Raw genomic sequence first — 43,464 nt, 5'->3', positions numbered from 1 at the left:
CGCGCCCCGGCCCGCCAGTCGCTCGTGCCTCCGGGCAGCGCCGCGCGGGCGACCCGCGCCGCCCGCGCCGCGAAGTCGGCGCCACGTACTCCGGCCCGTGCCGTCCCGGCCACCGCCCCGGCGGCCACGCCGACGGCGGGTGCGGCGCCGCGCGCGAGCAGCCGGGGTCCGGCCAGGGCGACCCCGGTCGCCGCCGTCGCGGTACGCGTCAGAAGTCCGCTCATCGCCCGCTCTCAGCCCGCCTCACCGGTACGCGACGTACGCGAGGCACCCGACGTACGAGAGGTACCGGACGTACGAGACTTACCTGCCGCGGCCGAACCGCCGCCGCGCCCGGAGGCCTTCTTCTTCGGCCCGGTGGACGCCTTGCCCCCCGCCTTTGACGTACGACTCCTGCTCGTACTGGTACTCGTGCCGGACGCCTTACCGCCCGCGCCCGACGTCTTCCGCGCCGTACCCCGCTTGGCGCCCGCCACAGTCTTCGCGCCCTCGGCCACCGTGGACTCCTCGGGCTTCGGCTGCGTCAGCCAGGCCACCGCCGCTCCGGTGAGCGCGACGGGCCACTCCACGACGCCCGCGACGCCCAGCACCCCGGCCCCGGTGTACACGGCCATCCGCCGCCCGCGCGGCGACACCGCCCCGATCCTGTCCAGCGCCCCTTCGGCCGCCCGGCCCACAGCCTTGGCGCCCGGTACCCTCTGCAGCCCGTCGGCCGCGTTGCCGGCCGCTCGGTTCACCAGCCCGGCGCCCGGCACCTTCTGCAGTGTCGAGGCGGCCGTGCGCAGCGGCTCCGGCGTGCGGTCTCGCGCCGCCCTCTGCTCAGCCATGACTGTCCTCGCCTCCGGGAGAATCTGGGCATCACCTTCCGTAACACCCGTGTTCCCGCACTTCGGACAGTCATCCCCGAAGATCCCCGGGGAATGGGATCTCAGCCGCCCCCCGCCCGCTCCAGCGCAAGGGCGTGCAGCCGCTCCATCCGCTCGCGGCTCTCCTCGTCCGCAGGCACGTACGTCACCATCCTCGGACCGTTGTGCGGGCCGATCCACAGGTCGGTGTGGTCGACGGCGAGACGCCCCACGTACCGGTTGCGGAACTCCTTGCGCTTGGTGCGGTGGGCGACGACCTCGTGCCGGTCCCAGGTCTCGCAGAACTCGGGCGACTGGTCGCGCAGCCGCTTCAGGAGCATCTTCCAGGCGGGCTCGGCGAGATGGCCGGCCATGGCGGCGCGGAAGCGGGCGGCCATGAGGCGCTGGGTCTGCTCCAGGTGCACGATCGAGGAACGCCACGCGTCGTTCGTGAAGCTGAGCAGCATGCAGTTGCGGTCCTCGGGCGGCACCGCGTCCAGTTCGCACAGCAGCAGGCCGTACGTGCGGTTGTGGGCGAGGATGTCGTACCGGCTGTTCTGCAGGCACGCCGGGTACGGCTCGATCTGCTCAAGAAGCGCGCGCAGCGCCGGGGTGACCGACGGGCAGCTCGTGGCCGGCGTCGGGTCCACCGCTGCGGCCAGCCGGAACAGGTGGGCGCGCTCGCTGGGGTCGAGCAGCAGGGCCCGGGCGAGGGCGTCGAGGACCTGGACGGAGACCTGGATGTCGCGCGCCTGCTCCAGCCACGTGTACCAGGTGACGCCGACCGCGGAGAGCTGGGCGACCTCCTCGCGGCGCAGTCCGGGCGTGCGGCGCCGGCGGCCGCGGGGCAGGCCGACCTGCTCGGGGGTGATGCGCTCGCGGCGGCTGCGCAGGAAGGCGGCGAGTTCGTGACGCCGGATCTCGTCCTCGCGCGTCCGGGGCTCCTGTACCGCTCGTACCGCCGTGTCCTCGGCCATACTCGTCATGCCCTCCAGCCTGCCGCCGCACGGACCCTGTTATCCAGGTAGGTGTTCTACCAGGACAAGAAGACTCTGGTACCAGTCTGAGCGAGGCCGCAGGCTCGGGACCGTGACCGAAACCATCACCTCACCTACTTCTGTCGTCCGCCCGCCGCAGGCACCACCCGTGCTCGGCGGCCTCGGACTGTTCACGGTGCTGCTGGCCGCGGCACTTCCGCTCATCGACTTCTTGATCGTCAACGTGGCCCTGCCCACCATCGGCACGGACCTCGCCGCGAGCGAGTCGGTCCTCGAACTCGTCGTCGCCGGGTACGGGGTCGCGTACGCCGTCCTCCTCGTCCTCGGCGGCCGGCTCGGCGACCTGTTCGGCCGGCGGCGGCTGTTCGTGGGCGGCATGGCGGCCTTCGGACTGACCTCGCTGGCGTGCGGTCTCGCGCCCGACGCCTGGTCGCTGGTGGCGGCGCGGGTGGCGCAGGGCGCGTCGGCCGCCGCGATGCTGCCGCAGGTGCTCGCCACCATCCAGGCCACGACCGAGGGCCCCCGCCGCGCCAGGGCAATGAGCCTGTACGGTGCGACGGCCGGCCTGTCCATGATCGCCGGGCAGATCCTCGGCGGGGTCCTGGTCGCCGCGGACATCGCGGGGACCGGCTGGCGCGCGGTGTTCCTGGTGAACGTGCCGGTCGTGCTCGTCGGCCTGCTCCTGGCCGCGCGCGCCGTACCGGAGACCCGCTCCCAGCGCCCGGAGCCGGTCGACGGCCCCGGCACGGTCCTGCTCGCGGTCTCCCTGCTGACGCTGCTTGCCCCGCTCACCGAGGGCCGGGCGGCGGGCTGGCCGCTGTGGACGTGGCTGGCGCTGGCGGCGTTCCCGTTCGCGGCGGCGGCGTTCTACGCGGTGGAGCGCCGCGCCGACCGCCAGGGCCGTACGCCCCTCGTCCCGCCGAGCCTGTTCGCCCTCGTGTCCCTGCGCCGCGGACTCCTCCTGATCCTCCCCTTCTCGATCGGCTTCAGCGGCTTCATGTTCGTGTTCGCGGTGGCGTTGCAGGAGGGCGCTGGCCTGGGCCCGGTCGCCGCGGGCCTCGCGCTGGCCCCGCTGGCGGTGGTCTTCTTCGTCTTCTCCCTCCTCGGACCGCGCCTGGTCGCCCGGTACGGCACCCGCGTCGTACCGGCCGGTGCCGTGCTGCAGGGCCTGGGCGTGACCCTGATGATCCTCGCGGCCTGGCGCTCCTGGCCGGACCTCGGCTGGGTGGAACTCCTCCCCGGAGGAGCCGTGGCAGGCGCCGGCCAGGCCCTCCAGCTCCCGGTGATCTTCCGGATCGTCCTCTCCGAGGTGCCGCCGGCCCGCGCGGGCGTCGGCAGTGGCGTGATGATCACCACCCAGCAGTCGGCCCTCGCCCTGGGCGTGGCCACCCTCGGCACCCTGTTCCTGTCCCTCGTCCCCGGCCTGGGCATGCGGGCCGCCCTGATGACAACGCTGCTGGTCCAGTTGGCGGGCGTGGTCCTGACGGGCTTGCTGAGCCTGCGCCTGCCCCGCACCGTCGGCTGACCCGCCGTCGGCCGCCGGGCCACACCTTGGTCAACTCTCTATGGAGAATCCCCTGTTGATGTTGGTCTTGCTGCACACTCCATGCCCATGGCGGACCAGAGGCAGCAGACCGACACGAGCAAGGTGAGCCGCTGGGACCAGCACGGGCGGGAGCACGTCGTCCGTGTCCTGCGCACCGGCGTCCAGCGCACGATCCACTGCGACACGTGCGGCTGGCGCCGGGGAGCGCAGTTCCTGGCCTGGCTGAAGGCGGAGGAGCACCTGGCCGAGGCCCACCAGGCGACGGTGGATCCGACGGAGACACAGCCGGGCCGATGACGTCCGCGCACCCGGAGTCGTCAGGACAGAGCCGGGAGTCGTACGACGGGCGCACGGCCGCCCGATGACTTTCGGCCGCGGCGGCGGTCGTACTCGCACCTACGGACGTACAACCCACCCGACGGAAGGCCACCCGATGACCGGACTGCACGCCACCCTGCGACCGCACGTCGACGACGGAACCGTGCCGGGCGCCGTGGGCCTGGTGGCCCGCGGCGACGATGTCGAGGCGGTGGCCGTCGGCGCGCAGGACGCCGACGGGACCGCCCCCATGGCGCGGGACTCGATCTTCCGCATCGCCTCGCTCACCAAGCCGGTCACCGCGGCGGCGGTGCCAGGGCTGGGGCTACGGCGGCCAGGTCGACGTCACTCCCGTCGACCCGTGGAACGTCCCCGGCCGCTACGGCTGGGTCGGTGGCACCGGCACCACGGCGCACCTCGTCCCGACCACACGGACGGTCGCGGTCCTCCTGACACAGGTGGGATGCGGAGCCCGACGCCGCCCCCGCTGATGCGCGGTTTCCGGCGGTACGCGGCGGGCGCCTGAGCCTCTTGAGGGAGCGCTCCCCGCCGGGCAGGATGCTGCGGGTGACCTCCTCCCCCGCCGTACGCCCGTACCGTCCCGCGGACCGCCCGGCCCTCGACGACATCTGCATCCGCACCGCGCACAACGGCCAGGACAGCCGCCCCGTCTACACGGACCCCACCATCATCCCGACGATCTTCGCGGATCCGTACGTGGAGCTGGAGCCGGAGCTGGCCTTCGTCCTGGACGACGGCCACGGGCAGGCGGTCGGCTACATCCTCGGCACCGCGGACACCCCCCGCTTCACCGAGGCGTTCCGCACGAAGTGGCTGCCGCGGGTCGCCGCGCGCCACCCGGCACCGTCCGGACCGCCGACCACCCCCGACGAGGCGATGGCCAGCCTGCTCCACCACCCGGAACGCATGACCCTCCCCCAACTCACCGCCTACCCCGCTCACTTGCACATCGACCTGCTCCCCGACTGGCAGGGCCGCGGCCACGGCCGCACGCTGATGCGCACGTTCCTGCGGGCACTGCACGACAGAGGCGTACCGCGCGTCCACCTCTCCATGGCGACGGCCAACACCCAGGCCCGCGCGTTCTACGACCGTATGGGCTTCGTGGAACTCGACGTGCCGGGTCCGGGCCCGGTCACGTACCTCGGGCGTACGACGGAGGACGACCGGCCTTGAGGGACGGTCAGGGGGCGCGCAGCCCCCGCACGACCAGGTCCACCACGGCGTCGAACCTCTCCTCGACCCCGGGCTGTTCCCACTCCCGGTAGTACTGCGGATCGTGGAAGCAGGCCGTGGCCTGGAACACGGCGCGAGCCGCGGTAGCCGGATCGGCGACGGCGAAGGCGCCGGATGCGGCACCGGCCCGGAGGATCTCGGTCAGCTGGCCGGTCAGGTCGGCGAGGTGCCGGCGCACCGCGTCGCCGTTCTCACCGGCCAGCACCGTGTAGGTGGCGAACAGCTCGGGGTCGTCGCCCGCCTTGCGCCGCTTGGCCTCGAACAGGGCGGCGAGCCACTCGTGCAGCCGGGCCTCGGGGGCGTGGCCCTCGTCCGCGACGATGCCGGCCAGCGTCTGGGTCGTGCGGTCCAGCCAGCGCATGGTGACCGCTTCCCGCAGCGCCGCCTTCGTACGGAAGTGCCGGTAGACGCTGCCGTGGCTGACGCCGAGCGCGCGGGCCACGTCCACCACGGTGGCCTTGGCGGGGCCGTGGCGGCGCAGCACCTCCTCGGTCGCTTCGAGGATGCGCTCTGCGGTCAGGATCTCGGTGGTCGGTGCCATGGCCTAGACGGTACCCGGCGCGGTGTTCAGCGCTCGCTGTCGAGCATGGCCATCTGCCGCGCGTCGTACCGCGTCCCCGCCGCCGCGTCGGCCGGGACCGCGCTCTCGATGGCGGCGAGGTCGGCCGCGTCCAGGGTCACGTCCAGGGCGCCCAGGGACTCCGTGAGCCGCACGCGGGTGCGCGCGCCGATCAGCGGCACGATGTCCTCGCCACGGGACAGCACCCAGGCAATGGCGATCTGCGCGACCGTCGCGCCCTTCTGCTCGGCGATCTTCCGGAGGGACTCGACCATCGTGAGGTTGTGCCGGTAGTTGTCGCCCTGGAAACGGGGCGAGTAGGCGCGGAAATCGTTGGCGGCGAGCTTCCGGCCGGACGTGAAGTGGCCGGAGATGAGCCCGCGCGAGAGCACGCCGTACGCGGTGACGGCGATGCCCAGTTCGCGGAGGGTGGGCAGGATCTCCCGCTCGGGGCCGCGGGAGATGAGCGCGTACTCGATCTGCAGGTCGGCGATCGGGGCGGTCGCGGCGGCCCGGCGGATGGTCTCGGCGCCGACCTCGCTCAGGCCGATGTGCCGGACGTAGCCCTGCTCGACGAGTTCCGCGACGGCGCCGACGGTCTCCTCGATCGGCACGGCCGGGTCGAGGCGGGAGGGCCGGTAGATGTCGATGTGGTCGAGGCCGAGGCGCTGGCGCGAGTACGCGGCGAAGCTCTTCACGGCGTCGGGTCGGCCGTCGAAGCCGAACCACGCGCCGTCGGGGCCGCGCAGGGCGCCGAACTTCACGCTGACCAGCGCGTTGTCCCGGAGGGCCGCCGGGGCGGTGCGCAGGGCCTCGCTGATCAGCAGCTCGTTGTGGCCCATGCCGTAGAAGTCACCGGTGTCGAGCAGGGTCACCCCCGCTTCGAGGGCGGCATGAATGGTCGCTATGGACTCGGCGCGGTCCGAGTCTCCGTACATCCCGGACATGCCCATGCATCCGAGGCCGAGGGCGGAGACCTGAGGGCCGGTGGTGCCGAGGGTTCGTGTTGACATCGTCATGCATCCACCCTGCACGAACAGATGACAGATTTCAACATCTGTCATCTGTCACTCGTACGATCGCCTCCCGATCCCGCACCACGGCCCACGCCATGTACAGCAGATACGCGACCCCGGCGTACTTCAGCACCTGAAACGCGGTCGCGCTCGCATGCAGCAGCGCGGCGGCCCCGGTCACCGTGGACAGCACATGCAAAACGATCGCCAGCGGGCATCCGGCCGCCGCGACCACGCTCGCGCGGCGCCCACGGGCCAGCCCGGCGGCGAGGGTGTAGACGAGTCCGGTGCCGGGCGTGACGACGACAACCAGGGTCGTCAGAAGAAAGGCGAGGCTCATGCGGCCAGCCCGACAAAGCAGTGGCCCTCGGCCCAGATCCAAGACGGACCCGGCACCGAGGGCCAAAACGCTCGGAACAGCGGACCTCAGCAGCCCAGCAGGCGCCCGGCCAGGTACCCCTCGATCTGGTCCAGCGACACGCGCTCCTGCTTCATGGAGTCCCGCTCCCGCACGGTCACGGCATTGTCATCCAGCGTGTCGAAGTCCACGGTCACGCAGTACGGCGTACCGATCTCGTCCTGCCGCCGGTACCGCCGCCCGATCGCACCGGCGTCATCGAACTCGATGTTCCAGTTCTGCCGCAGCGCCTGCGCGAGCCCCTTCGCCTTCGGCGACAGCTCGGGGTTCCGGGACAGCGGCAGCACGGCGACCTTCACCGGGGCCAGACGGCGGTCGAGCCGCAGCACCGTCCGCTTCTCCATCTTGCCCTTGGCGTTCGGCGCCTCGTCCTCGACATACGCGTCCAGCAGGAACGCGAGCATCGCCCGCCCCACACCCGCCGCCGGCTCGATGACGAACGGCGTCCACCGCTCCCCGGCCTCCTGGTCGAAGTACGAAAGATCCTGCCCGGAAGCCTTGGAGTGCGCGCCGAGGTCGTAGTCGGTCCGGTTGGCGACACCCTCCAGCTCGCCCCACTCGCCGCCGCCGAAGTTGAAGCGGTACTCGATGTCCGCCGTCCGCTTCGAGTAGTGGGAGAGCTTCTCCTTCGGGTGCTCGTACCACCGCATATTCTCCTCACGGAGACCCAGGCCGGTGTACCAGCTCCAGCGCTGCTCCATCCAGTACTCGTGCCACTTCTCGTCCTCGCCCGGCTTGACGAAGAACTCCATCTCCATCTGCTCGAACTCACGGGTGCGGAAGATGAAGTTGCCCGGCGTGATCTCGTTGCGGAACGACTTGCCCACCTGGGCGATGCCGAACGGCGGCTTGCGGCGCGAAGTGGTCTGCACCTGGCCGAAGTTGGTGAAGATGCCCTGCGCTGTCTCGGGCCGCAGGTAGGCGATGGAGCCGCTGTCCTGCGTGGGGCCGAGGTGCGTCGACAGCAGGCCGGAGAACTGCTTGGGCTCGGTGAACTGACCCTTGTTGCCGCAGTTCGGGCAGTTGATGTCGGCCAGGCCGTTCTCGGGGGCGCGGCCCTTCTTCTCCTCGTACGCCTCCTCCAGGTGGTCCGCGCGGAACCGCTTGTGACAGGAGGTGCACTCGGTGAGCGGGTCCGTGAAGGTGGCGACGTGGCCGGAGGCGACCCAGACCTCGGGGGCCAGGATCACGGACGAGTCGATACCGACGACGTCCTCGCGCGACGTCACCATGTAGCGCCACCACTGGCGCTTGAGGTTCTCCTTGAGCTCGACACCCAGCGGTCCGTAGTCCCAAGCGGCCCGCTGACCGCCGTAGATCTCACTACAGGGGAATACGAAGCCACGGCGCTTGCTCAGGCTGACGATGGTGTCGATCTTGTCGGCGGCCACGGTGCTCTCTTCATTTACGACGACGGGCGACGAAGCGGAGATGCTTCCAGCGAATGCTTCAGGTTACCGGCGAGGGCCGCCCCCCGATCAAATCGGTTCGGTGTCCCAGCCCTCTGAAGCCCTCTGACCCCGGTTGTTGACAATGGTTTCCATCTTTTGTGAAAATGAGTGTCATGAACGTACGACGACAGCACATACCCGGGATCGCGGTCGCGGCGGCCACCGCCCTCGCTCTCGGTACCGTCTCCGCCTGCGCCGGCGACAGCGAGGCGGCGAGCGGCAATTCGGACAAGATCGACGTCGTCGCGTCGTTCTACCCGATGGCCTTCCTCGCCGAGCAGATCGGTAAGGACCACGTCAACGTCACCAGTCTGACCGGACCCGGCCAGGAGCCGCACGACCTCGAGATCAGCACCAAGCAGCGGGCCGAGCTCGAGGAGGCCGACGCGGCGCTCTACCTCAGGGGCCTCCAGCCGGCCGTCGACGAGGCGGTCACGCAGTCGGACATCAAGACGAAGATCGACGCGGCCACGCTGACCAAGCTGGAGGACCACGGCAACGTCGAGCACGAGCACGGCAGCGAGGGCGAGGCGGGGCACGCCGAGGAAGGCCACTCCGAGGAGCCGCACGCCGAGGAGCCGGGGCACTCCGAGGAGGAGCACGCCCTCGACCCGCATGTCTGGCTCGACCCGGTGAAGTACTCCGAGGTCGCCGAGGGTGTCGGCAAGGCCCTGGAGAAGGCCGACCCGGACAACGCGTCCGACTACAAGAAGAACACCGAGGCCCTGGTCAAGAAGCTCGGCGACCTCAACACCTCGTTCGAGGACGGCCTGAAGAACAGCAGGACGAAGGTCTTCTTCACCAACCACGCCGCTTTCGGCTACCTCGCCGAGCGCTACGGCCTCACCCAGGAGGCCATCTCCGGCCTCGACCCGGAGAGCGAGCCGAGCCCGGCCCGGATCAAGGAGCTCCAGGCGGAGGCCAAGGCCGACGGCGTGACCACCGTGTTCTACGAGACGCTGGTCTCCGACAAGACCGCGAAGACCCTCGCCGACGACGCGAAGCTGAAGACGGACGTCCTCGACCCGCTCGAGGGCATCACGGACAAGTCCCGCGGCGACGACTACTTCCAGGTCATGGAAGCCAATCTCAAGGCCCTGCAGACGGCCCTGGGAGCCAAGTGATCCAACCATCGGAGGGCGGCATGACCGAGCCCGTGATATCCCTGCGCGGCGTCCGCGCGGACCTGGGCTCGCGCCCCGTTCTGCGCGGCATCGACCTCACCGTGTCCCGCGGTGAGGTCGTCGCGCTGCTCGGCGCGAACGGCTCCGGCAAGTCCACGGCCGTACGCACGGTCATCGGCCAGGTGCCGGTCGCCGCCGGCGAGATCGACCTCTTCGGCATGCCCCGCAGGCGGTTCACGGACTGGGCGCGCATCGGCTACGTCCCGCAGCGCACCACGGCCGCGGGCGGCGTGCCGGCCACGGTGACCGAGGTGGTCTCCTCGGGCCGCCTGTCCCGCACCCGCTTCGGCGTGTTCCGCAAGGCCGACCGCGAGGCCGTACGGCGCTCCCTCGACCTGGTCGGCATGACGGACCGGGCGAAAGACTCGGTGAACGCGCTCTCCGGCGGCCAGCACCAGCGCGTGCTGATCGCCCGCGCGCTGGCCTCCGAGCCGGACCTGCTGATCATGGACGAGCCGATGGCGGGCGTCGACCTGGCCAGCCAGGAGGTCCTGGCGAGCACCCTGCGCGAGCAGGTCTCGGCCGGTACGACGGTCCTGCTCGTCCTGCACGAACTGGGCCCCCTGGAGCCGCTGATCGACCGGGCGGTCGTCCTGCGCGACGGCTGCGTCCTGCACGACGGCCCGCCCCCGAAGGCCGTCGGCCAGCATGCGCTGCCCGGCCACGACCACGTCCACCCGCACGCACCGCAGGGCGCCGAACCGATCCGCACGGGACTGCTGAGCTGATGGAACTCCTCGACTACGCCTTCATGCAGCGGGCGCTGCTCGCCGCCGTCCTGGTCGGCATCACGGCACCGGCCGTCGGCATCTACCTGGTCCAGCGCCGCCAGGCCCTGATGGGCGACGGCATCGGCCATGTCGCGATGACCGGTGTCGGCCTCGGCTTCCTGCTGTCCTGGTCCCCGGTGTGGATGGCGACGCTGGTCTCCGTCCTCGGCGCGGTCCTCATGGAGCTGATCCGCTGGTACGGCAGGACACGCGGCGACGTCGCCCTCGCGATGCTCTTCTACGGCGGTATGGCGGGCGGCGTGATGTTCATCAACCTCGCCCCGACGGGCTCCAACGCGAACCTCACGTCGTACCTGTTCGGCTCTCTGTCGACGGTCTCGGAGTCGGACGTCACGGCGATCTGCATCCTGGCCGCGTTCGTGGTGTTGGTCACCCTCGGCCTGCGCCGTCAGCTCTTCGCGGTCAGCCAGGACGAGGAGTTCGCGCGGGTGACGGGACTGCCCGTCCGTGTGCTCAATCTGCTGACGGCGATCACGGCGGCGGTGACGGTGACGGTCGCGATGCGGGTGGTCGGCCTGTTGCTGGTCAGCGCGCTGATGGTGGTCCCGGTGGCCGCCGCGCAACAGCTCAGCCGCAGTTTCGCCACCACGTTCGCGATCGCCGTCGCGACCGGGGTGAGCGTGACGATCGGCGGCACGGTCACGTCGTACTACCAGGACGTTCCGCCCGGCGCGACGATCGTGCTGCTGACCATCGGCGCGTTCGTGGTGCTGACCGGGCTGGCGACCCCGCTGGCCCGCCGCCGCGCCCGGCAACTGGCGGCGGCACAGCCCTCCGGGGACCCCGCAGAGTGTGCGATTCCGGCCAGCCGGGGGGCCGTGGACAAGGCAGGCGTCTGACCGCGCACAGGCCGGGCTGGCACAATGGCCGGGGCAAGGCAGACGTGAGCCGCTCGAGAGCCGAAGGGGCGGGCGTGCCGGTCACGAGGGCGCGAGCGCGCGGAGGCCCGGAGGGCTGAGCACCGTCGCGGTCTCGGCACCGGCTCAAAGCGCCCCGTAGGCGAACGAGCCATCGAAGGAGGAACCGGTGACGACCGCTGGACCGCCCGTGAAGGGCCGCGCCACCCGGCAGCGGGCCGCTGTGTCGGCGGCGCTCGAAGAGGTCGACGAGTTCCGCAGCGCGCAGGAACTCCACGACATGCTCAAGCACAAGGGCGACTCGGTCGGGCTCACGACGGTCTACCGCACCCTCCAGTCCCTCGCCGACGCCGGCGAGGTCGACGTCCTGCGCACGGCCGACGGCGAGTCGGTCTACCGCCGCTGCTCCACCGGCGAACACCACCACCACCTCGTCTGCCGCAACTGCGGCAAGGCGGTGGAGGTGGAAGGGCCGGCCGTCGAAACCTGGGCCGACACCATCGCCGCGGAACACGGCTACGTCAACGTCGCCCACACGGTGGAAATCTTCGGCACATGTGCGGAGTGCGCCGCGGGTTGAGCCGGGCGCCGGTTCGCCGTAGGGGGTGCGGTACGTCGGCGGCTGCGGGCACGTCGTGGCTGATCGCGCCCACGCGGCGGAGCCGCATATCGATACGGCCCCGCGCCCCTTAGGTCGGCACACTCACGTGTACCCCCGGGCGGCACGGGTGGGCGCGGCGGCACCCCGCCAGCGCCGGGCCGCGCACCCACCCCCCGGCCAGCACCAGCCGACGGTCGCCCGGTCAGCCGGGCTCGGACGGACGTCCCTCCATGGCCAGCAGCTCCTCGTTCGGGATCGCTCCGCCGAAGCGCCGGTCGCGGGAGGCGAACTCCAGGCACGCCCGCCACAGGTCACGCCGGTCGAAGTCCGGCCACAGCACGTCCTGGAAGACCATCTCGGCGTAGGCGCTCTGCCAGAGCAGGTAGTTGGAGGTGCGCTGTTCGCCGCTGGGCCGGAGGAAGAGGTCCACGTCCGGCATGTCGGGGTAGTAGAGGTACTTCGCGAAGGTCTTCTCCGTGACCTTGGACGGATCCAGCCGCCCGGCCTTCACATCCTCCGCCAGCGCCTGCGCCGCGTCGGCGATCTCCGCGCGCCCGCCGTAGTTCATGCAGAAGTACAACGTCAGCCGGTCGTTGCCCTTCGTTTGCTCCTGGGCCACCTGGAGCTCCTTGGCCACCGATCGCCACAGCTTCGGCATCCGCCCCACCCAGCGCACCCGCACCCCCAGCTCATCGAGCTGATCCCGGGTCTTGCGGATGAAGTCACGGTTGAAGTTCATCAGGAAGCGCACCTCGTCCGGCGACCGCTTCCAGTTCTCGGTGGAGAAGGCGTACAGCGAGATCGCCCCGACGCCCATCTCGATCGCGCCCTGCAACACGTCGAGCACCCGCTCGGCCCCGACCTTGTGCCCCTCCGTCCGCGGCAGCCCCCGCTCCTTCGCCCACCTCCCGTTCCCGTCCATGACGATCGCCACATGGCTGGGAACAAGCTCACCCGGCAGCTTCGGTGGCCGCGCGCCGGACGGGTGCGGCTCCGGCGTCCTGTACTCCCGGCGCTGACGCCCCAGGATCCCGCGTACGGCCATGTGTTTCTCGTCTCCTCGGTTCTTGCTACTTCTCTACTTCTACGTACCGCAGCGAGCGCAGCCCCCGCTCCAGATGCCAGTGCAGATACGCGGACACCAGCCCGCTCCCCTCCCGGACATACCGCGCCTCGCACGCGTCCGCGGTGTCCCAGTCTCCCGTGAGCAGCGCACCGAGGAGTTCCAGGGCCTGCGGCGAGGGTACGATGCTCCCCGGCACCCGGCAGTCCGCGCACACGGACCCCCCGGACCCGACCGAGAAGAACCGGTTCGGCCCCGGCATCCCGCACTTGGCACAGTGGCCGAAGCTCGGGGCGTACCCGTTGACGGCGAGCGACCGCAGCAGAAACGCGTCCAGAACGAGATGCGGCGCGTGCTCCCCCCGCGCGAGCGTCCGCAGCGCCCCCACCAGCAGCAGATACTGCTGTACGGCCGGCTCGCCCTCGTGGTCGGTGAACCGCTCGGCCGTCTCCAGCATGGCCGTACCGGCGGTGTACCGGGCGTAGTCGCTCACGATCCCGCCCCCGTACGGCGCGATGGTCTCGCTCTGCGTGCACAGCGGCAGCCCGCGCCCGACCAGCTCGCTCCCCTTGGCGAAGAACTGCACGTCGACGTGCGAGAACGGCTCCAGCCGCGCCCCGAACTTCGACTTCGTCCGCCGAACGCCCCGCGCCACGGCCCGCACCCGCCCGTGCCCGCGCGTGAGCAGCGTGATGATCCGGTCCGCCTCGCCCAGCTTCTGGGTGCGCAGCACGATGCCGTCGTCGCGGAACAGACTCATGGCTTCATTCTCCCGTACGCCCGCGGTCAGCGTGTCCGGTCGGGATGATGGATGGCGTCCCAGGGGGCGAGGTTCCACGGGCTGGAACGATTCGCCGGTTCGAGCAGGGCCCGCAGATGCGCGTCGGCGACGTCCTGCGGCGCCGGCAGCTCCGCCTCCGGCCCGCCGCCCTGCCGCAGCCCGTCCCGCCAGACCTTGCGCCCCAGCAGGTAGTGGTCGGCGTACTCACGCCACGAGCCGTACGACCCCGCCACCGCCGGCACGATGTTCTTCAGCGCGGTCCACGCGTCCGCCTCGCTGATCAGCCCGCACGCGAACCCGCGCCGCGTGATGTCGACGTACAGCGCCGCGTCCCAGGCCAGCGGCGAGACCCCGAGGAGCTGCTGCGCCCGCGCCCGGTATCCGCTGCGCGACAGCCCGTCGAGCCGGCCGACCAGCTCGGTACGCGAAGTGATCCCCCACTGGTCGGCCAGCCAGCGCCGCGCGGCGTCGTCGTCGATCCGCCGGAACGGATACAGGGTGGTCCGCGAGGCGTCCCGGTCCCGGCTCACCGGCGCACTGAGCGACACCATCCACAGCTGGTGCAGGGTGAGCGGGACGCGGTGCCGGCGCACGGCACTGCGTTTTCGCCATGTCCATGGTTTCCACAGCCGCATGCGCCCGCACCTTACGTCACGTCGCCCGCCTCAAGGGACCTCCCCCTGCTGCGTGCGTTGGCGTACGCCGTCGCCGCGCGCAGCCGCTCGGCCTGGGTCGCGCTGCGCACGGATCCCGGATCGGCGTCCCACTCCTTCCCGCCCCCGTACGGCCGCAGCTGCACATAGGGCCCCTCATGCCCCATGACGATGCCGACGCGTTCGGTCCGGGTGTCCACGACGTACGACCCCACCGGCGGCTTCATCGCACCACCGCCGCCAGCCGTCGCGCGGTCTCGACGGAACACCGGCCCAATTCCACCAGCGGGCAGGGCCTCTCTCGCGCAAGACTTACCGGGTCGAGCCCGAGTGACGGCAGGGTAATTCCGGCCTGCGCGAGCGCCGTCCGCAATTCTTTCACCGCATCCTCCGCTTCTTCGACGCAGAGCGCCGAGTGACGTACCTCCACCGTGCTCCCCTTCCCTTTTGATTTTCACGCTTCGCATCTCCACGGTGACGCTCCGCGCCTACACTTCGGAAGGCTCTGTGCCCTACAAGTGCAGGGCAGCGCAAGGGGGTTCGGCGATGGCCAACGGTTCACAGCGGCAGGCGGCGTGGGAGTTCTTCGGAATGGAGCTGAAGCGGCGCCGGGAGGACACGGGGCTGACTCAGGTGGAGTTGGGGGCGCGCGTCTTCGTTTCGGGCGGGTATATCGGCCAGTTCGAACAGGCGATCCGGAAACCGCAACTGGATGTGGCGAAGCGGATTGACGTGGAGCTACAAAGCGATGGTTTTTTCGAGCGGATGTGGCGGAAACTAATCAAAGAACAGCGCTACGCGGACTACTTTGAGCACGCCGCGGAGCTGGAGCGGCTGGCAACGAAGATCTGCGAGTGGGCGCCTGCTGTGGTCCCAGGGCTCCTGCAGACACCCGAGTACGCCCGCGCGATCTACCTGGCGAGCAATCCGCTTGCCACCGACGAGTACTTCGACGAGATGGTCGGCCTCCGCTTGGAGCGTGCGCAGATCCTCAAGGGCGCTACACGGCCCGTGCATTGGGTGCTCCTCCACGAGACGGTGCTGCGCGTCCCGGTTGGTTCTCCCGCGGTGATGGCCCAGCAGTTGGACCACATCGTGGCGATGACCCGCACCCGCAAGGTTCTGCTGCAAGTACTGCCGTTCGCTGCGGGGGCACATCCACACATGGGCAAGCTGATGGCGCTCATGGAGTTCGAAGACGCCCCGCCAACCGTCTATACAGAGGGCGTGCTTTCAGGGAACCTGCTGGATGATCCGGCCGTAGTGAAGCGGGTCCAGGCAAATTACGATCTCCTCAGGGCCGCAGCTCTGTCACGTGAGGCGTCCCTGGCACTGATCGAAGAGGCGGCGGAGGACTACAGACGATGCGCAGGTACGACCTGACCAACGCCCGCTGGCGCAAGAGCACCTACAGCGGCGGCGACGACGGCGAGACCTGCGTCGAGGTCGCATACGACTTCCCGGGCGGCGCCCGCTGGCGCAAGAGCACCCACAGCAGCGGCGACGCCGGGGAGGAGTGCGTCGAGATAGCCGACGGAGTCCCCGGCGTCGTCCCGGTCCGGGACAGCAAGGTGCCGGACGGGCCCGTTCTCGTCATCGGGGCGTTGGCCTGGACGAAGTTCGTCTCCATGTGCTCATGAGCATCGGGGCGCCCCCTGCGCCGCCGTTGGCACGGGGCCGCCCGTATGAGCGTGTTCGGCGTCCTGGTCGCGGGCGTACCGGAGTTGCTGGAGACAGGCATCGGCGGCGAATTGGTTCCAGAGCGGGTCAGTCAGCCATGATGGAAGCACGGGCACAGGCCCCCCAGTGATCACAGAGCGTCGCAACTCCATGATCACCGGGACCTGGGCCCGACTTGTCGCCGGGGACTTCCCACGCCGCCTATCTGCGCGAGTGTGGCGGATTACTGATGGGCCGCCAGGTGATGGAAGTCCCATAAGCCGACCATGAAGCGGAATTTGCTACCGCCATCCACTGCTGCAGCTTCGGGAGGTCGCACACGAGGATGTGGAGGCTGTCGCTGGGACGATCAGCGTCGCCGCAGTGACGAGTCGAGCAGCGCGGGCGGAGTGTCGTTCTTCTCGTGTGCGGCGAGATCGGTGCCGGGGGCGACGATGCCGTCGATCGCGTCGAGTACGTCGGCGGAGAGCGTGGTGTCTGCGGCGGCGAGCTGCGAGTACAGGTGGTCCAGCGTGCGAGGGCCGACGAGGGCGCTGGTCACGCCGGGGTGCGCGGTCACGAAGCCGAGTGCGAGCTGGATCATCGTCAGGCCGGCCTCGTCGGCGACCTTGGCCAGTTGCTCGACGGCGTCGAGCCTGGCCCGGTTGGAGGGGATGGTGGTGTCGAAGCGCTGCGGCATGAAGGTTGAGCGGCTGGTGGTGATCTCACTGCCCTCGCGGATCGCGCCCGACAGCCAGCCCGAGGCCAGCGGGCTCCACACCATCACTCCGAGCCCGTACTGCTCGGTCACGGGCAGGACGTGGGTCTCGATGCCGCGCTGCAGGATCGAGTAGCTGGGCTGTTCGGTGACGTAACGGCTCAAGCGATGTTCGCGGGCGGCCCACTGGGCTTGCACGATGCGGTAGGCCGGAAAGGTCGAGGAGCCGAAGTAGCGGATCTTTCCCGCGCGCTGCAGGTCGGTCAACGCCGACAGGGTCTCCTCGTCGCTGGTGTTCGAGTCCCACCGGTGGATCTGGTAGAGGTCGACGTGGTCGACGCCGAGCCGACGCAGGCTGTTCTCCAGCGCGGTGACCAGCCAGCGGCGCGAACTGCCCTGGCGATTGCGCTCGTCGCCCATCGGCATGGTCGCCTTCGTGGCCAGCACGATGTCGTCGCGGCGCCCGGCGATGGCCTTGCCGACCATCTCCTCCGACTCGCCGCCGCTGTATACGTCGGCAGTGTCGATCAGGTTGATCCCCGCCTCCAGCGCGGCGTCGACGATGGCTGTGACCTCGTCCTGGGTGGTGCGCCCGATCTTTCCGAAGTTCATCGCGCCGAGCGCGAGGGTACTGACCTGCACACCGGTGCGGCCCAAGATGCGGTACTGCATGACCGTGTCTCCTCATGAGGGGTGAAGCGCGGTGCATTACATGGCTTGGTTACCGGGCCCTGCTCTGACATCATGAGCAAAACGGAACCTTGTTCCGGAACAATACGGAACATCGTTCCGCTTTTGCAAGCGGCGAGTGGAAGGAGCGTGCGGTGAGCGACAGCGACGAGGGCGCAAGACAGGTGCCCCCGTCCGGGCGGAAGGACGCCCGACGTAACAAGGAAACCCTGCTCGATGCGGCCGCCACGGTCTTCGTCACGTCAGGCGTGGACGCGCCGGTACGCGACATCGCGGCCAAGGCCGGCGTCGGGCTGGGCACGATCTACCGCCACTTCCCGACGCGAGCAGACCTCATCATCGGCGTCTACCGGCACCAGGTCGACGCCTGCGCCGATGCCGGTCCGGCCCTGCTGGCGACTAGCTCTCCGCACACAGCCCTAGGGCAGTGGATCAACCTCTTCGTCGATTTCCTGGTGACCAAACACGGACTCGCCGCCGTGCTGCAGGCCGACAACGCCGGCTTCGAGGCGCTGCATGCCTACTTCCTCGACCGCCTCCTACCCGTCTGCACCGAACTGCTCGAAGCCGCAGCCGTCGCCGGCGAGATCCGCCCCGACATCGACGCGTACCAGCTCATGCGCGGCGTCGGTAACCTCTGCATCGGCGCGGAGAGCGATCCCCGCTACGACGCACGCCGCATGGCCGAACTCCTCGTCGCAGGGCTACGCCGATCACACCACTGACCTCGGCGACCTCGCGCGTGCGGCTCTGCTAAGAGGTCGCGCGATCGCCGCCCCGGATCGACCGCTCCCCTCGGCCGCTTCGGCACCGCCGAGGAAGCCGCCGCCTCGGCCCTCTTCCTGATGGCCAACAGCTACGTCACCGGCCAGATCATCACCATCGATGGCGGCGAAACACTCAGCTGACACCGACCCCCACCACCCGGCTCAGACCTGAGCATGACTGCAACGCATGCGCAGGTCTGCCCAGTGATCACAGAGCGTTGCAACTCCGTGATCACCAGGATCTGTGCCCGCCTTGTCGCCAGGGACTCCCCACGCCGCCTATCTGCGCGGCCTCTTAGCTAAACGCCATTGTCTGCTCCCTCACCGATCTTCGTAGCGGGTACGGGTCGTTCGGGAACATCGCAGCTCGCGAACATTCTCGGCGAACACCCGCAGATCCACAGGATTCCGAACGAGACCCGGTTCATTGTCGATCCGGGTGGCTTGCGAGACCTGGCGGACGCACTCACGATTCGATACGACCCTTACGTCGGGGACGACGCCCTCCGCAGGCTGAGCGACATCCTGACGGTGCGACTGGCCGGCAGGCGCGACAGAGATCGTGGCTATACCGTTCCCGCGGCCATCGGCGAGCGGCACCACTGGGACGCTGTGGTCCGAGCTCGTCGCGAGCACGTTCGACGAGTCCGTGCCTGCGGCAGGATTCGGGCATGGCGACTGGCCTGCCGGGCCGTTCGAGCCTCAGAGTTACGGGCGGGCGGTCCCGAGGTACTTCAGCGATCGGCGCGAACTGCTCGTCGCGCAGTCGACACGATGTTCGGCGGAGCAGCTGCCGACGCGGGAAAGCCGACCTGGTGCGAGAAGACACCGTTCAACCTTCTGTGCATGGACTTCCTCTGGGAGCTCGTCCCTGAGGCGACCATCGTCCACATCAAGCGCCACCCGGTCACGGTGGTCGCGTCACATGTCGACCAGCCATGGGCACCGCCCACGGTCGACGGCGCGCTCGCATGGCTCAAACCGGTCTATGACCGATGGCTCGCCTGGGAGGCCACGGTCGATCTGACGGGCAAGCGATATGTGGAGGTGAAGGCCGAGGATCTCGCAGCCGACTGGCCCGAGCAGCGCCGCGCCCTCTTCGAACTGCTCGGTGTCGACGACGTCGCGACCAGGTCGACGTTCCAGTCACACAGGCTGGAACATCGCAAGGGCCAATTCGACCGCGGAACCCGCGAGTTCGTCGAACAAACACTTGATCGTGAACGACAGCACATCGACGACCACGACGCACGCGACACCCGAAGCAAGCCGCTCCGCACCCGCGGGCCCCCACTCGAACCGCACGCCGTGCCCCGTCTGCAGATACCAGTCACCGCGGCCCACGGTTCCCCAGGGTCGTCGTCCATCGGTAGCAGTGGTCGAAGCCGGAATGGGTGCCTCCTGCGGTTGCTACGGCTCACAAGCCGGGTTACGACGTGATTACGCGTTCGGACGTGACTGCAGCAAACCCTGGGAGGCTTGCATGGCCGTGGAGATCAAACCTCTGATGAAACCCTCTAGGTTCAGGCGCCGCGCGGGCCTGTGGGGTGAATGCATGTCGGAGTTCCTGGGGACCTTCGTCCTCGTCTCCTTCGGTTGCGGCGTGGTGGCGATGGCGGTGGCAGCGTTGCCCGGCTCGGGCCGTACCGAGGGGCCCACGACGTTCTTCCTCGGTGCCGGGGACTGGCTGCTGATCACCTGGGGCTGGGGGATGGCCGTGGTCTTCGGGGTGTACGTGGCCGGCGGGGTCAGCGGAGCGCACATCAACCCGGCGGTGACGCTGGCGTTCGCGGTGCGCCGCAGGTTCTCCTGGGCCAAGGTCGTCCCCTACTGGGCGTCACAGGTGCTCGGTGGCTTGGCGGGGGCGGCGCTGGTCTACGCCGTGTACCACGACGCCATCAACACCTTCGACGACGCCATGGAGGGGCCCAAGACGGGGGGGCACACGCTCGCCTCGTTCTCGATCTTCGCCACCTTCCCGGCACCATACTTCCAGGGCGGCATCTGGGGCCCGCTGATCGACCAGATCGTCGGTACCGCCTTCCTGGTCATGCTGGTCGTGGCGCTCATCGACCTGCGCAACACGGCGGTGAAGGCGAACCTCGGTCCGCTGCTGATCGGGTTCACCGTCGCGGCCATCGGCATGTCCTTCGGGGCCAACGCCGGCTATGCCATCAACCCGGCCCGCGACTTCGGCCCGCGCCTGTTCACCTGGATGGCGGGCTGGAAGGATCTGGCTTTTCCGGGCAGCTTGTCCGGGGCGTTCAGTAGCTACTGGTGGATTCCAATCGTCGGGCCCCTCGTCGGTGGGGTGATCGGGGTACTGGTGTACGACCTCTTCATCGGCGACGTGCTCCACCTCCGTGCCCAGATGGGCGAGCTTCCAGAACCCGGCCGAACACGCCCCACCACCTCTGCCGATGAGTAGCCGGTAGGTCAGAACTCAGCCGACGGCTACAAGCCCGCTGCATCTGCAGCACCGTGGTGGCCGCGCTAGGCGTTAAGCCGCCTGCATCCCCGTCAGCACACCAGCGGTGGCTGCCCCGGCGCCCACCGGTCGAGCGATGGGCTCCAAGCAGGCAGTGGTGGGGGCGAATGAGCCGGATCTTCACCCGAAGGTTGAACGCACTCCTCCGTCCGGCCGATGGTGCGGTCGGGCGGCATCGGAGGGGTATGCACCCGCCCGTGATCTGCGCAGCGCGCGCTCGGTACAGCAAGGGGCCCATAGCGCATGGCAGGGCCCAGCCGACCGCACCGACGAAGCGGTCCGGGCCCAGGAATCGGGCGACGGAGAGGATGCACAGGTCCTCTTCGCCGGTGTAGCGCCCACTCGTTGGTCAGTCGTGAACTCTCGCCCGGCACCGGATAGTGCCGGTGCCGGGCGCGCTGCGGCGGGGCCTGACGGAGTTTCCCTGGGTGCTGCCGGTGCTGTGGACGGGGCTGATCGGCGTCGCCGTCCTCACTCGCTGGTGGGACTTCTGGACAGCCTGAGGCCGGTCATCCACAGGACGTTCCTGCTTTCTCCCCTCGCCGGGTGCTCCGGACACCGAGGCCGCCCGTGCTTCCATGCTCCCGCCGAGCATTGCAGGATGCATGGAACGGGGTTGTCGGCGACGCCACGGTCAGATGGCTCTGCCCGTCGGCCGACGGCGTCCTCCCTGGAGGGCGTCCGGTGGAGCCGGGTTGAGCGGGTCGTCGATGAGGCCTCCGACGCGGCGCACTTCGTCGAAGGGATCCACGGCCATCTCGTCGGCCACCTCGGTGAGCGCCGTCAGTGCGGGAAGGAGCCCGGCACGCGCCTCGACGGGCAGTCGCTGCACGAGGGTGCGGATCTCGCCCCGCCGGTGCGCGAGAACGCGCTCCACCAGATCCCTGCCGGCAGGGGTGAGCTGCAGGATGACCTCGCGGCGGTTGTCGGGGTTCGCCCTGCGGTCGATGAGGCCGACGGACTCCAGGCGTTCGACCATCCGCAGGGCGGTCGAGGGGTTGACGCCCAGGGTCGCGGCCATGGCGGCCAGCTTGACGGGCCCGCACGTGGCCAGCACCACCAAGGCGCGCAACTGGGGCAGGGTCAGAGTGTCGTCGGTGGACGCGAGGGCGCGGGCGGAGACGGCGACGAGGAGCCTGGACGCCGCCATGACGGCGAGGACGACATCCTCGGCCTCCTGGTCGAGATCCGCTTGGGAGGGCGGCTCACCGGGGGGTTGTGGCCGATGGGAATCCTGCCGCGTCATGGTGTCCGTTCCACCTCTCCGTCCAGTGATCCTGCGATCCGGCGCGACGTCTTCACCCTGCAATTATTGCAGGATGCAATGTTAGAGTGGGCCTGACGAGGTTGGCGCCGCGCGGGCGCGACGGTTCCGGCGACAAGGGCGTGATGACATTGAGGACCGAACCGATACATGAAGCCTATTCGTTCGTGTGCCTGCGCTGCGGACACGCCTGGGAGGGCTCCTACGAGATCCGGCACTCCCTCGACGGTCAGGGCCGCCCGCACGCGGATTACCACGAGAAGACCTTCAACGTCCCTTCGCCGCTGACCGAAAACAGGTGCCGGGTGTGCCTCGGGCGCCGGATCCGGATCCTGCGGCCCGGCCGAGTGCGGTCCGCCCGTCCCTCGTTCGACTCACACCACGACCGAGCGTGCGGTTGCGTGACGGTGCGCATCCGCACGCGTGTGAGGCGACGCCCGCCCTCACCGCTCCGCCGTACCACGTCCACTCCGTCACCCCCTCACGGGCAGCGCCGCCCGTTCACTCCCCCCCCCGCTGCCGCACGCGGCGCCCGCCTGTGACTCCCCCGTGAACACGCGGTGCCCGCGCCCGGCCACGCCCTGATGCCCGGAGGCAGCGGTTCCCCTCTTATGTCCGCACCGCACCAGGAGAGCCCAATGCCCTCGCCCCGCTCTGCCAGACCTCAGTCCCCGCCCCGGCCGCCGGCTTCCGGGCCACGGCCCCACGGGCCGGTGAAGATCCCTCACCTGGGCGATTTCCACGTCCCGCCCCGCGTACTGGCGATCACCGCGTTGGCCGTGCCGATCGGCGCCGCCGCGGCGCTGGTGGCCGTCGGGCTGCTCAAGCTCATCGCTCTGATCACCAACATGAGCTTCCACGGCCGCGCCAGCTTCGGCGAGGCGGTGCCGGGCGACACGACGCACCGGTGGCTGCTGCTGGTCATGCCGGTGGTCGGCGGTCTGGTCATCGGGGTGATGGCCCGGTACGGCTCGGACAAGATCCGCGGGCACGGCATGCCGGAGGCCATCGAGTCGATCCTGGTCCGGGGCAGCAGAGTGCAGCCGCGGGTCGCCGTGCTCAAACCCACGTCGGCCGCGATCTCCATCGGCACGGGCGGTCCGTTCGGCGCCGAGGGACCCATCATCATGACGGGCGGCGCGGTCGGCTCCCTCCTGGCCCAGCTGCTGCGCGTCACCGCCGACGAGCGCAAGGCGCTGCTGGTCGCCGGTTCCGCAGCGGGCATGGCGGCCACCTTCAACGCGCCCCTGGCCTCCATCCTGCTGGCCGTCGAACTCCTGCTGTTCGAGTGGCGCCCGCGTTCCTATCTGCCCGTAGCCGTCGCCGCCGTCACCGCCACGCTGGTCCGCGGCCCCCTGCTGGGCAGCGGGCCGCTCTTCGGCGGCGCCCACGTCCCCACCCACATCGCCTGGTCCGCCTACGGACTCTGCGTCGTCGCCGGCATCACCGCCGGCCTGCTGGCACTGGGCGCCACGGCTCTCGTCTACCTCTCCGAAGACCTCTTCGCCAAGCTGACCGTCCACTGGATGTGGTGGCCCGCCATCGGCGGAGCGATCATCGGCGTCGGCGGTCTGATCGAACCGCGCGCCCTCGGCGTCGGCTACGACGTCATCGATCAGCTCCTCACCGGCCGGGCCACGGCCGGACTCATCCTCGGCATCCTCGTCGTCAAGACCCTCATCTGGGGCCTGTCCCTCGGCTCGGGCACCTCCGGCGGCGTCCTCGCCCCCATGTTCATGGTCGGCGGTGCCCTCGGAGCCGCCGAGGGACTGGTCTTCCCCACGTCAGCCCCGGCTTCTGGGCGCTGGTCTCACTCGCCGGAGTCCTGGGCGGCGTCATGCGCTCCCCCCTCACCGGCATCGTGTTCTGCCTGGAGCTGACCCACGAGTTGAACGCTCTGGTGCCCATGGTGATCACCGCTTCGGCGGCCTACCTGCTGTCCGTCGTCCTCCTCAAGCGGTCGGTGCTGACCGAGAAGCTCGCCCGGCGCGGCCTGCACCTGACCCGCGAATACTCCGTCGACCCGCTTGAGGTCCACCTCGTACGCCAGCTGGAGATCCCGATCGCGGTCAGCTTCCACGCCGCCCAGACCGCGGGCTCGGCCACCACCGTGCTGCGCGCCGCCCACGACGCCGCGGACCCCGACGGGCTGCTGGCCCAGCGCCTGTATCCCGTCCTGGACGAACACGACCGCCTCACCGGCGTGGTCACCCGCGCCCAACTGCTCCACGCCGACCCCGCGGATCCCGCGCCACTGGCAGAGCTGGCCGCCCCGGCGGTCACCGCGCACCCCGACGAGACGCTGCGGACACTTGCCAACCGCATGGCACAGCACGGCGTCACCCGCCTGCTCGTCGTCGACCGCGACCCCCAGCCCGCGGTCGAGGGCGTCATCACGCTGCGCCACCTGCTGCAGGCGCGCCGCATCGACCTGCACGAGGAGCACCACGCCGAGCGTCTCCTGACGTTGCGGCCACGACCGACCGTCGCCGCGCCGACAAGGTGACGGGGCGGCGGCAGCGCCCCCGACCGGCCGCCGCCCGGCGCCACTCCTCGGCGGCGGTTGTCACGGTGCGCGTCCGGCCGGGCACAGGCAACGTCCGCCCCGTCGCGACGCCCCGCACGCCCTCTCGCCGCACCGGACGCCGCTCCTTGACGGGCAAACGTTGCCTGCCGGGGCACTGGAAGGGTGAGATCAACGCCCTGTTCAGGCGGCCGACACAAGGTGGACATGGGGCCCAACGCGCCGGGCACGAAGACGAACTTCCACCAGTGCATCTCCGAGTCCTTCTACGTCCTGTCCGGGGAGATGCGGTTCTACATCGGCGAGCGCTGGTTCACCGGACGCCAGGGCGACGTCCTGAACGCGTCGCCGAGTTCGCACAAGAACAACGCCCGCGACATCGACCGCATCCGGGCCGCGCTCGGCGAACGCGAACTGTCCGCGTGGGGCGTGTCGTACGGCACGTACGTCGGTGCCGCCTACGCCGAGATGTTCCCGCACCGTACCGACCGCTTCGTGCTGGACAGCAGCGACAACCCCGACCCGTCCGGGCGGAGCGCGCCTGGCTCCAGGCCTTCGAGGCCGGCGTCGAGGACAACTTCCCCGAGTTCGCCAAGTGGGCTTCCGCGCCCGGCAATCCCGACCGGGTGTCCGACACGGCCGCCGAGGTGCGCCCGCTCTTCCTGCGTCTCGCCGCCCGGCTGGACCGCGAGCCGATCCCCTGGCCCGGCGCCAACCCGAGGAGCTGAACGGCAACGTACTGCGCCAGACGATGCTGGACAGCTTCTACGACACCGACAAGTACCCGACCCTGGCCAAGCTGATACTGGCCGGCCAGAAGGGCACGGTGCCGCCCGCGCCCCCGGCCCCGCCGGAGGCGGCGCTGCAGAACGGAGCCGCGGTCGGCGCCGCCACCCTCTGCAACGACGCCGCGTGGCCTCGCGACGCAGCCGTGTACCGGAAGGGTGTGGCCGAGAGCCGGGCCAAGTACCCGCTGACCGCCGGCATGCCGAGGAACGCGATGGTGTGCGCCGCCTGGCCGTGGCAGCCGAAGGAGCCGCCGCTGCGGGTCACCGGCCGCGGCCCGTCCAACCTCCTGCTCATACAGAACGAGCGTGACGTGGCCACCCCGCTCAGCGGCGCCCTGAAGTTGCGCGAGGCCTTCGGCCGACGTGCCGTGATGGTCACCGTGAGCGCCACCGGCCACGGCGCCTACCTCGCCAACGGCAACGCCTGCGGCGACCGCGCGGTCTCCGGCTTCCTGGCCACCGGCGAGCGGCCCCGGCACGACACGTACTGCGACTGAGAGCGAAACCGACCCGGCCGCCCTGTGCGTGTAGAGGGAGACAAGCGATCACTTCAGAAACCCGTCCTACTCCGAAAGGGCACACCTTGCACAGCACAGGACAGCGTCCGTCCCGTCGTAGCGCACTGGCACTGGGCGCCGGCGCCGCCCTCGCCCTGGGCGGCGGTGGCACGGCGTACGCCTTACCCCGCACGGCCGGTATCACCGCACGGCTGACGGAGCTTGAGCAGGAGCACACCGCACGACTGGGCGTGTACGCCCGCAACATGCGCACGGGCCGGACGGTGGCGTACCGGGCCGACGAGCGCTTCCCGATGGCGTCGGTGTTCAAGACACTCGCCGCCGCAGCCGTACTGCGTGATCTCGACCGCGACGGCGAGTTCCTGGCCAAGCGGGTCAGGTACACCGCCGAGTACGTCGAGAAGTCGGGCTACTCCCCGATCACCGAGAAGGCCGAGAACGTCACGGGCGGCATGACCGTCGGCGAGCTGTGTGACGCCACGATTCGCTTCAGCGACAACACCGCGGGCAATCTGCTGCTGCGGGAGTTGGGCGGGCCGACCTCGATCACGCGTTTCGCCCGTTCGGTCGGGGACGGGGTTACCCGGCTCGACCGGTGGGAGCCGGAGTTGAACTCGGCGGAGCCCTGGCGGGTGACCGACACGACCTCGCCGCGGGCGATCGGGCTGACGTATGCGCGGCTTGTTCTCGGCAATGCGCTGGAGCCGGGGGATGGCGCGCGGCTCACCGAGTGGTTGCTCGGCAACACGACCAGCACGGAGAAGTTCCGGAAGGCTCTGCCCGCGGACTGGCGGCTCGCCGACAAGACCGGCGGTGGGCGGTACGGCGGTAACAACGACGTCGGTATCACCTGGCCGCCGGACGGTACGCCGATCCTGATGTCGGTGCTGACCACTCAGCCGGAGGAGGATGCCGCCGCCGACAATCCGTTGGTCGCGAAGACAGCGGCGTTGCTGGCGGCGGAGCTTCGTTGAAGGCTTGGCCGTCGGCCGTGTGCGGCGCCGTTCCGGGGGCGCGACCTGTGGACGATGCCGGCCGGCGAGCGGCGCCGGGCCATCGGACTCGGCGCCGGCATGATCTTCCAGGGCCCGTCGACCGCGCTGAACCGGCGCCTGACGGTACGACAGATCCTGCGGAACCCGCTGGACGTGCACGACCGGGGCAACAAGTCGCAACGCGATGACCGGGTACGGGAGTTGATGTCCCTGGTGGGCCCGCCGCGCGCGCTGACCGACGCCCTGCCCGGCCAGCTGTCGGGCGGGCAGCGGCAGCGCGTCGCGATCGCCCGCGCGCTGGCCCTGGTCTTCGTCTCGCAAAACATCCAGACGGTACGGCGGATGAGCGACCGCGTGATCACCATGTACCTCGGCCGGATCGTCGAGGAGTCCCCGGCCGGACTGGTCACCGACCGGGCCCGGCGCCCGTACACCCGCGCCCTGTTCTCCGCCACGCCCGGCCTGCTGGACCCGATGGACCCGATCCCGCTGGCCGGCCCGGTGCCGTCGGCGACGCGTCCGCCCAGCGGCTGCCCCTTTTGCACCCGCTGCTGGAAGGCGGATGAGGTGTGCGCGCAGGTGATGCCGGACTTCTCGGCCGCGTCGACCCCGGAGCACCGCTACCGGTGCCACCATCCTGTCGAGGAGGACGAGTCGACCCGCGACCTCGTACGACAGACGCACAGCACGCCGAGGAGCCTTCATGACGGCCCATCCGTCGCCCGCCACCGCCCTTACAAGGCCGCGCTTCGGGCCTTTTTCATTCCCGCTGACCGGTGTCATCCCGCCCGTCTGCACGCCCCTGACACCGGAGCGCGAGGTGGACGTCCCCTCGCTGCGGCGCCTGCTGGACCATCTGGTCGGGGGCGGGGTGCACGGCCTGTTCGTGCTCGGCACGACGTCGGAGGCGGTGTACCTGACGGACCTGCAGCGCAGGCTGGTGGTGGAGACGGCGGTGTCCCATGTCGCCGGTCAGGTGCCGGTGCTGGCCGGCGCGATCGACATGACGACACCGAGGGTCCTGGACCACGTCGCGTCGGCCACGGCGGCGGGCGCGGACGCGGTGGTGGTCACGGCGCCCTTCTACACGTCCACTCACCCCGCCGAGATCGCCCGCCACTACCGCCTGATCGCCGCCGCGTCCCCGGTCCCGGTCCTGGCCTACGACCTCCCGTCCTCCGTCCACACCAAGCTCCCCACCGATGTGGTCCTGGACCTGGCCGCGGAGGGTGTGATCGCCGGGCTGAAGGACTCCAGCGGCGATCTGGGCGGCTTCCGCCAGGTGGTGACCGGCGCCCGCGCCCACCCCGACGTCACGGGTTTCACCGTGCTGACGGGCTCCGAACTGATCGTCGACGCGGCACTGGCCGCCGGCGGCGACGGCGCGGTACCGGGCCTCGCGAACGTCGACCCCCACGGCTACGTCCGCCTCGACGCCCTGTGCCGCGCCGGCGACTGGGAGCGGGCCCGCGCCGAACAGGAGCGCCTGTGCACCCTGTTCGGCATGGTGAGCGTCGGCGACCCGGCCCGCATGGGCGGCAGCTCATCAGCGCTGGGCGCCTTCAAGGCCGCGCTGCATCTCCGGGGGGTGATCGCCTGCCCGGCGACCGCGGAGCCCCTGGTGCCGTTGTCGCCGGACGAGGTGGAGCGGGTGGCCGAGTTCCTGGCCGGAGCCGGGCTGCTCTAGTGCTGTGACCGGGAAGGTTCGCCGGGAGGGTGGTGCGGTCTGACGGCTGGTCGTAGAAGATCTGCCGTATGAGCGACAGCGGATTTTCGTTGCGGACAGCCACGGGCGACGATGCGGAGTTCCTCGCGGACATGCTGGTAGCTGCTGTGAACTGGGACCCCGCACGGCAGCAGGTCAGCCGTGAGCAGGTCCTGGGAGACCGCCAGACGGCCCACTATGTCGAGGGTTGGCCCCGGGCAGGTGATCTCGGGGCGGTCGCCGTCGACACTGGCGAGCAACCGATCGGCGCCGTGTGGCTCCGCCTGTTCAGCGCCGACGATCCCGGCTACGGTTTTGTGGCTGCGGACGTGCCAGAGCTCTCCCTGGGCGTCGTCCCCCAGTGGCGGGGACGAGGAGTGGGACGCGCATTGTTGACCGAGATGGCCCGGCAAGCTGGGGCAAGCGGCTTCACCCGGATGTGCCTGAGCGTCGAGCGGGCAAATCGCGCACGCGGCCTGTACGCCGACGAAGGTTTCACGACCGTGGAATCGGGGCCGGATTCCGACACCATGATCAAGATCATTTCTCGGCAGTGATGCGTGGGGTCCTGGCCCCTCAAGCAGGGGTCTGCCGCCCCAGCGGATGCCTTTCTCGCTGCGGACGCGCGCACGTTCGCGGCGTTCGGCGGCCAGGACGTCGCGGTGGCGGGTGTTGGCGTTGCGCCAGCGCAGATAGGCGTGCAGGGCCCGGATCTGCACGGTGTGGTTGGGGTGGTGGGAGTTGGCGATGGTGAACTGCCGCAGGGCGCCGACATCCGCCGCTGGGCAAAGAAGCACAAGGTCGAACTGTGCTTCACCCCGAACCTACGCGTCCTGGGCCAACCCGATCGAAGCCCACTTCGGACCGAACACTCATGACCTACCTGAAGAACGAACCAGGCCGGGCTGCCCAGGCGTTGTGAACAGGTCATTACGACTTGGTACGTGAAAGCTCAAGGAGCTTGACCTGATGTCACACATGATGGTCGAATCCGGCGCACAGAACCCGGGCTCCCCACACGACCTGCCCAGCACCGTCTCCCCGCGGAGAGCCCGTGAGCAACGACGTCCCCACCGAGGTAAAAGTGTCGCTCCGCGATGGCCACCACACCGCCGATCACGCAATATCCGCAGCGCACCATGATCCGCTCGCCGTCACCAACCCTGATCCCACGCTGTACAACGACGACCTCGCCCCACTGCCGCACGGGAAGCGGAAGTGGGGCGCATTCGCGATCTTCAACGTCTGGTCGAACGACATCCAGAGCCTCGTCGGCTACACCCTGGCCGCCACGCTGTTCACGACCTCCGGCCTGAACGGCTGGTGGGTGTTCGCCGGCATCGTCCTCGCCGGGTTCATCGTGATGCTGCTGGTGAACCTGACGGGGAAGCCGAGCGTCAAGTACGGCATTCCCTATCCGGTCATGGCCCGGGCCGGCATGGGAGTACGCGGTGCACAGTTCCCCGCACTGGTGCGGGCCACCGTCGCCATCTTCTGGTACGGCGCGCAGACCTACTTCGCCTCCACCGCGGTCGCCCTGCTGATCACCGCGACCACCGGATACCGGGGCGGCGGGAGCTTCCTCGGCCTGAGCTCCGTCGGCTGGATTTCCTACCTCATCGTGGCGGCTTTCCAGCTGGGACTGTTCCTGCGGGGCATCGACTGGATCACCCGCTTCCTCAACTGGGCCGGCCCGTTGGTCTACCTGGTCATGGTCGCGCTGATGGTGGTCATATGGAACGAGGCGGGAAGCGGGCTGCTGACCGAGCTCGGCAACATCTTCGCAGGGTCCGGCGGTGACGGAGGCTCGTCGCTCTCGGCGTTCGTGAGCGTGGTCGGCACGATGGTGGCCTACTTCGCCGCGGTGGTCATCAATTACGGCGACTTCTCCCGGTTCGTCAGGACCGAGCGGCGGATGACGTGGGGGAACTTCTTCGGACTGCCGGTCAGCCTCACGGTCTTCTCGTTCCTGGCCCTGGTCATCACCGCCGGCACGGGAGTGCTGTTCGGGAAACCGCTGACCAACCCCTCCGAGATCATTGACCGGGTCGACAACACCTGGCTGACGGTCGTCGCAGCGCTGACCTTCTTCGCCGCCACGGTCGGGATCAACCTGGTCGCGAACTTCATCCCGCCCGCCTACGACCTGGCCAACACCAGCCCCGACATCATCAGCGCCCGTGGCGGCGGCATCATCACGGCGGCGGTCGCGTTCGTCGTCGGCGCGCTGTGGGTACCCGTGATCAGCCACCTGGGACTCGCGAAGTTCGTGGACACGCTGGGCGCGCTGCTGGCCCCGCTCTACGGGATCATGGTGATCGACTACTACCTGGTCCGAAAGCAACGGCTCAACGTGCAGGACCTCTTCTCGGCCGAGCCGGGCGGCACCTACTACTACTTCAGGGGCTGGAACCCCCGGGCACTCGCCGCGTTCGGGCTCGCCGCCGTCTTCTCCGTCTCCACGGTATGGGCGCCCTCGATGAAGGACCTGACCGGGTTCGCATGGATCTTCGGAGCGGCCATCGGTGGGGCGCTGCACTACCTGCTCATGCGCTGGACCACCCCGGGGGGCGCACGGACGTACTGACGGTCGCTCAGGCCGGTTTGTCGTAGGAGTCGTGCCAGTTCCACCACTCGTACGGCGGGGTCTGGGGGTAGCCCTCCGGTGAGTCCTCCCATTGCTCCTGCCGCCCGAGCGCAGTGATGTCGAGGTAACTCCAGGTGCTGCCCATCGCCTCGTCGCCGCGGGCGTTGACGAAGTAGGTGCGGAACACGCGGCCGTCCTCGCGGATGAACGCGTTCGTGCCGTGCCATTCGTCCACGCCGAAGTCGGCGTCGAACTCGTCGGTCATGGTGTACCAGGGCATCGTCCAGCCCATCCGCGTCTTCAGGCGCGCGATGTCCGGCTGCGGTGCGCGCGAGGCGAAGGCGAGTGTGGTGTCGCGGGCGTTCAGATGGGCCAGGTGGGCGACCTGGTCGGCCACCATGGAACAGCCGACGCACCCGTGGTCGGGCCAGCCGGACACACCGGGCTCGAAGAAGGCGCGGTAGACGATCAGCTGCCGGCGGCCCTCGAACAGGTCGAGCAGGCTCGCTCTGCCCTCGGGGCCGTCGAACGCGTAGTCCTTCTCCACCGCCATCCACGGCATCCGACGGCGCTGCGCGGCCAGCGCGTCCCGGGCGCGGGTCAGCTCCTTCTCCTTCACGAGCAGCTGCTCGCGCGCCGCCTCCCACTCCTGCGGCGTGACGATCGGGGGCGTCTTCATGACGATGTCCACCTTCCGGATCCGGGCCGAGATCGTGCACAGATATCCATCTTGACCGTGAACGCCCCATCTGCGCAGCCCGAAGACCGCAGCTTCTTCGGAGGCGCGTCAGGCGCCGTCCGGCTGGATCAGCTTCCGGCCGGCGGTGCTTGCGCCGTCCACGGCGACCGACGCGCCCGTCATGTACGGGAAGTCGTCGGACGCGAGCCCGAGCACCGCGCGTGCGATCTCCTCGACGCTGGCCTGCCCCCGCGCCTGCTTGTACGTCGCCCAGTCCGCGTCCGGGATGACGGAGCGTCGGATGCTGTCCTTCAGATACTCCCCGGGGTCACCATCCCCGACTCGTACGCCACGATGACCAGCTGCGCCCGGTCCCGCGCCCCCAGCTTCCCCATGATCCGGCTGACGTGGGTCTTCGCCGTCAGCGGGCTCAGGCCCAACGTGTCGGCGATCTCCGTGTTGTTGAGGCCGCGTGCGACGAGGGTGAGCACCTCGCGCTCGCGTTCCGACAGGCAGTCCGGTCCCCCGGCCACCGGTGCCGACGGGCTGGGCAGGAACCGCTCGATCAGCCGGGCCGTGGGGCCGGGCGACAGCAGTGACTCGCCGGCGGCGACCGTGCGGATGGCGTCCAGCAGTTCCGCCGGCCTGGTGTCCTTGACGAGGAATCCGGATGCCCCGGCGCGCAGGGCGTCGACGATGTTCTCGTCCGTGTCGTAGGTGGTCAGGACGAGGACGCGGACGTCCGCCAGGTCCTCGTCGGCCGCGATGCGCCGGGTCGCCTCGATGCCGTCCAGGTCGGGCATGCGGATGCCATCACGACGAGGTCGGCGCGCTCGGTGCGGGCCAGCTCCACGGCCTGCCGGCCGGTGCCCGCCTGGCCGACGACCTCCATGTCCGGGGCCGACTCCACCAGCATGGCGAACGCGGCCCGGACCAGTGTCTGGTCGTCGGCGAGCAGCACGCGGATCATCGGCCTCCCTCCCGATCCGCTCCGGCCGGCAGCACCGCAGTCACCTCGAAGCCCCCTCCGGCCGTGGTCCGGCGTCGAGTGTGCCACCCACGCTGCGCGCCCGCTCCCGCATCCCGACGAGCCCGAAGCCGGAGGCCCCGGTGCCGGGTGCGGGTCCCGTGCCGTCGTCGGTCACCGACACGTGCAGGGCGCCGTCCTGCTCGTGCAGGCTGACGCGTACGGCCGGTTCGGGACCGGCGTACCGTACCGCGTTGGTCAGCGCCTCCTGCACGATGCGGTACGCGGCGGCGCCCACGGCGGGCGGCGCGTGCCGCACCTCTCTGGACGGTGAGCAGCGCCAGGCATACGGCGATCACGGCGAGCGCGAGCGCCAGCAGGGCGTCGTTGCGGGTGCCGTGCGGGGCGGTGCGCGGGTCGCGGTTGATCGCCGCCATGATCCGCTCGCCGAGGCGGGGCCCGTAGCGCGGGCGGGGCTGTCGTGGGTGCCTGCACGGGCTCATCCTCCGCTGGAAGGCGCCCCTCCGGGAGAGGAGGGGCGCCGGTCGGGTCAGGGGGCGGAGGCGGCCACAGGTTCCGGTTCCCTCGGCGGAACGGGCGGCTTCGGCCCGCCGTCGGGTTCGCGGGACAACCGTCCCGGCCACCACACCTTGCGCCGCAGCGCGACACTGGCGCTGGTGACCAGGTAGGTGCGCACGAGGAAGGTGTCGAGCAGCACGCCGACCGCGATGGCGAAGCCGAGTTCGACGAGCTGGACCATCGGCATGCTGGTGAGCACCGCGAAAGTGGCCGCCAGCACCAGCCCGGCGGAGGCGATCACGCCGCCCGTCGTGCGCAGCGCGGTGAGCGCCGCCGCGGCCGGTTCGGCGCCGCAGCGGGACTCCTCCCGCATGCGGTGCATGAGGAAGATGCCGTAGTCGACGCCGAGGGCGACCAGGAACACGAAGGACAGCAGGCCGAGGCCGGGGGCCGTGCCGCCGAAACCGAAGAGCGGCCCACAGCCCGAGCACCAGCCAGGGCACGGCTCGTCGTCGCCGTGCGCTTGTCCTTGCGGCCTCCATGACGGGCCCCCTTCCGTCGGGATGTCTGGGTCGGTCTCCAGACTCCCGGCGCGAAGGGTCCGCCTCGTCGGGCGCGAGGGCGAGTTGCGGCGTACTGCCGGGGCGGCAGTGGGGGCCGGATTACTCCCTGGGGAGTAACGCGCGGGAGGTGTCCTACGACGGCGTCCGTGCCTCCGCCAGCAGCCGCGTCACGTCGTCCGCGCAGATGGTGAGGGCCGCGCCGACCGTGGCGAGGGTGTCGCGCTCGGCGGGCGTGTAGGGGCCGTCGGCCAGGGCGATGCGGGCGCCCTGGAGGAGGATCGACTCGCGGCCGGCGAGGGCGAGGTGCGGGGCGAGCGGGTCCAGCGCCTCGTGCAGCTCTATGGCCAGCCCGGCGCCGCAGGGCTCCCCGGTGACCCGCCCGGTGTCCGCGGCCAGTGCCTCGACGAGGGCGGCCAGCTGCTCCTGCGTGCAGTCGTCGAAGCCGGCCGCGCGCACCGCGCCGACAGCCGCGTCCAGCGCCGTACGCGAACACGAGCCGCCCGCGGCGAGCACCGCCAGGGCGACGGTGTGCACGGCGTCGCGCAGCATCGCCGAGAAGCGGACGGTGGTCGGATGGTCGAGGACGTCCATGCCGAAGTGGCGGCGACAGGCCGCGCACTCCACGACCGGGCCGGTCTCACCACGCGGCAGCACCGGCACACCCAGACAGGTGAACCGGCGCCGGCCGGTCAGCCGCTGGTAGTTGCGGTCGCCCCCGCAGCCGGGACAGAAGAACTCCCCGTCCCCGACGGTCGTCCACGCGGTACGGGTGCCCAGGATGCGGGCAGGCCTGGCGGCACGGCCGTCTCGTCCCCGTCCTGGCAGCACGTCGCACCTCCGTAACCCCACGGCACCATCGCCGCGCTTGCGTGATGTTAGCCACATCCGCAAGGCAGAGTCATCACCCCGGACGAGACCTCTCCGTGACCTCCACAGGGAATGGCCGATATGCGACGGGCCCCGCTCACCGGGAAACGGCGAGCGGGGCAACCTGAGGGGCGTCAGCGAGCCGCCCGATTGACCGCCGACACGACCGCCTTCAGCGAGGCCCGAGTCGTGTTCGCATCGATCCCGATACCCCACAGCACCTTGCCGTCGATCGCGCATTCGATATAGGACGCGGCCTGCGCGGACGCACCCTCGCTCATCGTGTGCTCCTGGTAGTCCAGCAGCCGTACGTCGATGCCGACGGACTGCAGCGCGTCGAAGAAGGCCGAGATCGGACCGTTGCCGGAGCCGGACAGCACGGTGTCCTGGCCGTCGACCGTGGCCTCCACCGTGAGCGTGTCCACGCCGTCGGTGTCGGTGGTCGACTGGTTGTTCTTCACCTGGATGCGACCCCAGGGGTTCTCCGGGTTGGGCAGGTACTCGTCCTCGAAGGTCGCCCAGATGTCCTTCGGCGTGACCTCGCCGCCCTCGGCGTCCGTCTTCGCCTGGATGATCTTGGAGAACTCGATCTGCATCCGGCGCGGCAGCTCCAGCTTGTGGTCGTTCTTCAGGACGTACGCGATACCGCCCTTGCCGGACTGGGAGTTGACCCGGATGACCGCCTCGTACGAACGCCCCACGTCCTTGGGGTCGATCGGCAGGTACGGCACGGCCCACTCGATGTCGTCGACGGTGACGCCCTTGGCCGCCGCGTCGGCCTCCATCGCGTCGAAGCCCTTCTTGATGGCGTCCTGGTGGGAGCCGGAGAAGGACGTGTAGACCAGGTCGCCCACGTACGGGTGGCGCGGGTGGACCTCCATCTGGTTGCAGTACTCCCACGCACGACGGATCTCGTCGATGTCGGAGAAGTCGATCTGCGGGTCGACGCCCTGGGAGAACAGGTTCATGCCCAGGGTGACCAGGTCGACGTTGCCGGTGCGCTCGCCCTGCCCGAACAGGCACCCCTCGACGCGGTCGGCGCCCGCCATCAGCGCCAGCTCGGCCGCCGCGACGGCCGTACCGCGGTCGTTGTGCGGGTGGATCGACAGGCAGACGTACTCGCGGCGGGAGAGGTTGCGGCCCATCCACTCGAAGCGGTCGGCGTGGGTCGACGGCGTCGAACGCTCCACCGTGGCGGGCAGGTTGAGGATGATCTCGCGGTCCGGACCGGGCTGCCAGACGTCCATGACCGCCTCGCAGACCTCCAGCGCGAAGTCCAGCTCGGTGTCGGTGAAGATCTCCGGGCTGTACTGGTAGCCGAACTGCGTGTCCGGGCCCAGCAGCTTCTCCGCGTACTCCATGACCAGGCGGGTGCCGTCGACGGCGATCTGCTTGATGTCGTCCTTGGAGCCCCGGAAGACGACCCGGCGGAAGACGGGGGCCGTGGCGTTGTACAGGTGCACGGTGGCGCGCTTGGCGCCCTTCAGGGACTCCACGGTCCGCTCGATCAGGTCCTCACGGGCCTGGGTCAGCACGGAGAGGGTGACGTCGTCGGGGATGGCGCCCGGCTCCTCGATGATGGAGCGCACGAAGTCGAAGTCGGTCTGGCCGGAGGCGGGGAAGCCGACCTCGATCTCCTTGTAACCCATCTTGACCAGCAGGTCGAACATCGCGCGCTTGCGGGCGGGCGACATCGGGTCGATCAGGGCCTGGTTGCCGTCGCGCAGGTCGGTGGACAGCCACCGGGGCGCCTTGGTGAGCCGCTGGTTAGGCCAGACGCGGTCGGGGATGTCGACCTGCTCGTAGCGGCCGTACTTGTGGATCGGCATGGAACTGGGCTGCTGGCGGTTCGCCATGGTGCGGGGGCTCCTAGGGGGAATCAGCGTGTCCGGAAGGACGGCCGACGGCGCAGCACCAAACTCCGCGGGGAGGGGGTCGGCCTCGACTACAGGCCCTCGCCGCGGCAGCTAAGGAGGAGCAGCCCGAAATGCATGATGCTCCGCAGCATAACCGAGCCGTAATCCGTGCGGGGGCGTGTATCAGTATGCGGGACCCGGCGGACAAAGCGGGCGAAAAGTGCCGCATACCACTTCCGGGCGAGAGGGCGGGCACCTTGTCCCCACATTTCACCAATCATGGTTGCGGGTAGTGACAGCCTCGTGACGCAGTGCAATGGTTCCGGTATGACGACGACGAACGGGGGCTTCGAGCCCGTCTTCTGCACCATCGTGCCGCCTCACGTCCTCGACAAGCTGGCCCAGTCCGAGGACCCCGCGCTCTCCCGCCCCGCGCGCCAGACCCTCCAGCGCGACGCCTTCGAGCGCACCCAACGCCACCTGACCACGGTCGTCGGCGCCCCGGCCGTCGCCGCGCCCGCCGGGGCCGAGGCGGAGAAGCCGCACCGCACGATCTACGACGCCCGGCACGGCACCGACCTGCCCGGCAGGAAGGTCCGCGGCGAGGGCGACGAGCCCGGCAAGGACGCCACGGTCAACCGCGCCTACGCGGGCCTCGGCGCCACCTTCGAGCTGTTCCTGAAGGCGTACGGGCGCGACTCGATCGACGGCAGCGGACTGCCGCTGAAAGCGACGGTCCACTACGACAGGGAGTACAACAACGCCTTCTGGAACGGCGAGCAGATGGTCTTCGGCGACGGGGACGGCGAGATCTTCCTCGACTTCACCATCCCGATCGACGTCATCGGCCACGAACTCGCCCACGGTGTCACGCAGTACACCGCGAACCTGACATACTTCGGCCAGCCGGGCGCCCTCAACGAGTCCATGTCGGACGTGTTCGGCGGGCTCATCAAGCAGTACACGCTCGGCCAGACCGCCGCCGAGGCGGACTGGCTGATCGGCGCCGGGCTGCTCGCGCCGCGCGTGACGGGCAAGGCGCTGCGCTCGATGAAGGAGCCGGGCACGGCGTACGACGACGACGTCCTCGGCAAGGACCCGCAGCCCGCGACGATGGACGACTATGTCCGCACCGGCCGCGACAACGGCGGCGTCCACATCAACTCCGGCATCCCCAACCACGCCTTCTACCTCGCCGCGACCGCCCTGGGCGGCCACGCCTGGGAGCGGGCGGGACAGGTCTGGTACGACGTGCTGACCGGCGGCGAGCTGAAGGAGACGGCACTCTTCAGCGACTTCGCCACGCTCAGTGTCAAGGCCGCACGCGAGCGGTACGGGGACGGCGAGGAGCTGGACGCGGTGTCGAAGGCCTGGGAGCAGGTCGGGGTGCGAACCCTGTAGTTCCGTACTAGACAGAGTTCCATGCGTATTCAGGTGAGGCGCACGGGCGGTTTCGCGGGCATCGAGCGGCACGCCGAGGTGGACACCTCGGGCCGCGCCGACGCCCAGGAGTGGCACGCCCTGGCCGAGCAGGCGTTCGCCGCCGGCCGGGGCACGCCCCCGATCGGGGTTCCGGACGGCTTCAGCTACCAGATCACCGTGGAGGGCAGGACGGTGTACTGCTCGGACCCCCGGCTGACGGACGAACAGCGCAAGCTGATCTCGTGGGTGCTGAAGGAGGGAGCGTAACGGGCGGTTCACGCCCGCCCGTTGACTTCTGTTACCGCCGGTACGGATGATCCGTTCATGACGACTGAGGCAGGCAACCCGATCCCCCGGTTCCCGGCCGGCTTCCTGTGGGGGGTGTCGACCTCGGCGCACCAGATCGAGGGAGCGGCCGACGCACGCGAGCCGTCCGTGTGGGACGCGTTCACGGCGGAGCCGGGGCGGGTGAAGGACGGCTCGACGGCGGCGGTGGCCTGCGACCACTACCACCGCTACCGCGAGGACGTGGCGCTGCTGCGCGAGCTGGGCGTGGACGCGTACCGCTTCTCCATCTCCTGGCCGAGGGTGCGGTCCGGGGACCTCGACTTCTACGACCGCCTCGTGGACGAGCTGTGCGCGGCGGGCGTGCGCCCGGTGCCGACGCTGTTCCACTGGGACCTGCCGGCCGCGCTGGACTGGCTGGACCGGGACACGGCCGAGCGGTTCGCCGAGTACGTGTCGGTCGTCGCCGGCCGTCTGGGTGACCGCGTGCCCCAGTGGATCACCCTCAACGAGCCCGCCGAACACACCCTCCTGGGCCACGCCCTGGGCGTCCACGCCCCCGGCAGGCGGCTGCTCTTCGACGCACTGCCGGTCGCCCACCACCAGCTCCTGGCCCACGGCCTGGCCGTACGGGCGCTGCGCGCGTCCGGCGCCACCGGCATCGGCCTCACGAACTCGCACGGCCCGACGTGGCCGGCGTCGCGGGAGCAGGCGGACCTGGAGGCGGCGGACTTCTACGACGTCCTGCTCAACCGCCTGTTCGCCGACCCCCTGCTGCTGGGCCGGTACCCGGAGGGCATCGGCGAGCTGATGCCCGGGGATGCCGAGGCGGACCTGAAGATCATCGCGGAGCCGCTGGACTGGTACGGCATCAACTACTACGCCCCGACCAGGGTGGGCGCCCCGCAAGGCACGGAGATCGAGTTCGGCGGGGTGTCGATGCCCGCCGAACTCCCCTTCTCCGTGCGGGAGATCGAGGACCGCCCGGTGACCGACTTCGGCTGGCCGGTGGTCCCCGAGGCCCTGACGGACCTGCTCACCACCTTCCACGAGCGCTACGCCGACCGCCTCCCACCCGTCGTCATCACCGAGAACGGGTGCAGTTACGACGGCCTCGACGACCAGGACCGCATCGCCTACCTCGACGGCCACATCCGCGCCCTGCACCGGGCGCTGGAGGCGGACGTGGACGTGCGCGGGTACTTCGTGTGGTCGCTGCTGGACAACTTCGAGTGGGCGGAGGGGTACGCGCGCCGGTTCGGGCTGGTCCACGTGAACTTCGAGGACCCCGCGACGCTGAAGCGCACCCCCAAGGCGTCGTACCGCTGGCTGCGGGACGTGCTGCGGGCCCAGAAGGGGGCGGGGGCCTAGAGATGTGGCCTGGAGGAGGCCTGAGGGGGCTGGAAGAGACCTATAAGGCCCCCTACAGCGCTCCGGCGTCCCGGGCGGCCCACACCGTCGGATACAGCGGCCGGTAGCCCAGCTCGCGGCGGATGCGGTCGGTGGAGCAGATGGCGAGCCAGGGGTCGGGGTCGGCGTTGGTGTGCAGCTCGGAGGGGATCGCGGCGCCGTTGAGCTGGTGCAGGTCCACGGCGGTGACCGGGGCGTCGTCGAGGATGTTGTAGCTCCGGCCGTCGATGCCCGGGGCGTACAGCAGCCGCATCAGCCCCTGGGCGACGTCGGCCACGTGGACCATGTGCAGGCGCTGGGTCGCCGCCCACTGGCCGGCCCAGCGCAGGGACTCCGCCAGGTGCGGGTCGCCCTCGCCGTAGACGAAGCCGAGACGGCCGATCCGCACGCCGAGACCGTCGAGCGCGAGCAGCCCCTGCTCGGCGGCCGCCTTGGACTCCGGGTAGGCGCCCCACATGGTGCCGCCGGGCACGGTCGGGTCGTCCTCGGTGAGCGGCCGGCCGCGCCCCTTGCCGTACACCAGCCCGGTACTGACCTGCACGAACCGCCGCACCCCGGAGGCCACGGCCGCCCGCCCCAGCTCCAGGGCGGCGTCCCGGTTGACCGCCCACGCCTCCTCGTCCGGTACGTAGCGGAAGGCGGCGGCGATATTGACCACGGCGTCCGCTCCCGCGAGCGCCTTGCCGAGGACGTCGGTGTCGCGCAGGTCGCCGACGACGACCTCGGCGCCGCGCTCGGCGAAGGCGGCGCCGCGTGCCTCGTCGCGCACCAGGACCCGTACATGCTCGTCGGGCCGGGCCTGGGCGAGCAGCCGGGGAGCGAAACCTTGCCCCACGCGTCCGGTGGCACCGGTGACCAGGGTCAGCATGACTGTGCTCCTCTCGTTCGGTGCTCCGACCCTCCGGCGCCGGCGGCGACGGCGGGAGAGACCTCCCGATCGGGGGATCGGCAGTCCCTGGATAAGCCGGGCGGGCTGCCGCAGTCTTGAGGGGTGAACCGAGCCGAACTCGCCGACTTCCTGCGCCGCAGCCGCGCCCGTCTGGAGCCGTCCGCCGTGGGCCTGGCGGCCGGTGCCCGCCGCCGCACGCCGGGCCTGCGCCGGGAGGAGGTGGCACAGCTGGCCGGCATGTCGGTCGACTACTACACGCGCCTGGAGCAGTCCCGCGGCCCGCGCCCGTCCCGGCAGATGCTGACGGCCCTGGCCCGCGGCCTGCACCTCACCGACGACGAACGCGACCACCTGTTCCACCTGACCGGCGAGGAACCCCCGCGTCGGGAGGCGGCGTCGACGCACGTCCGCCCCGGTCTGCTGCTGATCCTGGACCGCCTGGACGACACACCGGGCCAGGTGATGACCGACTGCGGGGAGGTCCTGGCGCAGAACGCGATGTCCAGGGCCCTGGTCGGCGACGCGCTGTCCCGCCCGCCGCGCGAGCGCAACCTGATCCGCCGGTTCTTCCTGGACCCGGCCGCCCGCGCCCTGCTCCCGCCCGAGGACCTGCCGGAACACGCCCGCTCCCACGTGGCGAGCCTGCGCGCGGTGGCCGCGGCCCGCCCCGACGACCCGGAACCGGCCGCGCTGGTCGCCGAACTCCGCGCGTCCAGCGAGGAGTTCGCCCGCCTGTGGGAGGAACACGCCGTGTCCCTGCGCCACCGGGCCACGAAACGCTTCCAGCACCCCGTGGTCGGCCTCCTGGAACTGGACTGCGAGGTGCTCCTCAGCCACGAGCACCACCAACTCCTGATCATCCACACGGCCCGCCACGCCACGGAGTCCCACGACCGCCTGCAGCTCCTACGGGTGATAGGCACCCAGGACATGACACCTACGGCACCCTGACCACCCGGGCTGGGTCACTTCTTGGCCGACTGATTCGGCTGTGTGGGTGAACAAACTCCTGGGTGCAGGGGGCGAAGCCCCCGGGGCGGTCACTCCTTGGCCGACCGAGTCGGGTGGGCGGGTGGGCAAAAATCAGAACCCCAGCCGACGGAGCTGCTTCGGATCCCGCTGCCAGTCCTTGGCCACCTTCACGTGCAGATCCAAGAACACCGGCGTCCCCAGCAACGCCTCGATCTGCTTCCGCGACTTGATGCCGACCTCCTTCAACCGCCGCCCCTTCGGCCCGATGACGATCCCCTTCTGGCTGGTCCGCTCGATGAACAGATTCGCGTGGATGTCCAGCAGCGGCCTGTCGGCGGGCCGATCCTCGCGGGGCAGCATCTCCTCCACGACCACGGCGATCGAGTGCGGCAGCTCGTCCCGCACACCCTCCAGCGCCGCCTCGCGGATCAGCTCGGCGACCATCACTTGCTCGGGCTCGTCGGTCAGGTCACCCTCGGGATAGAGGGCAGGCCCCTCGGGGAGCAGCGGAATGAGGAGGTCGGCCAGCAGATCGACCTGCTTGTCGGCCACCGCCGAGACCGGCACGATCTCCGCCCAGGTGATCCCCAGCTCCTCGCCCAGCTGATCGACCGCGATCAGCTGCTCGGCCAGGGTCTTCGCGTCCACCAGGTCGGTCTTCGTGACGATCGCGACCTTCGGGGTCTTCCGGATCCCGGCCAGCTCCTTGGCGATGAACCGGTCGCCGGGACCCAGCTTCTCGTTCGCCGGCAGGCAGAAGCCGATCGCGTCGACCTCGGCCCACGTCGTCCGCACCACGTCGTTCAGCCGCTCCCCCAGCAGCGTGCGCGGCTTGTGCAGCCCCGGTGTGTCCACCAGGATCAGCTGCGCGTCCTCCCTGTGCACGATCCCGCGCACGGTGTGCCGCGTCGTCTGCGGCCGGTTCGAGGTGATCGCCACCTTCTGCCCGACCAGAGCGTTCGTGAGGGTGGACTTGCCCGCGTTGGGCCGCCCGACAAAGCAGGCGAAACCGGCCCGGTGCTCCCCCACTGCCTTAAAGGTGTGGGAGGTGCCCCCGCCCTCGGCCGGTTCCTCGGATGACTGGGTACGAACGCTCATGCCGCCCATTCTCCCTGATCGCCAGAGCCCGGCCGTACCAAGTCCGCTCCCCGCCCCGCACCGTGAGGTTCCGGAAACCCGCCCGCAACGAAACGTCACGGAAACGCATCCGGGCGGACTCCCCGTCGAGATCACCTCCGGCGCCTCTCCGGCCTCGCGTTGCGCCTGGTCCTCGGCCCGCGGCTCGGTTTCAAGAAGGACGCCGTGCGTCCGCACAACCTGCCCATGGTGATGCCAGTTCCTCCCCCGTCCCCACCGTCCAGAAGGTCAAGACGCAGGCATGAAGCTCATCACCGCGATCGTCAAGCCGTACCGCCTCGACGAGGTGAAGACCGCCCTGCAGGAACTCGGCGTGCACGGCCTGACCGTGACCGAGGCCAGCGGGTACGGCCGTCAGCGCGGCCACACCGAGGTGTACCGCGGCGCCGAGTACCAGGTCGACCTCGTGCCCAAGGTCCGCATCGAGGTCGTCGCCGAGGACGCGGACGCCGACGCCGTGATCGACGCGGTCGTGAAGGCCGCGCAGACCGGCAAGATCGGCGACGGCAAGGTCTGGGCGCTGCCCGTCGACACGGTCGTACGGGTGCGCACGGGTGAGCGCGGGCCGGACGCCCTGTAAGCACCGGGCACCCGGCCCGCCCGGACGGACGTCAGTCGAACACGAACGGGCCCGGCGACTGCGGCCCGGTCGCCGTGCACGTGATGGTGATGCCGAGGACGGACATCTCCAGCGAGCCGCCGAACGCCTCCAGGCTGTCGCCGGAGGCCACGGTGCCGGGGAGGGGGCCGACCTGGACGGGGTCACCGGCGGACATCGCCGGGTTCACCTTGCCGGTGAACTCGACACTGCCGCCGCCCGCCTTCGCGAGCTTGAGCGTCGAGGATATCGAGTCGGC

42 protein-coding genes and 9 pseudogenes (1 of these 51 running past the window's edge) are annotated in these 43,464 nt (G+C 70.2%); 27 read left to right on the top strand and 24 right to left on the bottom strand.

Annotation, left to right across the window (positions count from 1 at the left end; all coding sequences use genetic code 11):
* From H8R17_RS18780 to H8R17_RS18770, 3 genes are all read right to left on the bottom strand, one after another.
* On the bottom strand, positions 1-224 hold a 224-nt coding region (locus H8R17_RS18780), incomplete at its 3' end, for a hypothetical protein (RefSeq protein ID WP_187824355.1).
* Positions 225-233: 9 nt separating this feature from the next.
* Positions 234-827 (bottom strand): hypothetical protein, encoded by a 594-nt coding sequence (locus H8R17_RS46930; protein WP_262505339.1) that lies wholly within the window; start codon positions 825-827, stop codon positions 234-236.
* A gap of 101 nt (positions 828-928) precedes the next feature.
* Entirely contained in the window at positions 929-1,831 is a 903-nt protein-coding gene (locus H8R17_RS18770; protein WP_187824354.1) for a helix-turn-helix domain-containing protein, read from the bottom strand.
* A gap of 103 nt (positions 1,832-1,934) precedes the next feature.
* Between H8R17_RS18770 and H8R17_RS18765 the strand changes: the two genes are divergently transcribed.
* The 4 genes from H8R17_RS18765 (at position 1,935) to H8R17_RS18750 (ending at position 4,904) form a co-directional block, all read left to right on the top strand.
* Positions 1,935-3,368, top strand: coding sequence for an MFS transporter (locus H8R17_RS18765; protein ID WP_187824353.1), 1,434 nt, complete (start codon positions 1,935-1,937; stop codon positions 3,366-3,368).
* 87 nt (positions 3,369-3,455) lie between these two features.
* Positions 3,456-3,686, top strand: coding sequence for a hypothetical protein (locus H8R17_RS18760; protein WP_187824352.1), 231 nt, complete (start codon positions 3,456-3,458; stop codon positions 3,684-3,686).
* Positions 3,687-3,822: 136 nt separating this feature from the next.
* A complete protein-coding gene (locus H8R17_RS18755; protein WP_399476925.1) occupies positions 3,823-4,233 on the top strand; it encodes a serine hydrolase in 411 nt (136 codons plus the stop codon).
* A 41-nt stretch (positions 4,234-4,274) separates the two neighbouring features.
* Positions 4,275-4,904 carry a GNAT family N-acetyltransferase gene (locus H8R17_RS18750; RefSeq protein WP_187824351.1) on the top strand — a complete coding sequence of 210 codons (630 nt, stop codon included), beginning with the start codon at positions 4,275-4,277 and terminating at the stop codon, positions 4,902-4,904.
* A gap of 7 nt (positions 4,905-4,911) precedes the next feature.
* Here H8R17_RS18750 and H8R17_RS18745 read toward each other — a convergent pair whose 3' ends face one another.
* The 4 genes and pseudogenes from H8R17_RS18745 to H8R17_RS18730 form a co-directional block, all read right to left on the bottom strand.
* The gene (locus tag H8R17_RS18745; RefSeq protein ID WP_187824350.1) at positions 4,912-5,505 is read right to left on the bottom strand and encodes a TetR family transcriptional regulator; all 594 of its coding nucleotides are present in this window, start codon (positions 5,503-5,505) and stop codon (positions 4,912-4,914) included.
* Positions 5,506-5,531: 26 nt separating this feature from the next.
* Positions 5,532-6,542 carry an aldo/keto reductase gene (locus H8R17_RS18740; protein WP_187824349.1) on the bottom strand — a complete coding sequence of 337 codons (1,011 nt, stop codon included), beginning with the start codon at positions 6,540-6,542 and terminating at the stop codon, positions 5,532-5,534.
* Between the two features lie 58 nt (positions 6,543-6,600).
* Positions 6,601-6,879, bottom strand: a pseudogene (locus tag H8R17_RS18735) (LysE family translocator); the annotation flags it as partial.
* A gap of 86 nt (positions 6,880-6,965) precedes the next feature.
* Positions 6,966-8,348 (bottom strand): glycine--tRNA ligase, encoded by a 1,383-nt coding sequence (locus H8R17_RS18730; RefSeq protein WP_187824348.1) that lies wholly within the window; start codon positions 8,346-8,348, stop codon positions 6,966-6,968.
* A 173-nt stretch (positions 8,349-8,521) separates the two neighbouring features.
* On the opposite strand from H8R17_RS18730, the gene H8R17_RS18725 reads away from it, so the two are divergent.
* The 4 genes from H8R17_RS18725 to H8R17_RS18710 all read left to right on the top strand — a co-directional run bounded on the left by H8R17_RS18725 (position 8,522) and on the right by H8R17_RS18710 (position 11,820).
* Complete coding sequence (locus H8R17_RS18725; RefSeq protein WP_187824347.1) at positions 8,522-9,532, top strand: zinc ABC transporter substrate-binding protein; 1,011 nt, start codon at positions 8,522-8,524, stop codon at positions 9,530-9,532.
* A 20-nt stretch (positions 9,533-9,552) separates the two neighbouring features.
* Entirely contained in the window at positions 9,553-10,320 is a 768-nt protein-coding gene (locus H8R17_RS18720) for a metal ABC transporter ATP-binding protein (protein WP_187824346.1), read from the top strand.
* The gene (locus tag H8R17_RS18715) at positions 10,320-11,222 is read left to right on the top strand and encodes a metal ABC transporter permease (protein WP_187824345.1); all 903 of its coding nucleotides are present in this window, start codon (positions 10,320-10,322) and stop codon (positions 11,220-11,222) included. Before H8R17_RS18720 ends, H8R17_RS18715 begins: the two co-directional genes overlap by 1 nt.
* A gap of 187 nt (positions 11,223-11,409) precedes the next feature.
* A complete protein-coding gene (locus tag H8R17_RS18710; RefSeq protein ID WP_187824344.1) occupies positions 11,410-11,820 on the top strand; it encodes a Fur family transcriptional regulator in 411 nt (136 codons plus the stop codon).
* Positions 11,821-12,043: 223 nt separating this feature from the next.
* Here the strand turns inward: H8R17_RS18710 and H8R17_RS18705 are convergent, their stop codons facing one another.
* From H8R17_RS18705 to H8R17_RS48705, 5 genes are read right to left on the bottom strand one after another with little or no spacing between them, the layout of a single operon-like run.
* Positions 12,044-12,886: an isoprenyl transferase gene (locus H8R17_RS18705; RefSeq protein WP_187824343.1), complete on the bottom strand. Its 843-nt coding sequence runs from the start codon at positions 12,884-12,886 to the stop codon at positions 12,044-12,046.
* 25 nt (positions 12,887-12,911) lie between these two features.
* Positions 12,912-13,664 (bottom strand): DNA repair protein RecO, encoded by a 753-nt coding sequence (gene recO / locus H8R17_RS18700; RefSeq protein ID WP_187824342.1) that lies wholly within the window; start codon positions 13,662-13,664, stop codon positions 12,912-12,914.
* A 26-nt stretch (positions 13,665-13,690) separates the two neighbouring features.
* On the bottom strand, positions 13,691-14,320 hold the full coding sequence (locus tag H8R17_RS18695) for a DUF1266 domain-containing protein (RefSeq protein ID WP_187824341.1): 630 nt from the start codon (positions 14,318-14,320) through the stop codon (positions 13,691-13,693).
* Between the two features lie 11 nt (positions 14,321-14,331).
* The gene (locus H8R17_RS18690; RefSeq protein WP_187824340.1) at positions 14,332-14,565 is read right to left on the bottom strand and encodes a hypothetical protein; all 234 of its coding nucleotides are present in this window, start codon (positions 14,563-14,565) and stop codon (positions 14,332-14,334) included.
* Positions 14,562-14,768, bottom strand: a complete 207-nt coding sequence (locus tag H8R17_RS48705; protein WP_316959445.1) for a hypothetical protein — start codon at positions 14,766-14,768, stop codon at positions 14,562-14,564. The genes H8R17_RS18690 and H8R17_RS48705 overlap by 4 nt, the downstream gene beginning before the upstream one ends.
* A 116-nt stretch (positions 14,769-14,884) precedes the next feature.
* Between H8R17_RS48705 and H8R17_RS18685 the strand changes: the two genes are divergently transcribed.
* Together H8R17_RS18685 and H8R17_RS18680 are read left to right on the top strand one after the other, a co-directional pair.
* On the top strand, positions 14,885-15,721 hold the full coding sequence (locus H8R17_RS18685) for a helix-turn-helix transcriptional regulator (RefSeq protein WP_187824339.1): 837 nt from the start codon (positions 14,885-14,887) through the stop codon (positions 15,719-15,721).
* On the top strand, positions 15,703-15,978 hold the full coding sequence (locus tag H8R17_RS18680; protein ID WP_187824338.1) for a DUF397 domain-containing protein: 276 nt from the start codon (positions 15,703-15,705) through the stop codon (positions 15,976-15,978). The genes H8R17_RS18685 and H8R17_RS18680 overlap by 19 nt, the downstream gene beginning before the upstream one ends.
* A 389-nt stretch (positions 15,979-16,367) precedes the next feature.
* Here H8R17_RS18680 and H8R17_RS18675 read toward each other — a convergent pair whose 3' ends face one another.
* Positions 16,368-17,387, bottom strand: a complete 1,020-nt coding sequence (locus tag H8R17_RS18675; protein WP_187824337.1) for an aldo/keto reductase — start codon at positions 17,385-17,387, stop codon at positions 16,368-16,370.
* A gap of 152 nt (positions 17,388-17,539) precedes the next feature.
* Between H8R17_RS18675 and H8R17_RS18670 the strand changes: the two genes are divergently transcribed.
* The 4 genes and pseudogenes from H8R17_RS18670 to H8R17_RS18655 all read left to right on the top strand — a co-directional run bounded on the left by H8R17_RS18670 (position 17,540) and on the right by H8R17_RS18655 (position 20,600).
* Positions 17,540-18,130 carry a TetR/AcrR family transcriptional regulator gene (locus H8R17_RS18670; RefSeq protein ID WP_187824336.1) on the top strand — a complete coding sequence of 197 codons (591 nt, stop codon included), beginning with the start codon at positions 17,540-17,542 and terminating at the stop codon, positions 18,128-18,130.
* Between the two features lie 66 nt (positions 18,131-18,196).
* Positions 18,197-18,313, top strand: a pseudogene (locus H8R17_RS18665) (SDR family oxidoreductase); the annotation flags it as partial.
* Positions 18,314-18,481: 168 nt separating this feature from the next.
* On the top strand, positions 18,482-19,612 hold the full coding sequence (locus H8R17_RS18660; RefSeq protein WP_187824335.1) for a sulfotransferase: 1,131 nt from the start codon (positions 18,482-18,484) through the stop codon (positions 19,610-19,612).
* Positions 19,613-19,655: 43 nt separating this feature from the next.
* The gene (locus H8R17_RS18655; protein WP_187824334.1) at positions 19,656-20,600 is read left to right on the top strand and encodes an MIP/aquaporin family protein; all 945 of its coding nucleotides are present in this window, start codon (positions 19,656-19,658) and stop codon (positions 20,598-20,600) included.
* Positions 20,601-21,294: 694 nt separating this feature from the next.
* Here H8R17_RS18655 and H8R17_RS18650 read toward each other — a convergent pair.
* A complete protein-coding gene (locus tag H8R17_RS18650) occupies positions 21,295-21,906 on the bottom strand; it encodes a MarR family winged helix-turn-helix transcriptional regulator (RefSeq protein WP_187824333.1) in 612 nt (203 codons plus the stop codon).
* Positions 21,907-22,508: 602 nt separating this feature from the next.
* On the opposite strand from H8R17_RS18650, the pseudogene H8R17_RS46925 reads away from it, so the two are divergent.
* From H8R17_RS46925 to H8R17_RS18620, 7 genes and pseudogenes are all read left to right on the top strand, one after another.
* Positions 22,509-23,806 (top strand): annotated as a pseudogene (locus H8R17_RS46925) (chloride channel protein); the annotation flags it as partial.
* A 24-nt stretch (positions 23,807-23,830) separates the two neighbouring features.
* Positions 23,831-24,430, top strand: a complete 600-nt coding sequence (locus H8R17_RS46920; protein WP_399476926.1) for a CBS domain-containing protein — start codon at positions 23,831-23,833, stop codon at positions 24,428-24,430.
* Between the two features lie 372 nt (positions 24,431-24,802).
* A pseudogene (locus tag H8R17_RS18640) lies at positions 24,803-25,733 on the top strand (alpha/beta hydrolase); the annotation flags it as partial.
* An 86-nt stretch (positions 25,734-25,819) separates the two neighbouring features.
* Positions 25,820-26,728 carry a class A beta-lactamase gene (gene bla, locus H8R17_RS18635; protein ID WP_187824332.1) on the top strand — a complete coding sequence of 303 codons (909 nt, stop codon included), beginning with the start codon at positions 25,820-25,822 and terminating at the stop codon, positions 26,726-26,728.
* 30 nt (positions 26,729-26,758) lie between these two features.
* Positions 26,759-27,445 (top strand): annotated as a pseudogene (locus H8R17_RS18630) (oligopeptide/dipeptide ABC transporter ATP-binding protein); the annotation flags it as partial.
* A gap of 7 nt (positions 27,446-27,452) precedes the next feature.
* A complete protein-coding gene (locus H8R17_RS18625) occupies positions 27,453-28,436 on the top strand; it encodes a dihydrodipicolinate synthase family protein (protein ID WP_187824331.1) in 984 nt (327 codons plus the stop codon).
* A 68-nt stretch (positions 28,437-28,504) separates the two neighbouring features.
* Positions 28,505-29,011: a GNAT family N-acetyltransferase gene (locus H8R17_RS18620; RefSeq protein WP_187824330.1), complete on the top strand. Its 507-nt coding sequence runs from the start codon at positions 28,505-28,507 to the stop codon at positions 29,009-29,011.
* A 24-nt stretch (positions 29,012-29,035) separates the two neighbouring features.
* Here the strand turns inward: H8R17_RS18620 and H8R17_RS46915 are convergent.
* Positions 29,036-29,233, bottom strand: a pseudogene (locus tag H8R17_RS46915) (IS630 family transposase); the annotation flags it as partial.
* Between the two features lie 275 nt (positions 29,234-29,508).
* Between H8R17_RS46915 and H8R17_RS18615 the strand changes: the two are divergent.
* Positions 29,509-31,041: an NCS1 family nucleobase:cation symporter-1 gene (locus tag H8R17_RS18615; RefSeq protein ID WP_316959443.1), complete on the top strand. Its 1,533-nt coding sequence runs from the start codon at positions 29,509-29,511 to the stop codon at positions 31,039-31,041.
* A gap of 7 nt (positions 31,042-31,048) precedes the next feature.
* Here the strand turns inward: H8R17_RS18615 and H8R17_RS18610 are convergent, their stop codons facing one another.
* The 6 genes and pseudogenes from H8R17_RS18610 to leuA form a co-directional block, all read right to left on the bottom strand.
* Positions 31,049-31,720: a DUF899 domain-containing protein gene (locus H8R17_RS18610; protein ID WP_187824329.1), complete on the bottom strand. Its 672-nt coding sequence runs from the start codon at positions 31,718-31,720 to the stop codon at positions 31,049-31,051.
* Between the two features lie 311 nt (positions 31,721-32,031).
* A pseudogene (locus H8R17_RS18600) lies at positions 32,032-32,690 on the bottom strand (response regulator).
* Positions 32,687-32,994 (bottom strand): annotated as a pseudogene (locus H8R17_RS18595) (sensor histidine kinase); the annotation flags it as partial. The pseudogenes H8R17_RS18595 and H8R17_RS18600, both read right to left, overlap by 4 nt.
* Before the next feature lie 243 nt (positions 32,995-33,237).
* Positions 33,238-33,684, bottom strand: a pseudogene (locus tag H8R17_RS18590) (MMPL family transporter); the annotation flags it as partial.
* Between the two features lie 217 nt (positions 33,685-33,901).
* Entirely contained in the window at positions 33,902-34,597 is a 696-nt protein-coding gene (locus H8R17_RS18585) for a TerB family tellurite resistance protein (protein WP_187824328.1), read from the bottom strand.
* Positions 34,598-34,770: 173 nt separating this feature from the next.
* Entirely contained in the window at positions 34,771-36,492 is a 1,722-nt protein-coding gene (gene leuA, locus H8R17_RS18580; protein ID WP_187824327.1) for a 2-isopropylmalate synthase, read from the bottom strand.
* A 327-nt stretch (positions 36,493-36,819) separates the two neighbouring features.
* Between leuA and H8R17_RS18575 the strand changes: the two genes are divergently transcribed.
* Genes H8R17_RS18575 through H8R17_RS18565 form a run of 3 tightly spaced genes read left to right on the top strand, consistent with a single transcriptional unit; the run spans position 36,820 to position 39,570 of the window.
* Positions 36,820-37,893 (top strand): M4 family metallopeptidase, encoded by a 1,074-nt coding sequence (locus H8R17_RS18575; RefSeq protein WP_187824326.1) that lies wholly within the window; start codon positions 36,820-36,822, stop codon positions 37,891-37,893.
* A gap of 21 nt (positions 37,894-37,914) precedes the next feature.
* On the top strand, positions 37,915-38,181 hold the full coding sequence (locus H8R17_RS18570; RefSeq protein WP_187824325.1) for a protealysin inhibitor emfourin: 267 nt from the start codon (positions 37,915-37,917) through the stop codon (positions 38,179-38,181).
* Between the two features lie 57 nt (positions 38,182-38,238).
* Positions 38,239-39,570 carry a GH1 family beta-glucosidase gene (locus H8R17_RS18565; RefSeq protein WP_187824324.1) on the top strand — a complete coding sequence of 444 codons (1,332 nt, stop codon included), beginning with the start codon at positions 38,239-38,241 and terminating at the stop codon, positions 39,568-39,570.
* A 52-nt stretch (positions 39,571-39,622) separates the two neighbouring features.
* Here the strand turns inward: H8R17_RS18565 and H8R17_RS18560 are convergent, their stop codons facing one another.
* Complete coding sequence (locus H8R17_RS18560; protein WP_187824323.1) at positions 39,623-40,477, bottom strand: NAD(P)-dependent oxidoreductase; 855 nt, start codon at positions 40,475-40,477, stop codon at positions 39,623-39,625.
* A gap of 123 nt (positions 40,478-40,600) precedes the next feature.
* On the opposite strand from H8R17_RS18560, the gene H8R17_RS18555 reads away from it, so the two are divergent.
* Positions 40,601-41,449, top strand: a complete 849-nt coding sequence (locus tag H8R17_RS18555) for a helix-turn-helix domain-containing protein (protein WP_187824322.1) — start codon at positions 40,601-40,603, stop codon at positions 41,447-41,449.
* 132 nt (positions 41,450-41,581) lie between these two features.
* On the opposite strand, the gene era is transcribed toward H8R17_RS18555, so the two are convergent.
* Positions 41,582-42,568: a GTPase Era gene (era, locus tag H8R17_RS18550; protein WP_187824321.1), complete on the bottom strand. Its 987-nt coding sequence runs from the start codon at positions 42,566-42,568 to the stop codon at positions 41,582-41,584.
* Between the two features lie 280 nt (positions 42,569-42,848).
* Between era and H8R17_RS18545 the strand changes: the two genes are divergently transcribed.
* A complete protein-coding gene (locus H8R17_RS18545; RefSeq protein WP_187824320.1) occupies positions 42,849-43,187 on the top strand; it encodes a P-II family nitrogen regulator in 339 nt (112 codons plus the stop codon).
* 31 nt (positions 43,188-43,218) lie between these two features.
* Here H8R17_RS18545 and H8R17_RS18540 read toward each other — a convergent pair whose 3' ends face one another.
* Positions 43,219-43,464 carry the 3' portion of a hypothetical protein gene (locus H8R17_RS18540; RefSeq protein WP_187824319.1) on the bottom strand. Its footprint extends 231 nt past the window's final position, so the window shows 246 of its 477 coding nt (coding positions 232-477); its start codon lies off the right edge, out of view — the gene reads right to left on this strand; the stop codon is at positions 43,219-43,221.

The sequence above is a fragment of the Streptomyces sp. TRM68367 genome (genome assembly GCF_014495685.1).
Taxonomy (GTDB): Bacteria; Actinomycetota; Actinomycetes; order Streptomycetales; family Streptomycetaceae; genus Streptomyces.
The sequence above is the reverse complement of the archived record's forward strand: the minus strand, read 5'-3'. Positions and strand labels throughout refer to the sequence as shown.

What these genes read in the sequence shown, in the direction of transcription:
- H8R17_RS18755 (WP_399476925.1), top strand. Translation starts at nt 3,823, where the DNA reads ATGACCGGACTGCACGCCACCCTGCGACCGCACGTCGACGACGGAACC.
- leuA (WP_187824327.1), bottom strand. Translation starts at nt 36,492, where the DNA reads ATGGCGAACCGCCAGCAGCCCAGTTCCATGCCGATCCACAAGTACGGC.
- H8R17_RS18770 (WP_187824354.1), bottom strand. Translation starts at nt 1,831, where the DNA reads ATGACGAGTATGGCCGAGGACACGGCGGTACGAGCGGTACAGGAGCCC.
- H8R17_RS18675 (WP_187824337.1), bottom strand. Translation starts at nt 17,387, where the DNA reads ATGCAGTACCGCATCTTGGGCCGCACCGGTGTGCAGGTCAGTACCCTC.
- H8R17_RS18715 (WP_187824345.1), top strand. Translation starts at nt 10,320, where the DNA reads ATGGAACTCCTCGACTACGCCTTCATGCAGCGGGCGCTGCTCGCCGCC.
- H8R17_RS18685 (WP_187824339.1), top strand. Translation starts at nt 14,885, where the DNA reads ATGGCCAACGGTTCACAGCGGCAGGCGGCGTGGGAGTTCTTCGGAATG.
- H8R17_RS46930 (WP_262505339.1), bottom strand. Translation starts at nt 827, where the DNA reads ATGGCTGAGCAGAGGGCGGCGCGAGACCGCACGCCGGAGCCGCTGCGC.
- H8R17_RS18655 (WP_187824334.1), top strand. Translation starts at nt 19,656, where the DNA reads ATGGCCGTGGAGATCAAACCTCTGATGAAACCCTCTAGGTTCAGGCGC.
- H8R17_RS18745 (WP_187824350.1), bottom strand. Translation starts at nt 5,505, where the DNA reads ATGGCACCGACCACCGAGATCCTGACCGCAGAGCGCATCCTCGAAGCG.
- H8R17_RS18740 (WP_187824349.1), bottom strand. Translation starts at nt 6,542, where the DNA reads ATGACGATGTCAACACGAACCCTCGGCACCACCGGCCCTCAGGTCTCC.
- H8R17_RS18695 (WP_187824341.1), bottom strand. Translation starts at nt 14,320, where the DNA reads ATGCGGCTGTGGAAACCATGGACATGGCGAAAACGCAGTGCCGTGCGC.
- H8R17_RS18565 (WP_187824324.1), top strand. Translation starts at nt 38,239, where the DNA reads ATGACGACTGAGGCAGGCAACCCGATCCCCCGGTTCCCGGCCGGCTTC.
- H8R17_RS18680 (WP_187824338.1), top strand. Translation starts at nt 15,703, where the DNA reads ATGCGCAGGTACGACCTGACCAACGCCCGCTGGCGCAAGAGCACCTAC.
- H8R17_RS18625 (WP_187824331.1), top strand. Translation starts at nt 27,453, where the DNA reads ATGACGGCCCATCCGTCGCCCGCCACCGCCCTTACAAGGCCGCGCTTC.
- H8R17_RS18650 (WP_187824333.1), bottom strand. Translation starts at nt 21,906, where the DNA reads ATGACGCGGCAGGATTCCCATCGGCCACAACCCCCCGGTGAGCCGCCC.
- recO (WP_187824342.1), bottom strand. Translation starts at nt 13,664, where the DNA reads ATGAGTCTGTTCCGCGACGACGGCATCGTGCTGCGCACCCAGAAGCTG.
- era (WP_187824321.1), bottom strand. Translation starts at nt 42,568, where the DNA reads ATGAGCGTTCGTACCCAGTCATCCGAGGAACCGGCCGAGGGCGGGGGC.
- H8R17_RS46920 (WP_399476926.1), top strand. Translation starts at nt 23,831, where the DNA reads ATGGTGATCACCGCTTCGGCGGCCTACCTGCTGTCCGTCGTCCTCCTC.
- H8R17_RS18690 (WP_187824340.1), bottom strand. Translation starts at nt 14,565, where the DNA reads ATGAAGCCGCCGGTGGGGTCGTACGTCGTGGACACCCGGACCGAACGC.
- H8R17_RS18760 (WP_187824352.1), top strand. Translation starts at nt 3,456, where the DNA reads ATGGCGGACCAGAGGCAGCAGACCGACACGAGCAAGGTGAGCCGCTGG.
- H8R17_RS18560 (WP_187824323.1), bottom strand. Translation starts at nt 40,477, where the DNA reads ATGCTGACCCTGGTCACCGGTGCCACCGGACGCGTGGGGCAAGGTTTC.
- H8R17_RS18575 (WP_187824326.1), top strand. Translation starts at nt 36,820, where the DNA reads ATGACGACGACGAACGGGGGCTTCGAGCCCGTCTTCTGCACCATCGTG.
- H8R17_RS18545 (WP_187824320.1), top strand. Translation starts at nt 42,849, where the DNA reads ATGAAGCTCATCACCGCGATCGTCAAGCCGTACCGCCTCGACGAGGTG.
- H8R17_RS18705 (WP_187824343.1), bottom strand. Translation starts at nt 12,886, where the DNA reads ATGGCCGTACGCGGGATCCTGGGGCGTCAGCGCCGGGAGTACAGGACG.
- H8R17_RS18720 (WP_187824346.1), top strand. Translation starts at nt 9,553, where the DNA reads ATGACCGAGCCCGTGATATCCCTGCGCGGCGTCCGCGCGGACCTGGGC.
- H8R17_RS18610 (WP_187824329.1), bottom strand. Translation starts at nt 31,720, where the DNA reads ATGAAGACGCCCCCGATCGTCACGCCGCAGGAGTGGGAGGCGGCGCGC.
- H8R17_RS18570 (WP_187824325.1), top strand. Translation starts at nt 37,915, where the DNA reads ATGCGTATTCAGGTGAGGCGCACGGGCGGTTTCGCGGGCATCGAGCGG.
- H8R17_RS18620 (WP_187824330.1), top strand. Translation starts at nt 28,505, where the DNA reads ATGAGCGACAGCGGATTTTCGTTGCGGACAGCCACGGGCGACGATGCG.
- H8R17_RS18725 (WP_187824347.1), top strand. Translation starts at nt 8,522, where the DNA reads ATGAACGTACGACGACAGCACATACCCGGGATCGCGGTCGCGGCGGCC.